Here is a 57671-nt window from a genome sequence, read left to right as displayed (position 1 = left end):
GTGTAATTTAAACAAACATTTGTGCAATTTACACTTTTTTTCTTCTAACGTTGATTTTATAGAGTTTAAAAAGCTTTTTATTGAAAATATTTCTTATGATTTTTTTGAGAATTTTATTTTTAATTTGCTAGAAGATAGTGATGAAGAGTTAAAAAATTATATACATCAAGAGCTTATTTTTATCAAAGAGCTTATAAAAACACACAAGTTAAGCTTTGTGCAAATTTTAGAATTATTTTTTATGCAAATTGATGGTATAAAATTAAGTAGTGTTGGTGGTGGTGAAGTTACTGTAATGGGACTTTTAGAAAGTAGGGGACTTAGATATGACGGGGTAATTATTGTTGATTTTAATGATGAGTTTATCCCAAAAAGAGTTTCAAGCGAGTTGTTTTTAAACAATGAAATTCGTAAAAAAGCAGGACTTATCACTCATGCTCAAAGAGAAAATTTACAAAGACATTATTATTACACTTTAATAGCCAAGGCAAAATTAGTGGGAATTTCTTATGTGGAAAATGAAGAAAAAATCAAATCAAGATTTTTAAATGAACTTGAATTTCCACTTTATGAAGACAAGACTTATAGTAATAATGCTTATGTGAAATATTTCCAAACTTATCCATGTACTTTTAATCTTGAACCTATTGTAAGTATTAAAGCAAAACATGATTATTTTCAAAGCGATCTTTCTTTTTCAAGATTTCATCTTCTTGTACATTATGGTTTGGATTATTATTATAAGTATGTTTTAAGATTAAAAGAGCCAAAGACTTTAGATGATACACTTAGAGCAAATGAGTTAGGGAGTTTTATCCATAAGGCTTTAGAGCTTTATTATACACAAAAATCTAAAAATCATTTTGATTATGAAGTTTTTATGCAAGTGGTAAAAAGCATTAAGCAATACCGAGTTGATGCGCTAAATTTAGCTTTAATACAAACTATATTTAAAGAATTCCAAACACTTGAAAATGAGCATTTTAAGCAAGGTTATGTGGTAGAAAAATGTGAATTTAATCCACCAAGAAAAGAATTTATTGCAGAAAATGGAGTGAAATTTCACGCCATAGGCTTTTTAGATAGAGTAGATAATAATGGCAATGAAAGATTGATTATAGATTATAAAAGTGGCAAGGCAGATGAAAAGTCTTATCAACTTGCTTTTTATAAGTTTTTATTAGAAAGTCAAAATGCCTTATTAAATACAAAAGCTTGTTTTTATGATCTAAAAAATATCAAAATCATACATGAAAATGCTAAAAGCAAGAGCGTGCAAGAACTGAAAGATTTACTTAATGAGCTTGCTAAAGAACCTTTGGAAAAAGAATTTTTTAATCAAAAAAACGACAATACTTACAGCCCTTATACCATGCTTTATAAAAAGGAGTTTAAACTTTGAGTTATCATTTTGAACCTTTTTTAGCTTTAGAAGCTAGTGCAGGAAGTGGAAAAACTTTTGCACTAAGTGTGCGTTTTGTGGCTTTGGTTTTAATGGGAGCTAAGATTAATGAAATTTTAGCCCTTACTTTTACTAATAAAGCTACAAGCGAAATGAAAGAAAGAGTTTTTAAAACCTTTTTAGAATTTGATGTGCTTGAAAATGGAGAGAGTAAAGCAGAGTGTAATGAGCTTATGAAAATGCTAGGTAAAAGCAAAGATGAGCTTATAGTTTTAAGAGAAAAATACAAAGATGAGTTTTTAAGATCTAAGCTTAATATCTACACTTTTGACAGCTTTTTTTCGCAAATCATTCGTTCTTTTGCTTTAAATTTGGGTCTTATGAGTGATTTTGACATTATAGAAAGTCAAGATAGTTATAAAAATTTCATCGCTAAATTAGATGAAGAAGAATTAAGGGCTTTGGCTTATTATATTGTTCAGACAAAAAGTAAAAGTGACTTTTTGCAAAATCTTGAAAGCTTGTATGAAAGATCTTGTGAGATAAAATCTATACAAAATGCACATTTTCCAAATAAAACTTTTTTAGAAAAAAGCTTAAGTGAGTTTATAACTTATGCAAGAAATTTAAGCACAGATAAAAACTATCAAAAAAATTTCGAATTTGAAAACATAGAAGATTTCTTTACTAAACCTATTATTTGTGATTTAGATAAAAAATATTTTGTAAAAGTCATCGATAGTGAATTTTTACAAAAAAGAGCAGAGTTTTTACAAAGCGCAAAAGAGTATTTTACCCAAATGGAAAATTATCGCATAAGTATGCTTGCAAAGCTTTTGAAGCATTTTAAAGAAGCAAGAAATGAAAACAATGCTAAGCAAAATGCATTAACTTTTTCAGATATAGCTTTAAAAACTTATGAGTTAATTAGTGATGAAACTAATAAAGATTTGATTTATTTTAGACTTGATGGTTATATTTCGCATTTATTAATTGATGAATTTCAAGATACTAATGTTTTGCAGTATCAAATTTTAAAACCTATTATCGCTGAACTTGTTTCAGGTGAGGGAGTGAAAAAAAACAGAAGCTTTTTTTATGTGGGGGATAAAAAGCAAAGCATATATGGTTTTAGAGGGGGTAAAAAAGAGCTTTTTGATAAGCTTTTAAAAGATTTTCCACAAATTAAATTAGAGCATTTAGATACTAATTATCGTAGTAAAAAGATTATTGTTGATTATGTAAATGAAGTCTTTAAAGATAAATTTTTTGATAGCTTTTTAAATCCTAGCTTTACTTTGCAAAAAAGCATTAAAGAAGGTGGATATGTGGAAGTTTTACAAAATCATATCCCGCCAAAAAGTTCTTTGCATGAAGCAAGTGGTAAAGAAGTTTTAAAGATCATTCAAAAGCTTTTAGAAAAAGGCTTAAAGCTTAGTGAAATTTGCATTTTGGTGTGGATTAACAAAGACGCTACTTTAATGAAAGAATTTCTTGAAGAAAATGACATTAAAGCTTATACGCAAAGCAATGTAGCTTTGATAGATTGTATTAGTGTAAGAGTGCTTTTTGAGTATGCAAAGGCTTGTGTGCTTAAAGATGAGTTTAGTTTGTACTTTGCAAGTAGTATTTTAGAAAAAGAGCTTGAGTTTATCACGCTTGATTTAAACCGCAGTGTAGGTGAGATTTTAAAATACTTAGTACATGTTTTAAAGCTTGATTTAAGCGATGTTAATCTCATCGCATATTTAGAGTATGCAAGTACTTTTGATAATTTCTTCGATTTTTTATTTGCTCCATGTGAATTAAAGTCTTTACAAGCTCAAGATGATGGAGTAAGTATTATGACCGTGCATAAGTCTAAGGGGCTTGAATTTGAAAATTTAATCGTACTTGATAGACTTAGTAAAAAAGCTCCGGATAATGAAACTTTAATGTTTGAGTATGATTTAGAGCAAGGTTGGGAAGTAAAATACCGACACAGTGCTAGAAAACATCTTGAAGATCAAAATTACAATACCTTTTTAGCTAAAAGAGAAAAACTTCAAGCAGAAGATGAGATAAATTGTCTATATGTAGCACTTACTAGAGCTAAAAATTCTCTTTTTATCATAAAAAACGATGAGAGTTTTAAAACCTTTAAGAGTTATTTTCAAGACTATGAAGAAAAACAAATAGGCATTATAGAAGAACAGCTTGTTAAAACAAAAGAGCCTTTAGAAAATTTAGAACAAATAGAAAACTTTGAAGAATTTCAAAAGGTAAATTTACAAGAAGTTAAAGTAAAAAGTCATCTTTCAAGCACGCAAATACACTTTGGTTTGGCTTTGCATGAGTTTTTGCAATATTTTGATTTTAACACTAAAAGCAATTTTGAATTTTGCAAGCAAATGGTGTATAAAAAATATCGTTTTTACTTAGATGATGAAAGTTTTAATGAGCTTTTTAAAAGACTTACTATGCTTTTAAAAGATGAGAGCTTTAACGCGCTTTTAGCGGGTAAAAAGCTACTAAAAGAGCAAATCATCACTTATAAAGGTGAGCAAAAACAGCTTGATATGCTTGCATTTGATGATAATGAAGCTATCATTATAGACTATAAAACGGGTTTAAATTTAAACGAGCATAAAAAGCAAGTTTTACTTTACAAAGAAGCCATAGAAAAAATCTTAGCCAAGACTTCCACTAAGGCTTTTTTGGTATATGTTTTAAAGGATAAAGTGGAAATAGTGGAGGTTTAATAATCTATTTTATTAAATATTAGATTCTACTAGAAAAATTTCCATTTCTATCTAAAAGCCCATATTCTCCATTTAGTTTAACTTCAGCTAAACCATTGTTGAAACTAGAAGCATAATCAAATTTAGGCTCTACGAATCGATTGCCATTTTCATCTATAAAGCCATACTTTTCATTTAGTATGATTATTGCAAACCCCTCACTAAAGTCATCAATCCAATCATAGATTAATTTTGCAACAACTTCATCATTAGTGTTTATTAAACCACATTTGTTATTTAATACAACTCTTGATAAACCTCGATTAAAATTGCTGACTACATCATATTTTGCTTCTATTAATTGATTTCCGTTTTTATCTATAAAACCCCATCTTCCATTTAGTTTAAAACCAGCAAGATTTTCACTAAATTCTAAAACTTCTTCATATATAGGTTTTATTACAATCTCTTCATTTTCATTCATAAAACCATAATTATTTTCCATTCTAATTATTATCAAACCTTCCTTAAAATCACCTAGCTTAATAATTTCAGGGTTCATTATTTATCCTTTCAATAAATCTATAAAGTTATTTAATCTTTAGATACAATATTACCTTTTTTGTCAATATATACCCATTTTCCGTTTAGTAAAACTCCTGCTAAACCTTCACTAAAATTCCAAGCATCATCAAATATAGGTTTTATTACAATTTCCCCATTTTTATCTATAAAACCCCATTTATCATTCAGTTTAACTCTAGCCAAACCTTCATTAAAACTCAAAGCAAAATCAAATTTAGGTTCTATTACAATTTTTCCACTTGTATCAATAAAACCCCATTTACCATTCAGTTTAACAGCTGCCATTTTTTCATAAAAATTTCCGATAAAATCAAATTTAGGTTCTATTGCAATTTTTCCACTTGTATCAATAAAACCCCATTTACCATTCAGTTTAACACCAGCCAAACCTTCACTAAAACTCCGCATATAATCAAATACATTTTCAACTAAAATTTTATTATTTTCATTGACTAAATTCCATTGATTATTATCTTTGATAGCTCTTAGATCCTTATGTTTGTGTATATAAGCACTTATGCAAGCTTTACTATCTCCCTTGTCACATTTTTCTTTGTAGATAGCTTGGAGTATTTTACAACTTGCTTCATCGCTGTGGCATTTACTTTCAAGTTCGCTTATGTAAATTCGGTTATATTTTCCACCGTAAAAATACTGATACACACTAGCTAAAGCTATCAAAATCAAAATCATCACACTAGCTATGATTTTACTTTTGTGTTTTATGATGAATTCTTTTCTATGTTTGAGTTTCTTTTCTCTTTCTTCTTGGGCTGTTTTTATCTCTTCTTCGATTTTTATTTTTCTTTCTTCTTCTAATCTTTTTAATTCTTCTTGTCTTTGTCTTTCTTTTTCTAGTTTTTCTTTTGCTTGTGGATCGTATAGTTCATTACTTCCACATTCTTTACAAAATTTAGCTACATCTAAATTTTTCATATTGCAATGTTTGCAAATAAGCATCATTCACCCCTTGCTTGTTTTATGATTTCATAGGCTAGATTGATCTTTTTCATCATCTCTTGGGCTATCTTTAAAAGTTCAGGTGGAAGCTCTTTAGAATGAAGATTATCATAGTGGTATTCTTTAGCTAGTTTTCTATAATTTTTCTTTATACTTTCAAAATCATCATTTGGATGAGAATTTAAAATTTCATAGGCTTGTTCTAGGGTGATTTTTATTTCATCTTGGTGTTTTTCTTGTTTTTGTTGAGTGTTTTCATGTGTGAAATTATAAATTTGTTCATATCTTATTTTTATTTCTCTAAAGCTTATGAGGTTTAATCCAAGTCCTATGATGATATTTTCCATTAAGGTGTTTTCATTTGCACTCATTTGTTTATCATAATATATTAGATCAAGCAATAAACATACAAGAAAATCCGCTTCTTCCTTGCTTATGCGTATGTTAGAGCAAAGCTCACTAATGCTTCTGCCTTGACTTTTCTCATACTCAAAAATACTTGCATAAGTATTTCTAAAGCCACTATACTCTTTAGTATAAAACATTTCTATCTTATCAAGCAAAGAAGATATAAATTTAGATAAATCTTGAGTAATGATTTTATTATCTACTTTGGCAACTTTTGCCAAAAAAGCAACCATGATAGCAGGATTTTTACTATAAATATAATCAAATTTTTGTCTTGCAACATGGTATAATTCTTTTCCGCAAAATATACAAAATTTAGCGTCTTTGTCAGGGTTAAATTCTGAGCAATGCTTGCAAATTCTATATTCTTGAGTTTTAAATTTTAAAGAAAACAAAATAAAACCTTATTTTTAATATAATAAAAAGTTATTTTATAAAGAACTTACTTAAAATGTGCTATTTTACTTTTATCTGCAAGAATTAATCAAAATATTTAAGCTTTAAGTATTCTTAAATTAAGTATTAATTAAGCTAAAATAATTATAATCTCATTTTTAAAAAAAATTTTTGGCAAAGGTAAGATGATGACAAAGATAACAAAGCCAAACGAAGTAAAACGCGAATGGATCGTTTTAGACGCTGAAGGAAAGCGTTTTGGTCGTCTTTTAACAGAAGTAGCGACTATTTTAAGAGGTAAAAATAAACCTTGCTATACTCCAAATGTTGATTGTGGAGATTATGTAATCATTATCAATGCTTCTAAAGCAGTTTTCACAGGTGCAAATAAAGCAGAAGATAAACTATACCACAGACATTCAGGGTATTTTGGAAGCGTAAAAAGTGAAAAATTTGGTGATTTATTAGAAAAAAATCCAGTTAAATTATATAAATTAGCAGTTCGTGGTATGCTACCTAAAACAAACCTAGGTAGAGCTATGCTTAAAAAATTAAAAATTTATGCAGGTAGCGAACACCCTCATACTGCTCAAATTGCTAATAAAGGAAAATAATCATGGCAACAACATACGCAACAGGTAAAAGAAAAACCGCTGTAGCTAAAGTTTGGGTAAAAGCTGGTAGTGGTAAAATCATCGTTAATGGTATGGATTTAAACACTTGGCTTGGCGGACATGAAGCTATAAAATTAAAAGTAGTTCAGCCTTTATTAGTAACTAAACAAGAAACTTCTATGGATATTAAAGCAACAACTTTAGGCGGTGGATACAGCGCTCAAGCTGAAGCTTTAAGACATGGTATTTCAAGAGCTTTAGCTGCTATGGACGCAGATTTTAGAGCATTATTAAAACCAAAAGGACTTCTTACTAGAGATAGTAGAACTGTTGAGCGTAAAAAATACGGTCGCAGAAAAGCAAGAAGAAGCCCGCAATTCTCTAAACGTTAATCTTTTTTTGGATCCATTTTTTGGATCCATTCTCTCTTTTATTTTTAAAATCACATTTTTTCATATATTTTTGTTTTGTTTAAAATCAAAGGATTTTTTGTTTAGAATAAACTTTTATAATTTCAAAGTCCGATCAGGGAAACCTCCTTTTTGTAGTAAATTTAAGCCCCTTTCCCAAAAAGGGGCTTATTTTATTTTAATCTTCTTTTTATATAATATTCAATTTATTTTCATTATTTAAGGATAGTTTATGAAAAAAATTATAGGATTAGTTAGTTTAGCTAGTGTTTTGTTTGCTTTTGATGCTAGTAAAATAGAAATCACTCCAACCTTTAACTATACAACCCCAGAAGGAAATTTAGATCTTAAAAATTATGGTGGAGTGGGTTTAAGATTTGGTTATCATTATGATGATTTATGGATAGATCAAGCTGAGCTTGGCTTAGAGTATTATGATAATGCAAAATATAACAATCCAAACGATAATGCACATACAGATACTAGTGTTTCAAGATTTTATGTAAATGCTATTAAAGGAATTGATCTAGCTAATCATGTATATTTATATGGTTTGTTAGGAACGGGTTATGAGTATTTAAGCCATGGAGCTTATGAAAATAAAAGCGGTATGTTTGCTCAATATGGTGCGGGTTTTAAATTTGCACTTGGCGAAGACTTAGCTTTAAGACTTGAAGCAAGAGATCAAATTAAATTCAATAATGGTGAGCATAATTTGATTTCTAGTGTTGGCTTGAGTTTTTATTTTGGCAATAAAGCTCCAAAAACTCCTCAAACTACAACTAAACAAATCGAAGAAAAACCGCAAGCAAAACAAATAGATAAATCATGTCCAGAACCAAGAAAAGGTGCTTTGCTTGATCATATAGGTTGTGAAAAGACAATAGCACTTGAAGGGCATTTTGGTTTTGATCAAATTAGTATAAACCCTGAGTTTGCACAAAAAATCCAAGAAGTAGGTAAGGTTTTAGAAGAAAACCCACAATATTATACTATTTTAGAAGGTCACACAGATAGCACAGGCCCTAAAGCTTATAATCAAAAATTATCATTAGAGCGTGCTAAGGCAGTTGCAAAAGAACTTGAAAAGACAGGTGTTGCTAAAGAAAAAATTGCAACTAAAGGCTATGGTTTTGATAAGCCAAAAGCAAGCAATGACACTAAAGAAGGTCGTGCGCAAAATAGACGCGTGGAAGCAAAATTTTTTATTAAAGAATAAGCTTTGTTAAAAAAGACAATTTTATTTGACTTAGATGGCACTTTGATAGACTCTACAAGTGCCATTTTAGATGGATTTGATGCTGCTTTTAAAGCTTTTGGCGAGCCTTTAAGAGATCATGAAGCCATTAAAGCTTTAATAGGCTTTCCTTTAGATGTAGCTTTTGAAAAACTTGGAGTGCCAAAAGAAAAAACAAGTGAGTATATTAATGCTTACAGAAGCGTATATCAAAAAATCTATATAGAGCAAACTTCTTTGCTTTCTTTGGCAAAAGAAAGTGTATATGAGGCTAGTTTATTTGCTGATTTAGCCGTTGTAACGACTAAAAGTTCTAAATTTTCCAAACCTTTACTTGATCATTTGGGTATAGGAGAGTATTTTAAAGTTATCATAGGTAGAGATGATGTAACTTACCCAAAACCAAATGCTGAGCCTATTTTGTTAGCTTTAGAAAAATTATCTAAAAGCAAAGAAAATGCATTTATGATCGGAGATACTCATTTAGATATTCAAGCAGCTTGTAATGCAGGTATTAAACCTATAGCAGTAAGTAGTGGTTATGAAAGCAAGGAAAGTTTGGCTAAATTTAAAATTCCACTTTTTGAAAATACTTATGAAGCTGTAAAACATATAAAAAATATCCGATAATTTCACATTCAAACCCCATACACACAAATAATAAAAAATTTTTATCATTGTTTAAGACAATTAAAGATAAAGTAGCTATTGATTTTAAGTAATTATTTTAATTATAAGGATAATTAAATGAGTAAAATAATGAAAACAATGGATGGTAACGAAGCGGCAGCTTATGCTGCCTATGCATTCACAGAGGTTGCTGGAATTTATCCTATTACCCCAAGCTCTCCTATGGCAGATTATACTGATATATGGGCTTCTCAAGGTAAAAAAAATCTTTTTGGAGTACCGGTTAAAGTCGTAGAAATGCAAAGTGAAGCAGGAGCGGCAGGGACAGTTCATGGTTCTTTACAAGCAGGTGCTTTAACTACTACTTATACAGCATCTCAAGGGCTTTTATTAAAAATACCAAATATGTATAAAATCGCAGGTCAGCTTTTACCTGGGGTTATCCATGTGGCAGCTAGAGCTTTAGCTTCTCAAGCATTATCTATTTTTGGAGATCATCAAGATGTTTATGCTGCAAGACAAACAGGTTTTGCTATGCTTTGCTCACATTCTGTGCAAGAAAGTATGGATTTAGCAGGTGTTGCACACCTAGCAGCTATTAAAGGTAGAGTGCCTTTTATGCATTTTTTTGATGGTTTTAGAACAAGCCATGAAATCCAAAAAATCGAAGTGATGGATTATGCGCATTTTGATCGTTTGCTTGACCGTGAAGCTTTATTAGAATTTAGAAATTCCTGTCTAAATCCAGAAAATCCAAAAACAAGAGGTACAGCTCAAAATGATGATATTTATTTTCAAACAAGAGAGTTAGCAAATAAATATTATGAAGCTATTCCTGATATTGTTAATGAATATATGCAAGAAATTTCAAAAATTACAGGAAGAGAATACAAGCCTTTTGTATATTATGGGGATAAAAACGCAACACGCATTGTAGTAGCAATGGGTTCAGTGACTGAAGCTTTAAAAGAGGTTGTGGATCATTTAAACAGCAAAGGCGAAAAAGTAGGGGTTTTAAAAGTTCATTTATATAGACCATTTAGTTTAAAATATTTATTTGATGTAATGCCTCAAAGTGTTGAAAAAATAGCTGTTTTAGATAGAACTAAAGAGCCAGGAAGTTTAGGTGAGCCACTATATTTAGATTTGAAAAGTGCATATTATGGAAAAGAAAAAGCACCTTTAATCGTTGGTGGTAGATATGGACTTTCTTCGAAAGATGTTGATCCTGCTCAGCTAATAGCAGTTTTTGAAAATCTAAATCAAGCAAATCCAAAAGATGGTTTTACTATAGGAATTAATGATGATGTGACTTTTACTTCATTACCTGTGGGAGAAAAAATTTCTTTAGGTGATGAAAGTACTATAGAGTGCTTATTCTATGGACTTGGTGCTGATGGTACTGTGGGGGCGAATAAAAACTCTATTAAAATTATAGGGGATAAAACAGACTTTTATGCGCAAGCTTATTTTGCTTATGATTCTAAAAAATCAGGTGGTTATACAAGAAGCCATTTAAGATTTTCTAAAAAACCTATCACTTCAACTTACTTAGTTTCTACACCGCATTTTGTAGCGTGTTCAGTGGCTGCGTATTTAGAAATTTATGATGTTTTAGCGGGTATTAGAAAAGGCGGAACTTTCCTTTTAAATAGTATTTGGAGTGCACAAGAAACTATTAAAAAAATTCCTAACGCAGTTAAGAGGGTTTTAGCGCAAAAAGAAATTAATTTTTATATTATTAATGCTACAAAACTTGCTAGGGAAATAGGACTAGGTAGTAGAACAAATACAATCATGCAATCAGCATTTTTCAAACTTGCTAATATCATTCCTTTTGAAGATGCACAAAAATATATGAAAGAATTAGCTTATAAATCATATAGCAAAAAAGGTGATGCTATAGTTGAGATGAATTATAAAGCTATTGATGTAGGTGCAGATGGACTTGTAAAAGTTGATATTGATCCTTCTTGGGCAAATTTAGCTGATGAAGCAAAAGAAGAAACTATAGCTTATAAGGGTACTGAGTTTGTTGAAAAAATCGCAAAACCTATGAATGCGGCTAAGGGTGATGATTTACCAGTTTCGGCATTTTTGGGCTATGAAGATGGTAGTTTTGAGCATGGTACTACCGAGTATGAAAAAAGAGGCGTCGGTGTTATGGTGCCAAGATGGATAGAAACTAATTGTATTCAGTGTAATCAATGCGCCTCAGTATGTCCACATGCAGTTATTAGACCATTTTTAATAGATGAAAAAGAATTAGAAAATGCTCCAGCAGGCGTAAAAGAACATAGCTTAAATGCAAAAGGCGTAAAAGAGCAAAAATTAAATTTCAAAATTCAAGTTTCACCGCTTGATTGTACAGGTTGTGAGCTTTGTGTGCATGAGTGTCCTACTAAAGAAAAATCTTTAGTAATGGTGCCACTAGGTGAAGAGCTTGATCATGGTGAGCAAGAAAATGCAGATTATTTATTCAAAAAAGTAAGTTATAAAGATAATATCTTAAATAGAGAAAATGCAAAAGGTATTCAATTTGCTCAACCTTTATTTGAATTCCATGGAGCATGTCCAGGATGTGGAGAAACTCCTTATATCACTTTAATCACTAGATTATTTGGTGAAAGAATGATTATTGCTAATGCAACGGGTTGTAGTTCTATTTATGGTGGTTCAGCTCCTTCAACTCCATATAGAAAAAGTAATAAAAATGGTCATGGACCAGCTTGGGGTAATTCTTTATTTGAAGATAATGCTGAATTTGGTCTTGGTATGAAAATAGCAACTGAAACAACAAGACATAAAATAGAGCAAATCATGAATGAAAGTATGCAAGAAGTTCCTAATGCACTTTCTGCATTATATAAAGAATGGATTGCAAATAAAGAAGATTCTAAAACTTCACTAGAATTAAGAGATAAGTTAGTGCCATTATTAGAAGAAAATAAACAAATTAAAGCTGTAAATGATATTTTAGAGCTTAAAAGCTATTTAAGTAAAAAATCACATTGGATTTTTGGTGGTGATGGTTGGGCTTATGATATAGGTTATGGTGGACTTGATCATGTTTTAGCAAGTGGTGAAAATGTAAATATTTTAGTGCTTGATACTGAAGTGTATTCTAATACAGGAGGTCAAAGCTCAAAATCTTCAAGAACAGGCTCAGTAGCCCAGTTTGCTGCAGCAGGTAAGCCAGTGCAGAAAAAAGATCTAGGTCAAATTGCTATGACTTATGGTTATATTTTTGTGGCTCAAGTAAATTCTAATGCAAACTATGCGCAATTGTTAAAAGCTGTAATGGCAGCAGAAGCTTATGATGGGCCTTCTTTGATTATAGCTTATTCTCCTTGTATAGCTCATGGTATTAAAGGTGGGCTTGGAAATTCAGGAAATCAAGCAGAGCTTGCTACAAAATGTGGATATTGGCCAACTTATATTTATGATCCGCGTTTAGAAGCTGAAGGTAAAAATCCTTTAACAATTTCTTCTAAAGAGCCTGATTGGGATTTATATGAAAGCTTTTTGTTGAATGAGGTGCGTTATAGCTCACTTAAAAAATCAAATCCTGAACAAGCAAAAGAATTATTTGAAAAAAATAAAGCAGAAGCACAACGCCGTTATAGACAACTTAAACGCTTAGCAAGTGCTGATTTTAGTAATGAAAACTAAAATTTGCTTCGATTTTTACTTGTGAGTTTATGGGTGCTTGGTGCTTTTGGTGCTAAGTACCCATTTTTGAGTCAAAGTTGTAATGATGTTGATTTTTCTTTGATTCAAGATCCTTTTTTTCAAAAAACTACAAATATAAAATCTGATTTTTCCTTACAAGCTATCGTTTCTAATAAAGTTAAGATTAATGATAAATGGTATATTTTGAATGATGATATTGAAGGTTTTAAGATTGTTGAGATTAAAAATTCTCAAGTTATATTGATAAAGGAAGAAAAAATCATGGTTTTAAAATTGTATGAAAAAAATAATATTTTTATTTATTAGTATTTTAACTTTTACAAATGTTTTTGCCTCACAGTGCCATCAGCGCTTTTTTGATATAAGTGTAGAAAATAAAACTTCTTTGATTGAAATTTTAAATGAACTTGGTAGAGAATGTGGTTTTAGTATTATAATAAAAGATTCATTAGCTAGAGAAAAGTTAAATCATACCCAAAATTATCTACACATAAGAAAAATGTCTTTAAGAGAAATTTTTAAACTTTTATTGATGGAAAATAATCTTGCTTATGAGTATGAAAAAAATATTTTAAAAATTTATGGAAGACAAGTTAAAACTTTTAAAGTGCATTATATAAGCTCTATTAGAGAAGGGCAAAGCATTACTAAAGCTTCAGTGGATTCAAGACCTAAACAAGGCGATTATGATAGCACTAAAGAAGCAGATAATCTAGTCATTAGCACAGATAAGTTTGATTTTTGGGAAAAAATTTCAGAAGAAATACAAGCTTTATTAGATGAAAATACAACTAAGCCTATTATTAATACTAATGCAGGGATTATCACTTTAAATGCTACTTTGTATGAGCTTACAAGTGTTGAAAAATATTTAAAAGATTTAAATAAAAGACTTAAAAAGCAAGTTTTAATTGATGTAAGTATAGTTGCAGTACATTTAAATAAAAGTCATTCAAGTGGGATTAACTGGCAAGAACTTGCTTTTAAACTTAATGGAGATGATAATGATTTTATAATTAATAAAGGTGGTGTTAGAAATATCAATCTTAAAGCCAATGTTGAAACTAAGGCTATTTTAAATTTATTACAAGAAAATGGTAAAACTACTGTACTTTCTAACCCAAAACTCATGGCACTTAATAATCAACAAGCTATTATTTCCATAGGTGATACGATTAATTATCAAGTAAAAGAAAGCTCTAAGGGCACTGAAAATGGTACAACCATTAGTGAAACTTATAATAATTATTCTATTTTTGTAGGAATTTTACTAAATATTTTGCCTGAAATTTCAGATGATCACAAAATCATGCTTAGAATAAATCCTAGTTTGAGTGATTTTAAATATAGTGTTGATAATCACAGACAAAATAAACCAAGAAATATAGCGCCTGATACCATACAAAAAAAGCTTTCTACTGTAGTTGAAGTTGATGATGGGCAAACTTTAATTTTGGGTGGATTGATTAGTAAAAATACGATTAGTAATCATAATGAAGTAAGTGCTTTGTCTAAAATACCACTTTTTGGTGCTTTGTTTCAAGGAAAGCAAAATTTAGAAGATATTAGTGAAATAGTTTTTATCATCAAGCCAAGTTTAATAAGAGCTGATAAAAAAGTGTTGAGTTTAAAAGAATTAGGTTTTGAACATGAAGATGATATGTTTTAATTTTTTAATTTGTTTGTCTTTTTTAAATGCAATGAATATTCAAAATGAAAGTTTTGAGCAAAATGTATTTTATGAAAAATTTATTAATCATCCAAGTTATGAAAATGCCCTAAATTTAGCTAAATATTTTTATCAAATAAAAGATTATCAAAAGGCTATTTTTTGGGCTATTGAGGCAAATGAATTTGAGTTATTAGAAAAAGAGGCGTGGCTAGTTTTTATCAATGCTAAATTAAAACTTGGAAAGCATGAAGATGCTTTAAAAGCTAAAGAAGAGTATGAAAAACTTTTAGGAAATTATTTTGAATGATATAAAAGCAATAAAAACTTTAAATGAACTTTCTTTGCAAGAATTGGCTTTAGAGTATAAATTAGAAATTTTAGACTTAAATCAAACTCTCAAAATAGAAAAGTATCTTCATGTTTTACCTTTTTCTTTAATAGAACAATATAATATTTTTTGTTTTTATGAAGATGATGAAAGTATTCATATAGCTTCTTTAAAACCTTTAGATGAGAGTATTTTAGAAAAAATACAAAATTTATACCGCTTAAAGGTTGTTAAAATTTTTCTTTGTGATTTTACACAATTTAAATTCTTACTAGAAAGGATTAAATTTTTAATTTGCTTTCAAAACTATCTTGATAAATTAGAGCTTAATTTAAAAAGTGATGGAAATAAAGATGAGTTTTTATTAGAGCAGTTTTTGAATTTAATTTTAACTTATGCTTGTTTTTTAAGAGCAAGTGATATTCATTTGGAGCCTTTGGAAAATGAAGTTTTGATAAGATTTAGAATAGATGGAGAATTAAAATATATCCATAGTTTTGATATGAGTTCTTATCAGGCTTTATTAATGCATATAAAAATCATTGCCTTACTTAATGTAGCAGAGCAAAGACAAGCCCAAGATGGGAGTTTTTCTAAGATTATTTTAGAGCAAAAATATGATTTTAGAATTTCAATTATGCCTTTGTTATTTGGGCAAAGTGTGGTGCTTAGAATTTTAAAACAAGATGAGTATGTTTTAAAACTTGATAGACTTTTTATTAAAGAAGAAAATTTAACCTCGTTAAAAACATATATAAATGCACCCTATGGTTTGATTTTATTTTGTGGGCCAACAGGGAGTGGTAAAAGTACTTTTATGCATGCTATTTTAAATGAGCTTGACCAAAATAAAAAAATCATTACCCTAGAAGATCCTATAGAATATAAACTTAAACATGCTCAGCAAATTTTGTTAAATTCTAAAACTGGCTTTGATTTTCATAAAGCTTTAAGAGCGGTTTTAAGGCAAGATCCTGATGTGATTATGGTGGGTGAAATCAGAGATGAGGAGAGTTTAGATATAGTTTTAAAAGCTTCTTTAAGTGGACATTTAGTTTTAAGCACCTTGCATACTAATGGTGCTATAGAAGCTATTTTTAGAATGAAGCATATGGGTGCAAAAGAATATTTAATAGCTTATGCGCTTAATTTGATTATAGCCCAACGCTTGGTAAGAAAACTATGTGAATGTAAAGAACTTAGCGATGAAAAATTTCATTTTCAAAATCAAGTTTTTGAAGGAAAAATTTATAAAGCAAAGGGTTGTGCTAAGTGTATGCATAGTGGATATAAAGGGCGTTTAATGGTGGCTGAATTTTTGTTTTTAGATCATAATTTAAAAAGTATGATAGAAAATAATGCAAATTATGAAAATATTTTAACTTATGCTTTAAAAAAAGGCTTTTTAACTTTAGGTAGGGATGCTTTGGAAAAAGTTAAGCTTGGTTTAACAAGTTTAGATGAGCTAAGAAAGATTAGTTTTTGAAAAAATTTATTATTTTTTATACTTTAGACAAAGAGCAAAAGCAATGTATAATTAAGGCCAAAAATCTATATGAAGCTAGAAATCTTGCACAAAAATCATTTGAAAATATTATTAGTATTGAAGAGTATTTTGGAGTAACAAAACATAAAATTAAAGAAGAAGAGCTTATTTTTATCCTTAAAGATTTAAGTATGGTTTTAAAAGCAGGATTAAGCTTACAAGAGGCTATTTTAGAGTTTGCAAGATCAAATCATGATGTATATGTAGCTAAAATATTTAATGTGATTTATAATAAACTCAAAAATGGAAGCTCTTACAATGAAGCTTTTAGAAATGTTTTAAATTCTAGAGAATGTGCTGTTTTAAAAATTTGTGATGGTAAGGAGGATTTATATAAGGCTTTTGAGATTATCATTAATCTAAAAGAGAAAAACCTTCATAGTTTTAAGCAGTTTAAAAAGGCTATAACTTATCCACTTTTCGTTTTTACATGTATTATTTTAGCTTTTTTTGTACTGATGATTTTGGTTTTACCTGAATTTAAAACTTTATTTTTGCAACTTGAATTAGATTTACCAAAAATCACTCAAATTCTTTTTATTGTAGGAGATTTTTTTAAACATTTTTATGTATTTATTTTATTAGGTATTGGATTTTTTATAATGTTTGCTTATTCTTTTAGAAAGTCTTTATTTTTTCATGAAATTCTTTTTTATTCTCCCATTTTTGGAAAAATAATATTTTTTCAAGATAAATTTTGTTTTTTCTTAATTTTTTCATATTTATTAAAAGCAGGTGTGGATATAAAAAGAGCTTTTGAATATGCGTGTGAAGGTATAGAAAATCAATTTTTTAAAAATAAAATGTTTATTGTAAAGACTTCATTTGAATCAGGATTTGATTTAGCTCAAGCTTTTTCTAACACAAGGCTTTTTGAGCCTTTTGTGATAAGAATGTTAAATTTAGCTTTAAAAAGTTCTAAATTAGATGAAAGTACTTATGAGCTTGCTTTATTTTATGAATATAAAAAAGAAAATTACACCCAAAGACTTTTGGTTATTTTAGAACCTTTGATGACAATTTTTATGGCGAGTTTGATTTTAGTTTTGGCCTTGGGTGTATTTTTACCTATGTGGCAAATTAGTCAAGGAATTTAAGCAAGATAATCATAAGCAACCTTAGCTATAGTTAAAGCAACCATAGTTAAAAAAAGTTTTTTGATAAAAGTTCCTTGTGTTTTTAAAACTAGTTTTGAGCCTACAAAGGCGCCTAAAATTTGACCTATACCCATTAAAATACCAACTTTCCAAAGTACTTCATAAGAGTATAAAAATACCCCTAAGGCTACTACATTGCTAGTAAAATTTAAGATTTTAGTATTAATGCTTGCATTTTTCATACTAAAACCAAGAAATATCACACAAGCAAAAATCCAAAAAGACCCGGTTCCAGGCCCTAAAAAACCATCATAAAAGCCAAGTAATAAACCAAAAGTGATTTGAAAGCTTGTGGTGCTCATTTTAGCTTTATTATGTACATGACCTAAATCAGGTTTGAAAATAGTATATAAAAAGATTAAAATAAGGCAAATTAATACAATAATTTTAACAGCATTTTGATCTATTAGTAAAACTGCATAAGTTCCAATGGCTGCACCAATAGCGGTAAATAAAATTCCTAAAGCTATCTTTTCTATGTGCATGGATTTTCTATAAGCTAAAACCGCAGTGAGTGAGCCAAAGGTGCTTTGAAGTTTATTAGTAGCTAGAGCTAAATGAGGAGGGATCCCACAAGCAAATAAAGCAGGTATAGTAATAAGTCCACCACCACCTACAATCGCATCAACACAGCCTGCAAAAGCAGCAACAAAAAATAAAATCACATAATAAGTTAATTCAAGCTCCATAAGCTTTCCTTGTTTTGTCCGATTCTATATAGAGCAAAATCATATTTTATAGGATCAGCAGGATCAAATTTTTTAAGACTTTGCGTAAGCTCTAAAACACTTTTAAAATCATAAATCTTACGCTTTAAAAGCTTAAGTTTTAATGAAACTTTATGAGTATGAGTATCTAAGGGTATGAGTAAGTCTTTTTTGTCTATATTTTTAAACAAACCTAAATCTAATTCATCTTTTCTTACCATCCACCTAAGATACATGTTGTATCTTTTTAAAGGACCTTTTGGAGTTTTAAATTCTTTTGAAAAGAAAAACTCATAACCATAACTTTTATAAGGATTAAGCTTATAAATTGTTTCTATGAAAGCTTTTATTGCATGTGTGATATTTTGTTCTTTTTGATAAGCTTTGGTAAAAATATTTTCTATGCTATTTTCATTTTTTAAGCGTTTGAGTGTGATGAAAATTTGAGCTATATCTTGATGATTTTGAAAGCGGTATTTTAGATCTTTGCATTCTTTTTTAATAATCTCATCATTTCTTTCAAGTAAGGAAAAATCAAGTTTGTTTAAAAAATTTACAATATTTTTAGCATTCCCATAGGCAAATAAAGCACAAAGTAAGGCTATATTTTCATCTTTATAAACACTTGCAATTTGTAAAGGATCAGGATGAGAAAAAAGCTCTTTTTGAGTGTTTTTGCTTAAAATTGCTTCATCTAAAAGAGCTTTAATTTGCATTAAGATTTTAAACCAAGCAAGGTTTCAAGCATTTGATCAACAGTAGTTACGATTTTAGCTGCAGCGCCATAACTTGCTTGATATTGTATGAGCGCTGCTAATTCTTCATTAGTATTTACACCACTTTTTGATTGATATTCTGCATAGGCTGTATTAAATACTGTCATATTAGTTGCGTGCGCAAAGCCATTGCTTTCAGCATCTGAAGCAATTTGACCTGTAAATTTTCTATAGTATCCATCTAAAGTCATAGTATCTACTGTACCATCTTTATTATAAAAATTTACTTTTTGATTTTGAAGTTGCAACATAGCATTGGCTACATCGTTATTTCCATCAACTCCGTTTGAACTAGCTTTTAAGCTATTTGGATCATTTCTAATACTTGAATTTACATTAATGCTACTTGCATCTTGACCATTAAAAAATGAAGATACATTTAAAGCGCCTGGGAAATTTGTGCCATTGTCTTTAAAGGCTATTTTATAACCTTTTTTTAAGCCATTGATTTGGAAATTTCCGCTATCACTTTTTCCATCATAATGATAAAAAGCTTGAAAATAATCATTTAAGTCATCGCCACTTTGACCATTTTTATTATCATCTATATCTGCGTTGATTTGCTTAACAACATCTTCTATAGTGGTATTAACATCAATTTTTATAGTTCTAGTAGCTACAGGATTACCTTTTTCATCATAAATTGTGATGTCAAAGCTTCCTGCTTGGATATTTTTATCATAGCTCATTAAAGAAGTATCAGGCTTTAAACCTTTTAAATCATCTGAATTAACTCTATCTGTAGCTGCTTGAGCATAGACATTATTAGTTTGGGTTATAAGTGTTTTTGTAAAGGTATTGAGCATATCTTTATACTCTTGTAATTTTCCATCACTATAAGTATCGTGATTGCCATCATAATTTCTACCTCTAAGATCAAGTTGAGCACCAAGCTGTCCGCCTGAAATTTTGCTTGTTAAATCATAGCGGTTTTCATCATTTACTTCATAATAAATTTGATAAAAACCATTAGGGTTATTATTGTCTAGTTTTAAAGGGTGAAAGCTAGAGCCATTGACTATACTAAAGCCTTGAATGCTTAAATCATAGTATCTTCCAGAATCAGTCATGGTAGATTCTAAAGTACTATCTTGAGAGCTTGTTCCTTTCCAAGCTACTGCATTGACTAATTTTGAAAGTCTAAGTTCAAGCTCATCTCTTTTATCTCTTAATTGATTTGCATTATCGGTAGGTAAAACTTCTTCATTTTCAAGTTGTTTGTTAATATTTGCAATTTCTTGACCAATATTATTAATTTCATCTACAGTTTGCTTGATTTGCTCATTGACAGTTTGTTGCATTTTATTAAGATCTTGTAAGGTTTTTTGTATGTTTTGAGTTAATGTATTTGCGCTATTAACAAGATCTATTTTACTTGCTCCATCACTTGGATTAGAAGCAAAGTTATTCCACGCATCATAGTAGTTTTTATAATCTTGTAAAATACCAGTTCCTTGCATATCAGGAAATCTTTGGCTTGCTTCTTGTAAAATTTGTCCTAAGTAATTTGTATAGTTTTGCTGGGTGGTAGCGTTTTTTAACTCATAATAAGAATGCTCATCATGTAATCTTTTAATAGTATCAATTTGCGTACCTGTCCCTAGGTGTAAGCCACCTCTATCAAGAGACATACCCGAACTTTGTACAGCTCTTTGTCTAGTATAAAACACCGCATTTGCATTAGAGATATTGTTACCTGTGGTATTGATTTGAAGTTCAGCAGCTCTAATACCGCTAACCCCTGTATATAAGCTATCAAAAATTCCCATGACTTAACCTTTAAACATTGATCTTAAATAATGAATCTGGAATTGTTTTTTGATCTCCATAAGCATTATTTGTTCCATTTTGTTCAAACATTGTATTTAAGAGATTGTCGTAAAAATTTTTAATAATAAGAGCTAATTTAGCGTATTCTTTATTTTTTTGGTGCAAGGTATTTAAATTTTGCTTTAAAAGAGCAAGTTTTTCTTTATCTTCATCATCTAAAAGTTCATCTAAGCCTTTATTGTTTCCTTGATTGCTAAGTTCTATTAAAGCCTTATCAAGATTTTTTTTAGCAATTTGAAAGTCATTTACAAGTTTAGTTTTTTCCTCTACGCTTTTGCTAACATGTTGGTGATTAGCGGCTTGAATTTGGGTTATATCTTCTAAAGTAAGATTGATGAGTTTTTCTAAAATAGAATTTGTTTCGTCTAAGTGTTGTTTAACCATTTTTTATCCTTTCTTAGGCACTAACCCAAAAAAGGATAAAAATTATAATAAAGAATCTGCTATTGCTTTAGAAGTGGCTTGTAAGTCTATTTTATACGCGCCATTTTTTATTTGTGAAGCAATCAAAGATGCCTTACTCTCTTCTACCTTTTGAGTTTCTTTTGCCTTGTTGTTTTCTTTGTTTTCTGTTTTATTTAAATCATTAGTAGCAACTTGAGCTACATAACTTTGATGTATAGGGTTTATCATTTTAAGCCTCCAGTTCTATTGAAAAACTCTAAGAACTATATCGACACTTAAAAAAATAACTTAACCCCTTTCTTTTAAATAATCAAATAATAATTTTGAAAAACCTAACCCCCCGCTTAATGCTTTACTCATAGTATCATTGTACATAGATGAATAAATTTCATCGCTTGCGTCTTTTCCAAATAAAGAATTTTCTTGTTTTAAAGAAATATCCAAAACGCTTTTGATTAAAAAAGCTTCAAAAGCATCAGTTTGTTCTTTTAAAGCTTTATCTTCATCATTTAATGTTTGTATATGAGTTAAATCATTTTTAAAAGCACTATCTGCATAGTTTTTAGCAGCCTTGTAGCTGTTATTGTGTTTAGTAATACTTTCATAAAGCTCACTGCTATAGTTTTTGCTCGCTAAATAATTATCAACTCTCATCATATCACCTCTAATTCAGCACTAATCGCACCAGCTCTTTTTAGATTTTGCATAATAGCTATGATATCATTTGGCGCTGCTCCAAGTTTATTTAACATTCTAGCTATGTTTGCTACTGTTGTTTTGTTGTTTGTGATTTTTAAAGTATTAGATACTGGATCTAAAATACCACCATCTTTCATATCGATTTCATTTTGTCCTAAAGCTACGGTATTGTTTGGATCGATTTTTATAGTGATATCTTTATGAGTAATTAATATAGGTTCAACTTCTATATTTACACCTGCTACGATAGTTCCTGTTCTTTCATCGATGATTACTTTACTTTCTGGAGTATAAGCTATATCTTGCTCTAATACTCTTGCCATAAATTCAACATGAGAAAATTCTTCAGGTTTTGTTAATTTTATAGTTCTAGAATCTAAAGCCTTTGCTATATCTGTATCAAAAATAGTATTTAAAACTCTTTCTATATTATTAGCTGTTTTAAAATCTGCTTCTTTTAAACTTAAAACCAAATCTTCACTTTGACTAAAGTTTTGTGGAATTTCTCTTTCTACTACTGCACCATTGATAACATTTGCTGAGGTTGAGTGTGTTCCTGCTGCACCTGGTCTTGGACTAAGTCCACCTATTGCTAAAGATCCTTGGGCTACTGCATAAATTTCTCCATCAACCCCTTTTAGAGCCGTCATAAGTAAGGTTCCACCTTGTAAAGATTTGGCATCGCCTAAAGAAGCTACACTTACATCAAGCTTATCCCCACTTCTTGCAAAAGCAGGAAGTTTTGCTGTAACCATTACTGCTGCTGTGTTTTTTGATTTAATATCACCTGGGCTAATTTTTACATTCATACCTTGAAGCATATTTGAAATAGATTGTAGAGTAAATTCGCTACTTGTGCCATCTCCACTTCCATTTAAACCAACAACCAAACCATATCCTATAAGTTGGTTATCTCTAACACCTACTACATTGGTAAGTTCTTTGATAGTAGCTGCAAAAACGCTTAGACTTAGCACTAAGCTTAAAAATAATATTCTCATCGATTCTTCCTTTAATCTATGCTATTTTCATAAATTAAAGCAAAAAAAGTTCCAAATTTACATAAAGGAGTAAAAGCTTAGAGTGGTTGAGCCAAATTTTTTTTCTTTTGTTTTTTCATAATTTTGTATTTTAATTGGAGTTTTAAAAGTACTGTGATGTTCTATAATAATGATTTTTACATTTGAATTTTGTATATTTTCTATCAATTTTAAAGTTTTTTTATAAATATCAAAAAAACCTTCTCTAATGTCAAAAGGCGGATCAAGATATAAAACAATATCTTCTTTGAAATTTTGAATAATTTGAGGAGTTTTTTTAAAAGTATCATCATTAAAGCAAATGGTGTTTTGATCAATACTAGATGCATTTTTTAAAGCGATTTCATAAGCCTTTTTATCTTTTTCTATGGCATAACTTTTTAAACAACCATTGCTTCTTGCCTCTAATGCCATCAAAGCACTTCCTCCAAAGGCTTCTATAAAAACCTTATCTTGTAAAGAAAAACGCAAAACATTAAAAACACAAGATTTTACTATGCTTTTGGTACTTCTTGTGGTATCTAGACTAGGAAGTAAAATTTTTTTACCTTTATAGATTCCACTTTCTATGGTGGTGTAAATTTTTTGAGTTTGTTTTTTTGAGTTTGTTTTTTTATCTTCTTTGTAATTTTTTAAAAAATCTCTTACGCTTTGATATTCTTGTGTTTTATGCATTATTATTTTCTTCTTTGATGAGGTTTTTTAACTCTGTTTTGTAAAGATCAAATATCGCATCGATTTTTTCATGACTTTCTTGACGCAATTGCTCTAAAATGGCTTCACATTTTTGATTCATAAGTTTTTTCTCACGCATAGCAATCTTATAAGCAATGCTTTGCAAACTTGCATTGAAATCATTTAAGGCATTAAGCAATTCTTGCATATTAAAAGGTGGGGTTAAAAAATTTGATTTTTTATTGATGATGAATTGTGGTTTTTGTGTATTGATTTTTTCATCACAGACTAAAAAATCACAATCTTTTTTTAAAACTAAAAAATCTTTCAAGGCAATTTCTAAAGTTTTTTCTAAAATTAAATCTTTACATTCAAGAGCGATTTTCATTGATTAAACTCACTTTTAATTTGTGTTTTTTTAAAGTATATGGTACTATACCTAGGGCTAAATTTGCAAGCTCTGCAAAACTTAAAATATAAAAATCTTCAAAATTTCTATTTGAAATAGCTTGTAATTCTTTATAGCATTTGTCAAACATATAAAAAGAATAAAAATCCTCAACCACTAGAAAATCACAACCACTATCATAAGCATCTAACATTGTAGCAGCAGCACTTTTGAAAGCTAGCTCAGCATTTAAATTTAAAAATCCATAGCCACAGCTTTTGTATTTCCTTTCAAAGTCTATGATATTTGCTTTAAGTATTTTAGTAAGTTTTAAAGAACAGCTCGCATTAGAAAATCCTTGATAAACACCTATATTAAATTGTTCAAAAAAATGTTTAATATGCTCTTGCTTAAGATGATCTAAAAAAACTTTTGGAGCATATTGGATTTTTTCAATTTTGCTCATAATTTCATAAGAGCTGTATTCGCAAGCTAAGATATTATCCTCATCCATCATTCTAGAATATTCATCTAGGATATCTTTTGGATCATAATCAATAATAAAATAATTTTTACCCAAAGGCTTTTCACATAGTGTGCTTTCAACACTGACTACATCTAAAGCATTTTTGATAATATCAAAATAACAAAATAAATCATTATTGCTATTAGTATAAATTTTATGCATTTTAATTCCTTAAAAAATACTTCTTGCAAGGCCTGATTTTACAAGCATAACTTTTAATTCTTTAATGTAAGATTCATAATCAAGCTCATTTGATGAAATAAAATTTTTAAATTTAGTATGATAGTAAATTCCTTTTTCTTCATCTGCAACTAATTTTAAAAATTGTGGTGCTTTTTCTGGGTATTTAAGTAGCATTTTGTAAGCAAATATAAAAAAGCTATCACCAAGATATTCAGGCAAAAATTCTCTAACTTCGCTTGTATAATATAAAAAGTCATATTGTTTGTAAAGTTCTACATCATGCACATCAATAAGTCCTTTAAAAAGCTCTAATTTTTCTAAAAAATCACTTTTATCCATGATTAAATCTTTGGTTGCTCTTTTGGTATCGAGTGGTTCAATGATGAGTTCTTTTCCAAATTTTTCAATGATATTATTTAGATCTCTTCTTTGTCTAATGGCAACTTGGTTGATTTTAATGCAACTTTCTGGATTTTCTTCAAAGTCAAAATATATATCATCTTTTTTCACTTGCACTAAAATATCATAAACACTTTTAAAATTTTTACTATCATAAACATAAGGTTTATAATAAGCTAAATAATCACTATCTTTATCAAAACGAAAAATTCTTAAAGTTATTTGCATATTTTATCCTTGGTATTATTTTTCATTATATACATTTTAAACTTATAAAAATTTAATTATTATATAAAATTAAAAGCTTTTTGTATAAAATATTCACATGGATAAAGAAAAATTTATTATCAACGCCTTTGCTAATCCTATCAATGGAGATGATGGGGCAATCATCGATGGATATTGTTATTCTAAAGATTTATTTTGTGAAGACGTGCATTTTAAGCGCTCTTGGATGAGTTTAGAGCAAATTGGAGCAAAGGCTATGCTTGTGAATATTTCTGATGCAATTGCTATGAATGCTACACCAAAATACGCTCTTTTAGGGCTTTCTTTACCAAAATGTCTAGAAATGAAACAAGTTAAAGCTTTGCAAAAAGGTTTGTTGGATAGTGCAAAAGAATTTGGGGTGCAAATTATAGGCGGAGATACCATAGCAGATAATAAAATCAATATTAGTATAACTATTATTTCTAAAGTAAATAAAAAGGCTATTTTTAGAAAAGGTTTGAAAAAAGGAGATTTGCTTGCTTTTAGTGGGAAATTAGGTGAGAGTTTAAAAGGTTTAAATATATTATTTCGCGGTGGAAAATTACATTCTAAACATCGTTTTATAAAACCTAGTTTGAGACAAAAATTTTTTTATGATATAGCAAAAAAAGTTAGAGTGAGTATGGATATTTCAGATGGTTTGAATAAAGACTTATCAAGAATGTTATTTCAAAACCAACTTAGTATAAAATTCCTTAAAAAATTAGATAAATTTAGCTTAAATAGTGCAGAAGAATATGAAATTTTATTTGCTTTTGATAAAAAACATAAAGCATTTATACAAAATATGGCAAAAAAACATAGAATTAAACTAAATATTTTTGCAAAAACAACAACAGGAAGGTATAAATTTTATGGAAGAGAACATCATTTTTAAACCCTTATATACTTTAAAACATAGCCCGATAAATGTGTATTTTTCAAAAAATAGCAATGATTTTGTAGTAAGAGAAAAGCCTTTGTATGAATTTAGTGGAAAAGGCGAACATTTAATTTTGCATATACAAAAAAAAGATCTAAGCACCGGTGAAGCTTTGAGAATTTTAAGCGAGCAAAGTGGTGTTAAAATGAAAGATTTTGGCTATAGTGGTTTAAAAGATAAACAAGGTTTAACTTTTCAATATATTTCTATGCCTAAAAAATTTGAAGAGGGTTTAAAAAATTTTAAACATGATAAGATGAAAATTTTAGAAACTTTTTATCATGATAATAAACTTAGAATAGGGCATTTAAAAGGAAATTCTTTTTTTATAAGATTAAAAAAAGTTTCCAAAGTAGATGCACTAAAAATTGATCAAGCTTTTAAAAATATCCAAGAACAAGGTTTTGCTAATTATTTTGGATATCAGCGTTTTGGCAAATTTCAAGATAATTTTTCACAGGGACTAGAAATTTTAAAAGGCAAAAAAATCAAAAATAAAAAAATGCAAGAATTTTTAATTTCTGCTTTTCAAAGTGAGCTTTTTAATAGATATTTGAGTAAAAGAGTGGAATTGTCACATTTTATTAATGATTTTAGTGAAAAAGAAATAAAACAAATTTATGGTTTAGAAAAAGAAGAAATCAAAAGTTTAAAAAATCAAACACAGTTTTTTAAGCTTTTAAAGGGCGAAGTTTTAGGACATTATCCTTTTGGTAAATGTTTTATATGTGAAGATTTATCAAGTGAAGTAGAAAGATTTAATCAAAAAGATATTAGCGCAATGGGTCTTTTAATAGGATCTAAAGCTTATGAAGCAAATGAAAGTCTAGCTAAAAAATTAGAAGAAGAGATTTTTTCTTTTGCATATGAGTTTAAAGATAAAATGCAAGGTTCAAGGCGCTTTATGTGGTCTTATTTGCAAGATTGCAAAAGTTATTATGATGAAGAAAAAGCTCATTTTACTTTGGAATTTTTCTTGCAAAAAGGCTCATATGCCACGGTGGTCTTGGAGGAAATTTTACACACGGATATCTTTGAGCAAACTCATAATATATAATTTTAAAATTGATATTGAGTATCAGTAAAAATTTATCTTTTATAAATTATAATAACAATTATCATTTTTATAAAAGGAAAACTCAATGTCAGTTTTGGTTATCGGTGCGGATGAAATCACTCCAATTAAGGCGGTTTTGACAAATTTAGGTGCAAAAAACATAGAGCATTGGGATGCTAGAAATGAAAATAGGGTTAATAGAAAGCCTATCCCTCAAAATACCGAATGCATAGTTATGCTGACTAGCTTTTTAAATCATAATACTATGAAAAAAATCAAAACAGAGGCAAAAAAGCGCAATATACCTTTAGTTTGTGCTAAACGCAGTGTGAGTTGTGTGTATTGTGAATATTGCAAGGTTTTTGGTCTTGATCAAACATATGAGTGTGCAAAGAAGGCTTAGTATGTTTGGATTTAATGAAAAAGAGGATTTTATACCTAAAATATTTAGAGATTTAGAGCGAAAAAGTATTAATCATATTTTTTTAAATTTATATAATTCTTTAGTTGAAAATGAATTGAAAATACCTTATATCTATGCAAAACAAGCTAGTTGTTTAAGAAATATTTTTGAGCTAAAAATTCAAAATATGAGCATAGAAAGAACTTTGAGATTTAGTAAAGTAAAGCAATTTTGTCCATATTCTCATAAAATCATCAAGGCGTATAAAGAAGAAAATTTAAACAAATTAAAGTTTGAAGCAAAGAAACCAAAATATGCTTTAGCTAAATTAATACAAAATGTGTTTTTATCATCTAGTTTTACTTTACCTTTACAAGTAGCTTTTGAGGCTTTTGTGTATGATAAAATTTGCAAAAGCAATACAAAATCTAAGATAAAGCTTGATAAAAACATTATTATCATCAATGAAAAAATGGCAGTTATGCCTTTATTTTATAAAGACAATGATAAAGATATAGAGCTTGCTTTGCAATTTATAAAAAATAATTCTTTTGAAAGATTTTATATTGTGTATCCAAGAAATAAAAATTTCACTCAACATAAAGAAATAAGACATAATTTATGTGAAAATAACAAAACTTTGCTAAAATTAGTTCCCTATACTATTAATAATCAAATTTTAAGGAGATGTTAAATGTCAATAGCGGTAATTTATGGTAGCTCTATGGGTAATACTGAAAGTGCGGCAAATATGATTGCTCAAAAATTGGGAATTTCTGATGTATTAAATATCGCAGATATTGATGCAGAAAAAATTAATTCTTATGATAAATTAATTTGTGGTACTTCTACTTGGGGAAGTGGTGATTTTCAAGATGATTGGGATGGTTTTGATTTTTCTGCTTTAAATCTTAATGGTAAAACTGTTGCGGTTTTTGGTATGGGAGATAGTGAAAGCTATTCAGATACATATTGTAGCGCTATGGGCAAACTTGCTCAAGCTTTAAAAACAGCAGGCGCAAATTTAGTAGGTGCTGTTTCTACAGGTGGCTATACTTTTGAAGCAAGTGAAGCAGTAGAAGGTGATAAATTTGTAGGACTTGCATTAGATAATGATAATCATGAGGATTTAACTGAAAGTAGAATTGATGCTTGGTTAGAGCAAATTAAACCTTCTTTTTCTTAAATATTAGATGCCTTTTAGGCATCTAATATTAAAATTTTCTTTTCTTAGTTTCACTTAATATGTCTTGTGCTAAAGAATCTACTTCATTTGCAATAGCATTAGTTTGTATGGCTGTTTGAGAGTTTTGTTGTGTGAGCTTTTCTATAGTAGCTACCGATTCGTTAATTTGACTGATATCGTTTGCTTCTTCTTTTATAGATTCACCCATATCACTTATAGATTGAGCCAAGATATTAGTATTTGCTTCTATCTCACCTAAAGACTTTTGAGTTCTTTCTGCTAAGTTTCTAACTTCTTCAGCAACAACAGCAAAGCCACGTCCGTGTTCTCCTGCACGCGCTGCTTCAATAGCTGCATTTAATGCAAGCAAGTTGATTTGCTCAGCTATATCTGAAATTACTGTAGTAACACTTTTAATATCATTGCTTTGTTTTACAACATCTTGTGCTTTAATAGAGATTTCACTCATGGCTGAGTTCATTTGTTCTAAAGCTCTTGCACTTTCTTGTAGTGATGAGGTTTGATGAGCAGCATCATTAGTGAGTTCTTGCATACTTTGTTTGAGTGCTTCGGCCTTTTGATTTAATAATTCACCTTGATTAAGTGATTGTGAGAGCATGTTTTTGATTTCATTTCCTAGCGCATTGATCGCTCTTTCAACATCGCCTTTTGGTGTGTTGATAGCTGCTGTAAAATCTAAATGTTTGTAGCTATCAAACACAGCTTGAATTTCATTTAAATCACTACCGATTTTTACTTGTAAGGTGGTAAGCATTTTGTTTAAAACTTCTATGAGTTCTTGAATTTGCGGATTATTAGCATGAGAGCTAATGTGTAAATCAAGCTCACCTGTTTCTATTTTTCTAGCAACATTTACAGATTCTTCAATAGCTTTTGCATCTTTACTTAACGCCTCTTTAATAATTTCAATGTTCTCATTGATTTCATCAGCCATTTTTCCAAATTCATCTTGAGTTTTAAGTTTAATAGGATGAGAATGAGCGTCTTTGTGATTTAAATAATTAAAGAAATTGTGTAATCCCGAAGAAATAATAGCAATAGGTTTAAGATTATATGAAATAATCATTCTAATGAAAATCAAAGTAATAAAAATAGCAATTAGAGAGATAATAATTTGTTCCATTAGTGTTTGTTTGGCTGCATCACTATAAAAATCATAATCAGCTATAGAGCAAATAGTGTATTTTGGATTAATACTGCCATTACAAATTAAAGCCTTGGTTCCTTCTTCCATAGTTTGAACTTTAAAAATATCTTTAGAAAGGGTCTTGTTTGCACCTTCAGGTGTTTTAAAGTAGCTTGAAATAATATCTTTACTAATGTCTGTTGAAGTTAAAATTCTAGATGAGTCAGTGTGAAAAAGATAAGTTCCATCATGAGCTAAAACTGCCGCATGAGAATAAGGTGTTTTACCTATGGCTAAAACTTCTTCTGAGAATTTTTTCAAATCATAATCAGCTGCAACCACCCCTATAACTTTTCCATTTTCCATAATAGGGCTGGCATAAGAAATAGTTGGTTTTTTCATACTAGATGATATATAAGGTTCTGTAACAACTAGCTCTCTTTTTTCTTTAGCTTCCTTATACCATCCTCTAGCTCTAGGATCATATCCGCTTTCTGGAGTTTGGTTATTACCGTTAGATCTAAACATAGATCCATCCTCAAAACCTACATAGGTTAAATCAAAACCTAAAGAATCTCCTATGGATTTTAGTAAACTAGTGTATTGCTCTGGGGCTAGATTGTTTTTGTTTTCTTTAATGTATTTTGTTAAAGAATTAATCACATTACGCCTATCGCTTGCATATAAATCAAATCTTTTACTCACATCAAAAGCAACTTTTTGTTGAAACTGAACTAATAGTGTATGGCTATTGGATTTAGATTTTACATAGTTAAAAAAACCTAAAACACATAACAAAACTACAACGAAAATACAAACCAAGAAGGCTATTTTGTTAGAAAAATTACCTAGTAGGTATTTCTTAATGGAAGAGAGCATTTTTTCTCCTTAAAAAGCCTAAATTTAAGACTTTATGATGATAATATATGTGATTTTATTCAAAAAATATTTAAAATTTTATAAAAATTATTTATTTTTATTAAAAAATATTATATTTTTGAATTATTTTTGAATAAAAAATTCTAATTTTTTAGAAAGTAAAATTTTATTGTCAGTGTATTTTGCCCATTGTATATTCAAAGCAAAAATACAAGCTTGTGCAAGTTTGGCAAAAGGAAATTTTTCATAGTATATTTTCTCTTGCTCTTTGGTGGCTTTTTGGAAAAGAGCTTTGATTTGCACTCCTTTAATGAGATTAATGATGTTTGTATCTAGTGCTATATTAACTGCTACTTTGGACATTTTATAAGCAAGCTGAATGTGTTTGGTGTGTTCTTCACTAGCAAAAATTAAAGCAAAATTTTTATCATCAAAAGCATAATAACAACTTGCGCAATATACTCCGCCATCATCATCAAGCATACTCAAACTAAGAAGTTTTTGCGAGTGAATAAAATTTATAATTCTTTCATCCATTATTTTTAGCTTTGATTTTTAAGATTTTTTGATAGCATAAATGGCTTAGGAAAATCACATAAAATACTTGTAAAAATAAACCAAGTAAAGGTATGCTTGATAAAGCAAAAAAGATTAAAGTGATGATTTTAAAGTATAAGGGTGATGAGTTTTTATAAAAATCATCAAAGTTGTTTTTATCTAAGACATTGCTTAATACATCTAGTAATAAAAGTTTGTGAAATAAATAATAAAATACTCCATAATAAATCACAATACTAACAAAAGGTATAATCAATAAGAAAGTAGCTACTACAAACAATACGCATGAGATGAGTATAAATTTGAATGTTTTAAGTAAAACCTCTAAAGAATTTACTTCTTTTTGTATGGAATAGTTGTAATATTTTTGATTGATTTTTTTCACAATATAAGGAGTTAAAAAAGAAATTATAAGCATGGTAAAAAACACTGAGGCAAATACCACTATGAAAAATCCGCCTATGGCACTTAAAAATGCAAGTGAAAATTGCACTATAGAAAAGCTAAAAAACCAAGCCATAAAAGATCCGCTAACCACATCTTCTATATAAGAAAAGAATATATCATAACTATAATATACAAGCAAGATAAAAAGAAATAAACTAATTAAAAAAGGTAAGAGAGAAAATTTTAAAAAAGGCTTGCTAAGAAAATCTTGCAAGCTTAGATATAATATACTCATTTAATTTGATTGTAATTTTCTTGAAGTTTTTGATAAATTTCTTTATAATCTAGCGTTTCTTTTAAAATTTGATTTAAAACTTCATTATCTTCTGTGCCATTCCATGTTTTTTTATAAGTGCCTTCTTTGTAGCCATTTTCTTGTCTGAATTGATTTAAAATATTTTTTCCAATATAGGTTTTATAAAGCTCAAAGAAATTTAAACCACATTTTCTAGCTAAAACAAAATACACACTTAAAAGCTCACCTAAATCATAATCAAAACCACTGCATTTATGGATAATAAGCTCAATATCATTTAAAATTCCATAAACATCTGCTTCATTTGGATTAGAAGTTTCTTTGCAAAAATCATCAAAAAAAGTTACAGAAGAAACTTCTTCTGCTATGAAGTTTTTATCATTGATTTGTTTTTCTTTATATTCTTCTAAAATTAAACTCAAAATAAAATGCCATATATCTACTATTTCAATGCGCACATTGTCCCAGTTTGCAGGAGTGTGTATGCTTTTCCAGTGTTTCCAAGCAAAAGAATCAATAAGCTCAGCACACTCCATGTAAATACATCTTCTAAAACTAATCAATTTACCTTCTTTAGTATAGCCATTTTCCCAACCTATACCATTGGTGTCATCATTTAATTTTTGCTGGAGTTCTAGCATGCTTTTTAAAATATCTTTTACTTCCATTTTGTTTCCTTTTTTAAGCATAAAATCCAAATTCTTTATTATCTTCTTCTTTTTCTTCTTTTTGTTTGTTATATTGTTCCCAAATTTCTTCTAATAATTTAGCACTATCTTGGAAAATTTGCTTTTTAATATCTTCAAGATCTGTTTTATTTATTTCTTTGTTTAAACTCTTATCCATGGTATTAAATAACTCATGTAAAGTAGCTTTTTTATGTTCTTCATTTTTTGCTTCAGGTAAGGCATTGCCGATTTTCATTGCAGTAGTGATAAGCTCTTTTGGTTTTAAAGTTCCTACTCTTGAGTTTTTCATAAATTCATCGATTTGAGGTTGTACTTTAGCTACTGCTTCTTTTATTTCTTCAATTTCTTCTTGTGAAAGTTTGGTTCCATTATATGAGAATGAAAAACCAAATTGATTTCTAAGGCTTAAAGAAGCTGAGTTGCCATCTTTGTCTAATTTTGCCTCTTTTTTATCATACATAGAAAAAGAAAGATGGTTACCATTTTTTGTTTTAATATCCATAGAAAAATTTTGAGAATTATAACTAGAAATTTGCATAACATTCCTTTCAAGTCAAGATAAAGCTATATCGTCAAAATAACTCAATCTTAAACAAATTTGCAAAGTTTTTATACTTTGCAAATTTCAAATATTAGGGAGATAAATATTTTAACATTAAGTCTTTAAATCCTCGTTAAATCCCAAAATAATTTTAATAATTTTTCATTTTTTGCACATATTAAAATTTGCTTTTTATTGTGTGTTTTTTTACATGCTTTTAAAGCTTGTTTTAAATGTTCTTTTAAAGAAAAAATCAACCCAAAGGCAACGGCTTCTTTATCTAAGCCACCTAAAATATAAATCAAAGGCATGCGCATAGATTTAGAAACATCAAGCTTTGCTTGTTCATTAATAGTGGTTTTAAAATCAAATTTGCTAGGATGTTTAAACTTATAAGCTAAAGCAAGATCTAAAAACTCATCTAAATGGTTTAATTTTTTTCCGCTAATAAAAGGATATATAAAATAAAATAAATCTAAGATATTATTGCTAATTTTGCTTTCATCACCATAATTTTCTTGTATAAAATCATAATATGTTTTAAATTGCTCTTGATAATTTTGCACTAAAGTCATAGCCATTTTGGTTTTTGCGAAATTATTTAAAAAAACTTTAGGATTAGCTTCAAAACTAAAATCTAAAAAATTAATCTTTGCATCATTTTGATAAAAAATCCCACTAATTTCGCTTTCTAAATCCAGTAAGATATTATCTGAATTAAGCTCATTGTTAGAACTATTATGAATTATTTTATCATCTAATATAATAGAAAAATCATTATAAGCAAATTCATTACTCATAGGTTTTTCATAAAAACCAAAATCATCCCAAAAATTCTCTTCACTACAAGCAATACAACCATGTCCTGCGGCTACTGGCCAAGAGGTTTTGGAATTAAATTTAACCTTAGGGCAATTATTATAAGCATAAGGTCCTTTGCAGCCTACCTTAAAAAGACAATAACCTTGTTTTATATTCTCATCATCAAAACTTTGAGCAAAATTTCCTGCTTCAAATTTAGCTTTTCTTTCACATAAATCATGCAAGCATTTTCCATAAAGAGCTAAAGGTCTATTTTGTTCATCTAAAGCCATGTCTTGTTCAAATAATATATAAAAACAAAGCGCTGCGATGATATTTACATCACTTGGAGGACAACCTGGTATATTGATTACTTTTTCTTCTAAGACTTTAGAAATTCCTATGCTTTTGGTAGGATTTGGATGTGCAGCTTGAATTCCTCCATAGCTTGAACAAGTTCCCATAGCAAAGATTGTTTTAGCATTTTTAGCACATTTTTGTAAAATTTCATATCCATTTTCACCATGTGCTCCTATAGTCAGATAAAAAGGATCTATAGCACAAACTCCACCTTCAACAGCTAAAAGAAAATCTTTTTTTTCTAAAACTTCCTCTAAATGCGATTCTGCTTGATGCCCACTTGCACTCATGAAGGTTTCATGGTATTCTAAAGAAATAAAATCAAAAATCAGATCTAAAAAGTCAGGCAATGAAGTTCTAAGCAAACTTTCACTACACCCTGTACATTCGCTTAAATGAAGCCATATGAGGCTAGGTGGGGTGTGAAGTTGAAAATATCTATGCGCCAAAGGGCTAAAATCATTTGGTAAACCTAAAATTTTAATAATAGAATTTACAGTATCTAATGAGATATTTTTTTCTTCTTTGTGTGAGTTTTCCAATAGAGCGATTTTACGCTCTAATATGCTTTTTAATTCTTCATTGCTTAAAGACATTTTTTAACCTTTAGCTATTTGTATCATATTTAAAAAATCATTTGCATTTAATGCAGCTGAACCTATCAATACTCCATCACAATTTTTTAAAGCACAAATTTCTTTAACATTGCTTTGATTAACACTTCCACCATATAAAAGCTTAGCGTTAGTAAATTCTCTTAAAAAATTAAGTATGGTATTAATATCATCAAGATTAGCACTAACTCCTGTGCCTATAGAATAAATAGGCTCATAAGCTATGATAAGTTTTCTATAAGATAAATCAATATTTTCAATTTGCTTTTTTAAAAAATCCAAACTTTTGTTAGCATTTTTAGTTTCTAAACTTTCGCCTATACAATAAATAATATTAAAATCAAGATTTTTTGCAAAATCAAACTTTACTTTTAAAAAGCTTTCATCTTCCTTTAAAGCTCTTCTTTCGGAATGACCGATTAAAACACTCTTGATGTTAAATTCTTCTAAGTGAATTTTACCTATTTCTCCAGTATAGGCTCCATTTTCACAAGGGTAGAAATTCTGCGCGCCTTGTTGAAAGGAAAAATTGTCTTTTAAAAAAGCTATACTAGGAGGGAAGATGAAAACTTCATCTTCTTTGTTTAAATTTTGGTTTAATTCTTGAGCATAAAGTTCAAAGCTTGATCTTGTGTGATTGCACTTTAAATTTGCTGCAAAAATCATTCATTATCCTTTATAGTTAAAGGTTTTACACCAGGAAGTTCTTTTCCTTCTATAAGTTCTAATGATGCTCCACCACCGGTTGAAATGAAAGTCATCTCATCAGCATCACCTGCTCTTGCTACAACATCAGCAGTATCGCCACCACCTATTACAGTTGTCGCATGAGATTCACTAATGTAATGGCTCATTTTAATGCTACCTTTTGAGAATTTATCAATTTCAAAAACCCCCATAGGCCCATTCCACCATATAGTTTGAGCATCAGAAAGTGCTTCTTTAAATAATCTTACACTAGCAGGACCTATATCAAGCCCCATCCAACCCGCAGGAATTTCTTGTACAGGAGTGTATTTCATCACTGCTTCTTGAGAGCAAGTTTGTGCTGCTGTAACATCCACAGGAAGATAAATTTTCACCCCTAGATTTTTACCTTTGAGTAAGATTTTATTTGCTTCTTCAATTAAATCTTCTTCTAAAAGAGAATTTCCTATATCATAACCTTGAGCTTTTAAGAAAGTAAAGGCCATACCACCACCTATGATGAGCTTATCTACTTTTGGAAGTAAGTTAGTCAAAGCTTGTAGTTTTCCGCTTACTTTAGAACCACCTACTACCGCTACAAAAGGACGCGCAGGATGTTTGATGAGATTGCTTGCAAATTCTATTTCTTTTTGGAGTAAAAATCCCGCACCTTTGTTTGCATTATCGAAGTATTTTGTAATAGCTTCAACGCTAGCATGGGCTCTATGGCAAACCCCAAAAGCATCGTTAATATAAACATCGGCCATAGAAGCAAGTTCTTTGGCTAAATTTTCATCATTCTTAGTTTCACCCTTTTCAAAGCGTAAATTTTCTAAAAGCAAAATTCCACTCGGCTTTAATTCACTAGCTTTTTTCTTTGCATCTTCACCTATAACATCTTTAGCCATGATAACTTCTTTAGCCATTAAACGTGCAAGTCTTTTTGCAACCGGCTCTAAAGAATATTTTGAAGCTATTTCTTTTGGACGCCCTAAATGTGAAGCCAAAATAACTGCACAACCATTATCTAAACAATATCTTATGGTAGGGATAGCTGAGCGAATACGACGATCATCAGTAATATTTAAAAACTCATCTTGAGGAACATTAAAATCACATCTTATAAATACTTTTTTCTTTGCAAGATCAATATCTTTAATCGATAAAATACTACTCATCTTAAGCCTTTGCTACAAATACTGCCATATCTACTAAACGAGAAGAATATCCCCATTCATTGTCATACCAAGCAACTACTTTAACAAAATCATCACAAATAACTTGAGTTAAATCACTTGCTACAATCGCACCATAAGAGCAAGTTATAAAATCACTTGAAACTCTTTCTTCATCATCTACTAATAATATACCTTTTAAATTGCTAGCAGCTGCTTTTCTAAAGGCTTCGTTGATTTCTTCTTTACTTACTTTTTTCTTTAAAGTTGCAGTTAAATCCACAGTTGACACATCAGCTACAGGTACACGCATGCTTTGACCGTGTAATTTTCCATCAAGTTCAGGCATAACAAGCTTCATAGCCTTTGCTGCACCAGTTGAAGTAGGGATGATATTTTGTGCAGCAGCACGTGATCTTCTTTTATCTCTTGCTTTTGCATCAATAATGCTTTGCCCGTTTGTATATGCATGAATAGTTGTCATTAAACCTTTTTCTATGCCAAAATTATCTTGTAAAACTCTACAAATTGGACCCAAGCAGTTAGTAGTACAACTTGCATTTGAGATGATGTTTTCGCCTTTATATTCGTGAGCATTTACCCCTAAAACATAAGTTGGAGTTTTATCTTTTGCGGGTGCACTCATGATAACTTTTTGCACCCCATGATCTAAAAATCCTTGACATTTTTCCATAGTTAAGTGTGCGCCAGTACATTCTAAAACAATTTGTGCGCCATATTTTGCAAAGTCTAAATCAGCTACATTTCTACTTTTTAAAACTTTTATTTTTTTATTATCAATTATTAAATCATCGCCATCATTTTCAACACTACCATCATATACCCCATGAACGGTGTCATATTTGAAAAGATATTTAGTAAGTTCTATATCAGTAGTATCATTAATCGCTACAAGTTCGATATCATCGCGCTTCATAATAATTCTTGCAACACATCTTCCAATGCGTCCAAAACCATTTATTGCAACTTTTACAGCCATTTTCATTTCCTTTTTATGATTAAGTAGGTAAAATTCTACTAAAAAAAGGTTAAATTTTAATGAAAATCGCACTTTTTGGTGGCAGTTTTGATCCACCTCATTTAGGGCATAATGCTATAGTCTTTAATGCACTAGCAAATTTAGAGCTTGATAAACTCATTATTATGCCCACTTTTATTAGTCCTTTTAAGCAAGAATTTACCGCAAATGAGCAAAGACGCTTAAAATGGTGTGAGATGATTTGGGGAGGTTTGGAAAAAGTTGAAATTTGTGATTTTGAAATAAAAAAACAAAGACCTGTGCCTAGTATAGAAAGTGTTGATTTTTTGTATAAACAATATGAAATTTCTAAATTTTATCTTATTTTAGGAGCTGATCATTTACAAAGTCTTGAAAAATGGCATGAATTTGAAAGATTGCAAAATTTGGTAGAATTTGTTGTAGCTAAAAGAGATGATATTTTTATACCAAAACATTTTAAAATCTTAGATACTAAAGTAGATATTTCTTCTTCTTTTATAAGAGAAACCTTGCAAACATCACAAGTTTGTGAGCAAATCAAAGAAGAAGTTAAGCTTTATTATTCTAAATTTAAAAATATTTAATAAAAGGAAAACAATGCAAGAAAGAATTAATAATATAGTGCAAATTTTAGATGATAAAAAAGCAGATTTAATAGAAACCTTTGATATGCAAGATAGGGATTATTTTGTCAAATTTGTAGTGATTGCTACTACTATGGGGGAAAGACATGCGCTTTCTTTGATTGATGATTTAAAAACTAATCTTAAAAGCAAGGGTGAAGAGTTTTTAAATATAGAAAGTAGTGAAGAATGGACTGTGCTTGATTTAGGTGATATTTTGATTCACTTAATGAGTGAAACTTATAGGGCAAAATATAATATAGAAGAATTTTTAAAAAGTTTAAACAAAGAAAATCAAAACTAGGAAATAAAATTGGATAATTTAATTACTGAGTTATCAGATTTAGCTAAAGAATATTTTGAAAATTCAGAATTTGAAAAGTGTGACGAAGTCTTAAGTGAGCTTATAGCTTTTTGTAAAGGTGAAGTTACGCTTGCTCAAGATGGTAAAGTGATTTTTATAGATGATGAGGATAAAGAGCGTTTGCTTTTAGAGGCTTATCATAATAGAGCGTTTTGTAGATTTAATTGCTTGAAATTTCAAGAAGCACTTGAAGATGCAACTATAGCTGTAGAATTTGATTCTAGTAATGTATTTTTGTTTAATCTTTTGGGCTTGTGTAATTTTAAATTAGATTTATTACAAGAAGCGCTTTTAGCTTTTAATAAAACTATAGCGCTAGATAATGCATATTATTTAGCATATTTTAACAGAGCTAGGGTTTATATACTTTTAGATGAACATGCAAAAGCTTTAAAAGATTTGCAAATTTGTATTGATTTAGCTCCAGAATATTATATAGCTTATTATACTAGAGCTATTGCTCTGCTTAGTGTTGATCCAAAACAAGCTTTAATTGATTTTAAAAAATCTCAAGATTTAGGCTTTGAATCCTCGCAGATTTTTTATTATCAAGGGGTAGCTTATGAGAATTTAGAAGATTATCAAAAAGCTATAGAATTTTTTACCAAGATGATTGAGCAAGATGAGAGTTTTGCTGATGCGTATTATAAAAGGGCTAATAATAAACGCAAGGTTGATGATTTAGAAGGAGCTTTGCAAGATTGCTTAAAATCTATTGAACTAGACAGTGAAAATGCAATGGCGTACTTAATTTTGGGACATATTTATAAAGACTTAGAAAAGATAGAATTATCAATAGATGCTTTTAAAAAATCAATTGAATTAGATGAAAATTTGCAATATCCATGTTTTGCATTGGCTAGGGTTTTGTATGATTTAGAAGATTATGAGCAAGCTTTGAAGTATTATGATAAAACAATTGAGCTTTATGAAGAATATGCCCAAGCATATATTAATAGAGGCAATACTAAAATCAATCTAAAAATGATTGAAGAGGCTATAGAGGATTTTGATTTAGCAGCTAAATATTATCAAGAAAGAGCAAGAAAACACGATTTTACTCCATCAGAATTAGCAGAACTTGAACACGCAGTTCCTTATGGTTTTTATCATTTGGGCAATAGTTTATATGAAATAGACAAATATGATGAAGCTTTGATAAGTTATGAAAAAGCTTTAAAATATCAAAAAGAATATCCCGATGTATTTTTTAATAGGGCTTATTTAAAATCTGATCTTGAAAAATATGAGGAAGCTTTAGAAGATAGCGAGCTAGCTGTTAAATATTATAAAAAGCAAAATAATACCCAAGATTATGCTAATTCCCTTTCTCAAAGAGCTTGGATTAAAAGTAGACTTGAAAGATTTCAAGAAGCTATGGATGAATACAATGAACTTATAAAAACATATAAAGATTATATTGATTTAAAAGATGTATTATTTGAAAGGGCATATTGTGCAAAAGAACTTGAATCTTATGAAGAATTAATAGCTTATTGTAATGCAGCACACAAGGTGGATAAAAATAATTTTAAGCTTTATTTTTGGCGAGGAATTGCTAAATATAATTTAAGCTTAGAAGAAGAAGCTATAGAAGATTTAAACAAGGCTTTAAAAATCGATAAAAGCCATAATGGTGCAAAGTATTATAAAGGACTTTGTTATGAAGATCTTTATATGTTTGAAGAAGCGATAAAATGTTATGATAGCGTGATTTTAAGCAACGAAGATGATGATGAGTCGTATTTTCATAGAGCAAAATGCAAAAGAAATCTTGAAAAATACAACGAAGCTTTAAAAGATATCAATGAATGCTTAAAAATAATTGATGATATTGGGGAGTATTGGATAGAAAAAGCACAAATTTTAAGCTTTTTAGGAAAATATGATGAAAGCTTTGAAGCAGCAAAAAAAGCAAGTGAGCTTGAACCAAAATCATATGAGTGTTATCATTTTATGGGTGCTGTTAAAGTATATTTGCAAGATTTTAAAGAAGCTATAAAATATCTTAACATGGCTTTAAATTTAGATGATAGTCAAAATTGGACACATTATTATAAGGCAGAGTGTTTAAGAAATTTAGGTGATTTTCATGATGCATTGCAATGTTATGAAGATTGTTTAAAGATAGTAAATGAAAATACCGACGCTTTGGTGGGAAAAATTCAGTGTTTAGAAGAGTTAAAAGAATATGAGCAAGCTTTAGAGTGTACTAAAGAATTATTAAAACTTGATGAAGAAAATGAGTTTGCATTAAAAAATAAAGATATTTTAATCCAAAAATTAAAGCAACAAAATAAAAAATGGTGGCAAATTTGGAATTAAATTAGAGCTTGTTGATATATTCTTCAATCTCTTTTTTGATTTTGTCTTTTTTGTCTTTTAAGGCTTGTTTTTTATTTTTATATTCTGTTTTACTCATATAATCTTTTTGTTTTTTTAATTCTTTTAACTCTTGTTCGATTTTTTCTATCTCTTGCTCTTTAAGTTTTTTAGCCTCTAATTTTTTATCATAAAAAAGAGGATCTTTTGTACAATCTGCCTGAACTTCTTTTAAGACTAATTCTAAACTTAAAGCTTTTTCTTGATGATTGTAATTTTTAGCATAAGCTATTTCTTTTTGAATTTGCTCTATTTTAACCTCACATTGTGTGGAAAATGCAAATGAGCAAAGTGTAAGTAAAAACAACAACTGTTTCATAGTTTAAACCTTTCTTTTTTTGATATTTTAGTTTGTTATATTAAATGATTTATTTGCTGTTTTTAATAAAAACATGAGTTTTAAAAAAAGTTATTTGACCTTTTATGTTAATATTAAATTCTAAAGGGATAAAAATCAAAGATGAGCCATTGTTAAGTCTGTAACTTAATTGTGAATTTTTCTGGTAGTTTTTTAAGACTTTGTCAAAATTTTTAAGCTTTAAAAGTTCTTTTTCTTGAAGTAAAAAATACAAGGTGTTATCATCAATCTTCATAAAATATTTAAATTCACTTGTATTAACAATAAAATCAAATAATACTTCATCATAATTTTCTTTTAATTTAGAGTATTTTGGATGAAATTTTTTGGACATATTGTGAAATTCTATCTTTTGTGGCTTTAAATGAGTTAAATTATAAGTTTTTAAAAAATCATCAAAACTATAGTTGTTATTATAATTTTTATCAAGATCGTGTAAGGTATTTTTGATATTTTTAATTTGATTGTAGTATTGCTTACTTTGAATATAGTCAAGCTCTAAAGAGTGTATAGAGTTTTCTAATTTTTGCAATTGGTATTTTTGCGAAGAAAAACTTATGTAATTTGCAAAAAATCCTAAAAATAGTGCCATAAGTGCAAGTAGATAAAAAGAAAATTTTAATGCTACTTTTTGTTTAAACACGCTTAGATAATTTGCAATCAAAAGCCATAAATTTAAAGCCAATACTGCTAAGCGTTCTGGTGTAAAGCCATATTGTGTAACTCTAATTATAATAGCATAAAATACGAAAAAATTTAGCGATAGTACTACAATAAAAAACGCATAGAGTAATGCTTTTTTGATTTTATAAGAAGATAAATTTATCCAAAGATTAATTAATAAAAAATTACCAAACCAAAGACATAAATGAACTATACTAAGACTTTCTAAAAGATTAAAAAATACTCCTAAACTATAAGAAAAAAGCATGATAATATATAAAGCACTAAAAATATTTAGTATAAATATAAAAATTTTATTAAAATTATATGAAGTAAAATTGCCAAGTAAAAATAAAGAAAAAATTCCAGCGCTAAAAATCCATAACGACAAAACATGAGAATTTAGTTTACTTGAAGAAATATCAAATAAAAAATTAAACGAACTATAAAATATAGCTAAAAATACACTAAAAATAATCCAAAAACTTACACTAAAAAAAAGGGCAGCTAAAAAATGATGAAAATAATTGAAATCATGTAATTTTCTTGCGCATACCAAAGCCACAAGAGCTATTGTTAAGGAAATATATAAAGTATTATCGGTAAGAAATATTAAATTATTTTCCACACTATCTTTTTTAAAGATAAAATTCAAAAATATATAAAAAATTAGTCCAAAAAATCCAATCCATAAATTTTTCAAGTTTTTATAATTTTGTATTAAATTGTTTTTTGAGTTAGTGAATGTTTCGCAAAAAATTATAAATAGGGTTAAAAGTAAAAAAATACTAGTTTGGTATGAATTATAAAAAAATGCTATAAAAAACCAAAAACATAAATAAAAAATAACTCCAAGTGGATGATTTAATAAAGCTAGATAGCTAGAATTAATAAATTTTTTAAACATAAATATTTTTTATTTTTTTAAGTAATTTTGATACAAATCCATCAAAATCGGGTAAATTTAAATCCTTAATTTCTCTTTGCTGTTTTCCCCACATACTTTCAGGAAAAAATCCATCTTCTTTAAAACGTGCCATAACATGAAAATGTACTCTTGGTACATAGTTTGCAAAGGAAGCTATGTTGATTTTTTCTGGGTTATAGTACTCTCTAAGGCTTAATTCGCAAGCTAAAACATACTGAAAAAGCATATTTTGTAAAAAGGCTGGACAATCACTTAATTCTCTGTAATTTTCTTTAGTAAAAATTTTTACCCAAGGAATTTGAGAATTTTCTTTTTCTATAAATAAAAAATCATTTTCATAAATCATACTAAACCTCAAGAAAAGACTAGGATTATTCCTAGTCTTTTGATTATTTTTTTGGTCCTATCATTTTTGTAGGATCTACAAATTTAGCAAAGTCTTCTTCGCTTACTAAGCCAAGCTTCATAGCACTTTCTTTTAAAGAAATACCTTTTTTGTGAGCATTTTTTGCTACTTTAGCTGCATTTTCATAGCCAATGTGTGGATTTAATGCAGTTACTAGCATTAAAGAATTATGTAAATTATGATCTATTTTTTCTTTATTTGGTTCTATGCCAACAGCACAGTGGATATTAAATGAATGCATAGCATCAGCTAATAAATCAAGGCTTTGTAAAAAATTATAAATAATCACAGGTTTGAAAACATTAAGCTCGAAATTTCCTTGACTTGCTGCAAAACCAATAGCTGCGTCATTTCCCATAACTTGCACTGCAACCATGGTTAAAGCTTCACACTGAGTAGGATTAACCTTGCCTGGCATGATAGAACTTCCTGGTTCGTTCTCAGGTATGTTTAACTCTCCAAGACCACATCTAGGGCCACTTGCTAACCATCTAATATCATTTGCTATTTTCATTAAATTTGCAGCTAAACCTTTCATAGCTCCATGTGTAAAATTAATGGCATCATGGCTTGTTAGCGCATGGAATTTATTTGGACTTGAAACAAATTTAGTACCTATTAGCTTGCTTAATTCTTCACTTACTTTTTCACTAAGTTCTGGATGAGCATTTAATCCTGTGCCAACAGCTGTCCCGCCTATTGCAAGCTCTCTTAATGTAGGCAAAGAAGTGATGATTTGCTCTTTTGAGTGAAGTAACATAGAAAGATATCCACTAAATTCTTGAGCAAGGGTAAGTGGTGTAGCATCTTGAAGGTGAGTTCTTCCTATTTTAATAATACCTTCAAATTCTTTTACTTTTTTTTCAAAAGTTGCAATAAGCTCATCTAAAGCAGGGATAAGTTTTTTTTCTACTTGCTCTACTGAAACTATACTCATAGCAGTTGGAAAAGTATCATTTGAGCTTTGGCTCATATTTACATGATCATTTGGATGAACAAGTTTTTCTTTTCTAAAATCACCACCCATAATTTCAGTTGCACGGTTTGCTATAACTTCATTCATATTCATATTACTTTGTGTGCCTGAACCTGTTTGCCATATTGCTAGTGGGAAATTATCATCAAATTTTCCTGCTACAATCTCATCACAAGCTTGCACAATAGCATTTTTTTTAGCATCGTCTAATTTGCCAAGTTTGTTATTTACTAAAGCCAAAGATTTTTTAAGATTTGCAAAAGCATAAATTAAAACTTTTGGCATTTTTTCACAACCTATTTTAAAATTTTCAAAACTTCTTTCAGTTTGCGCACCCCAATATTTGTCATTAGGAACTTTAATCTCTCCCATAGTATCGTGTTCGATTCTATATTCCATGGCTTTTCCTTGTAATAAAATTAAGATATGATATTTAAACCAAATAAACCCTAAAGTTTGCTTATAATTTAAGAAGTATTTATAAATTTTTTTAAAAAAGTGTAGTTTTTCCAAAACTACACAAAATATTTATTCTACGGTAACGCTTTTTGCTAGATTTCTTGGCATATCCACATCATTGCCAAGTCTTATAGAAACTTCTAAAGCTAGAAGCTGTAAGATCACCATCATTTCAAAAAATTCACACATATAGTGTTCTTGTTTTGAAGTTCTTATAAAATCATCGCTTAAATCAAAATCAAGTGGAGAAATAGCAAGTAAAGTAGAATCTCTTGCAGCTAATTCTTCTACATTTGATTTTGTTTTTTCATAAAGGCAATTTTGTGGCATTAATGCAACGGTAAAAAGCTCACTATCTGCTAGAGCAATAGGTCCATGTTTCATTTCACCTGCTGGATAGCCTTCAGCATGCAAGTATGAAATTTCTTTTAATTTTAAAGCCCCTTCTAAAGCTAATGGATAAAATACATCTCTTCCTATAAAGAAAAAGCCATGACCATGTAGGTATCTTTTTGAAATTCTGTGTACTTTTTCATGCAAGTTTTGTTCAACTTTAACTATACTTGGTAAGCTTCTTAGAGCTTTGATTTCTTTACTCATATCTAAATTTACTTTTTGTGCAAGATAGATTGCAAGCATCCATAAGGTTGCTACTTGAGTGGCAAAAGCTTTAGTTGAAGCCACACCTTTTTCAATGCCCGCTCTAGTAAGTAATGATATATCAGCCAAACGCACGATATTAGAATTATCCACATTACATATTGCTAAAGTTTTAACTCCTTGTGCTTTTGCTATTTTTAAAGCTTCTAGTGTATCAGCTGTTTCACCGCTTTGAGATATTACTATAAAAAGAGTATTTTTGCCTATAATGGCCTCTCTGTATCTAAATTCACTTGCTACTTCAACTTTAGTTTTAATCTTTGCAAGTCTTTCAAGCAAATAAGCCCCGCTTAATGCTGCATGATAGCTTGTACCACAAGCACAAAGTGTGATTTCATCTATGTTTTGTAAAAGAGTTTCATCTATATCTTCAAAAACAATCTGCTCACCTTGCAAGCGTCCCATTAAAACTTCGCCTAAAACTCTACTTTGCTCATAGATTTCTTTTTCCATAAAAAATCTATAACCATCTTTTTGAGCATAACTTTTATCTTGACTTAAAGCTACAAAAGTAGGTTGTATGCAAGCTTGATCATGGCAAATTTTGCATTCGTTTAAATTCACATATCCATAATCCCCGTCTTCAAGATAAGCTACTTTATCCACTAAAGAAACTAAAGGCGCATCACTTGATGCAAAATAATATTCATTCTCATTGCCATTTTTTCCGATGATGAGTGGCACTGCATTTTTAGCAAAATAAATTGTATTAGGATCTTTTTTACTTACAAGCAAGATTGCAAAAGCACCTTTTAGTTCAGCTATAGTCTTTTTAAAAGCTTCAAATGGTTCTAAATTGCTTGCATAGTATTCAAATAAATGTACAATAACTTCAGTATCGGTTTGACTTAGAAAATTAATACCCTCTTGTGTGAGTTTTGTTTTTAATTCTTGGTAGTTTTCTATGATTCCATTGTGTATTACACAAGAGTATTGTCCTAAATGCGGATGAGCGTTTATTTCAGTTGGTTTTCCATGGGTTGCCCAACGCGTATGACCTATAGCAAGCCCAAAGCCATCACTATTAAAATTAGCAGTTTTATTAGCTAAATTTTCTAATTTTCCAACCGCTTTAAAAAAATCTAATTCTCCATCTTTCATTACTGCTATGCCAGCACTATCATAACCTCTATACTCAAGCTCTTTTAAGCCTTCTAATATGATTTTTTTCTTTTCTTTGGTTCCTATATATCCTACTATTCCGCACATCTTTTACTCGCTTATTAGTGATTTAAGAATTTGATCTTTATGATCTTGCAAGCTTTCATTTTTATGCAAAATCAAAACATTTCGCGTTCTTTCTTTTATGGTTTGAATTTTTGCTGCACTTAAGATAATATCATATCTTGCAAGTACATCCATCACATAAGCCATCAAACCTTTTTGATCTTTTGTGTTTAAGGTTATTTTGGCATAGCTTTTGGAATAATTCATATCTAATTTTAATTCATCTTTTTTAATGTTTGGTTTTTTTGCCTTTTTTTGTACTTTTAAATGCAATTTAGAATTTAGTAAATTTTCTAAACTTTGCTTTTGAGTATCGCTTACTATATCTGAATATTCAAATTTCAAATAAACTTTTTCATCAAATAATTCAAAGAAACTCATAAAGATTAAATTTAAAGAACTTAAAGTGTTGAGTATATTTTCAAGATTGTTTTTTCTATTCATAATTAATTCTAAAGTAAAATTATCTTGATTATCAAGCCAAAAAGTAAAATTTTCTTTTTGTGCAATTTGTGCTATTTTAATGATTTTTTCAAAACTATTTTTTATAAAAAAGAGATTAGATTTAATATGAGTGATATTATCTTGAGTTTGTTCATCAAGATCTAAAAAAGCCTTACTTCTTTTTAGAGTTTGTTCTTTTTTTACTCTTCTTTGGCTCTCATCAATTAAATTCTCATCCTCAAAGCCTTCTAGCGCATTTTGAAATAATCTTTCTAGGCTTTTATAATAAAAATGATTTTCTATACCCAAAGCTTTAGCATTGCAAAAAGATAAAAGATGTAAGGTTTTTAAGGTATTTATATCATTTAATTTGGAAATAAAATTTAACACAATAGTAGAATTATAAATATCTTCTTTTTCTATAATGTCTTTAAAAGCGTTAAAATTTTTATACAATCTTAAGCCAAAATCTAAAAGTTCATTATCAACTTGGAATTTTCCTACATAAGCCCTGTAAATATTTGCTAAAGAAATTTCATTTTCTTCGTGAATAGCACTTAAAAGTATGGTGAGTTTTATTATTAAAAGTGTATTTTCATCAAAGTCATAATCTTTTTCTTCAAAGTATTTTAAGCAAAGTAATGCTCTATCTAATGCACTATAAATACCTTCTTCTTCGAGTAAAAATTTACTTTGAGTAAGAGGTTTGCAAAAATCTTTTAAAACATTAGCATCAGCAAGAAGTTTTAAAAGAGCAAAAGAATGTTTTCTTTCTAAAATTTTCTTGAATAATTCTAGATTTTCATCTTTATTTTCTGCTCTTTTTAATGCAAAAATGAGTTTGATATCAAAATTATAATCTTTATCATCTAATTTTAAAAGTTGATTTAATATCAAGCTTAGGTTTTTACTTTCGCTAGAATAAGTAAAAAAGCTATCTTGTGTTTCATAAAGCTTACTATCTTTATAGTGTTTTTCTTGGATACACCTTGCTAAAAATTGCGTATAAATTCCACAAGTTTGCATACATTGCATAGCTTTTTGAATAAGTATGGATTTAAGATCTAAATTTTTCTTTTCTTTTTTTTGCATTAAGTTAGCAAGTTCTTGTGAATTTTGTATTAAAAATAAATTAGTGTTTTTGCCTTCTAAAAGATTCATTGCACATTTAAGTGAAAATAAAAAATCACTCGCAAGCTTAAATTCACTTAATTCTTTTTCGTTGATAAAATTAAGCATATAGTTTTTAGGAGAATCTTTAAACAAAATACTTAAATTTTCTATATCAAGTTGCTCATCTAAACCACCAAAATTTTTATTAATATCAAATTCTTGCTTGATTAAAGGTTGATGATAAGGGTTAAATTCTTGCAAGATTTTCAAAGCAAATTCTTCTTTTAACTCATCTTGAGCTTGAGAAATTTTTTCTTTGATTTGTTTAAATAAAATTTTAGATCCGCAAATATAACGATATTGTAAAATATTTTGTTTTAACTCATTTTTAGCTATATTGTAAAGTCCATTTATTTCACAAATTTGATAATTGATATTTAAATTAATATCATTTAAAGAAGTGATAAATGCTTTCATTAAAGGCTTGATATTGTAAGCTTTTATATCTTTATAAATAAGCAATAAATCAACATTTTCTTTTATACTTAAATTCATTTTAGCATATTGTTTAATAGCGATAATACAAAAAGGGAATTTATCATTATGCGGAAAATAATCATCGAAAAAATCATTCAAAACAAGCTCATAAACATCTTCTATAAAACGATCAATTTCTTTAGAGTGATAAAAACTAAATGAGCCTTGTTTTAAAAAAAGTCTAGAACAATAAGCTTCATAATCTTTTAAAGAATTTTTTAAATTTTGAATTTTTTGCATATTCATTTTTGACAATAATCCCTTTATTTTGATTTTTAATATCATACCAAAAAATACTTTGTATTAAATTTTAAGTAAGTAGAAACTATAATTGTAATTTAAATTTAAAAAATGGTAAGAATATGCAAACAATTATAGAAAAACTAGAAAATCAAGAAAGATTAAATGAAGAAGAAGCTAATAAACTTTGGGATTTAGAGCTTTTTACTTTAGGTAAATACGCACAAAGAATTCGAACTAATTTACACGGTAAAAAGGTTTATTTTAATATCAATCGCCATATTAACCCTACAAATATATGCGCAGATACTTGTAAATTTTGTGCTTTTTCAGCACACAGAAAAAATCCTAATCCTTACACTATGTCGCACGAAGAGATAATGAAAATAGTCGATGAGACAGTTTTAAGAGGCACAAAAGAAATTCATATTGTTTCAGCACATAATAAAAACACTTCATGGCAGTGGTATTTGGAAATTTTTAAAATGATTAAAGAAAAATACCCATTTTTACATATTAAAGCCTTAACTGCTGCTGAGATTGATTTTTTAAGTAGAGCTTTTAATATGAGCTATGAAGAAGTGATAGAAAAAATGCTTGAATACGGCGTTGATTCTATGCCAGGTGGTGGGGCTGAAATTTTTGATGAAGAAATTAGAAAAAAAATTTGTCATGGTAAGGTAAGTAGTGAAAATTGGTTGAAAATTCACAAACTTTGGCATGAAAAAGGTAGACAAAGTAACGCCACAATGCTTTTTGGGCATATAGAAAGCAGAGAAAATAGAATTAATCATATGATAAGATTGAGAAATCTTCAAGATCAAACCGGTGGGTTTAATGCTTTCATTCCTTTAGTTTGGCAACAAGATAACAGTTTTATTACAGGTAAAAAACCACTTGGCTCGGTAGAAATTTTAAAAACCTTAGCTATTGCAAGGATAGTGCTTGATAATATTAAAAATATTAAAGCATACTGGGCAACTATGGGTATAAATTTAGCTATGGTAGCTCAAGATTTTGGTGCAAATGATTTAGATGGTACTATAGAAAAAGAAAGTATACAAAGTGCAGGTGGGGCAAAAAGTTCAAATGGCTTGAGTTTAAAAACTTTTATAGAAACGATTCAAAGCTCAGGTTATATAGCGATAGAACGAGATAGTTTGTATAATGAATTAAAAACTTATTAAGGATAAAAATGGATTTTTTTAAACTTAAAGAACATAATAGTGATGTAAAAACTGAAATTTATGCAGGTATTGCTACTTTTTTAGCAATGATTTATATCATACCGGTTAATGCAAATATTATGAGTAATTCAGGTATGCCACTAGAAGCTTTAATTGTTGCAACTGCTTTAGTAACTATTATAGCTACTACTTTTAGTGCTTTTTTCTCTAATACTCCTGTGGCTATGAGCGTGGGTATGGGGCTAAATGCGTATTTTACTTTTAGTGTGTGTAATACTTATCAAATTCCTTGGCAAAGTGCTTTAGGGGCTGTGTTTTTATCAGGTATTGTTTTTACTTTATTATCTTTTACTAATTTTAGAATTTGGGTGATAAAAAGCATACCAAATGATTTAAGAAAAGCCATATCAGCAGGTATTGGAACCTTTATAGCCTTTATGGGACTTGTGCAAATGGGGATTATCACCAAAAGCGAAGCAACCTTAGTAGGTTTGGGTGATTTTTCAAGCACTAAAGTGCTTTTTGGATTATTTGGTTTGTTTTTGGTTTTTGTTTTTTGGGCTTGGAGGATTAAAGCTGCATTTATCTTAGCTGTTTTTGTGAGTGCTTTGTGTGCTTGGATTTTTGGTATTGATGGAGCTAGGTTTCCAGAGCAACTTTTATCTTTACCAGTTATTAGTGGAGATAATGGCTTAAGTGCTATATTTGGTAAGCTTGATATTAAAGGAGCTTTAGAACTTAGTATGATTCCTATAGTGCTTACTTTTTTTGTTACTCAGCTTTTTGATAGTGTGGGTACAATCACAGGTGTAGGCTCAAGAGGAAAAATATTTAATGATCCAAAACAAGGTGAGAAAAAATTAGGTAAAACCTTAGGTGCTGATGCAGCAAGTTCGGCTATGGGAGCTGTTATTGGAACTTCTACTGTAACTGCTTTTGTAGAAAGTTCAGCAGGAGTGGAAGCAGGTGGTAGGACAGGGCTTACAGCTTTGGTTACTGCTATATGCTTTGTTTTTACTTTATTTTTATTGCCAGTATTTAAAGCTATTCCTGCAAATTCTATTTATCCTATTTTAGTGCTTGTTGGTGTTTTAATGTTTATGGAAGTTGCAAATATTAATTTTAAAGATAAAGCTATAGCAGTAAGTGCGTTTTTTATTATTATTATGATGCCGCTGACTTATTCTATTACAACGGGTTTTGCTTTTGGATTTATTGCGTATTTATTTATGCGTATCATGCAAAAAGAATTTGATAAAATTAACCTCGGTATTATTGTATTAAGTGCGATTTCATTGTTAGTATTTTTATTACAATTTTTATAGGAAGTGATTATGTATTATTATGCTTATGAAGAATTTCAAAAAGAAATTATTCCTTTTACGCGCAAAATTAAGGAAGAATTTAATCCTGATGTATTACTTGCCATTGCAAGAGGTGGTATGACTTTAGGTCATTTTTTAGCAGAAGGTATGGGAAATAGAAATTTATTTTCTTTAAATTCTATTCATTATGAAGATACCCAAAAGTTAGATACGATTAAAATTTTCAACATTCCTGATCTTAGTTCATATAAAAAAGTTCTTTTGGTAGATGATATTATAGATAGTGGTGAAACTATGATAGAAATCAAAAGAGTTTTAATGGAAAAATATCCTCATTTAGAGCTCAAAGTAGCAAGTGTTTTTTATAAACCTTCAGCATTACTAATCCCTGAGTTTTATATAAAAGAAGCTAAAGAGTGGATTGACTTTTTTTGGAGTATTAAAATTTAGCTTTAAATCAAATACAAATGTTATATAATATTATTTTGACTTTATTTTGTTAAGAAAGGATGTCTTATGAGTTTAACAAGAAGAAAATTTCTAAAAGGACTTGCTGCTACTTCAGCGATTGCTTCGGTTAATCCTTTAATGGCTGCAAGTGAGGGAACTAAATTTTATGATACTAAAAAAATTCCTCACGCAACTCACTTTGGTGCTTTTTGGGCTGAAGTAAATTCAGAAGGAAAACTTGTAAAAGTTACACCGCAACAATCTGACAAACATCCTTCTATTATCACTGATGCTATCATTGATAGAACTTATTCAGATACTAGGGTAAAGTATCCTTGTGTTAGAAAAAGTTTTTTAGAAGGAAAAAAAAGACCTAAATTAAGAGGTAAAGAGCCTTTTGTAAGAGTAAGTTGGGAAAAAGCTTTAGAGCTTGTATTGCAAAAATTAAAAGAAACTCCTATTGAAAATTTATTTAACGCAAGTTATGGTGCTTGGGGGCATGTAGGTTTATTGCACAATTGTAACTCAGTAGCAGGAAGATTTTTTAACACTGCTTTAGGTGGTCACATTGGCACTGATGGAGAGTATAGCAATGGAGCTGCTGGTAAAGTTAATGCTAGTATAGTAGGGGATTTAGAAGTTTATTCTTTGCAAACTTCTCACGAGGTTATCTTAGAAAATACCCAAGTTTATGTTTTATGGGGAGCTGATCTTTATAAATGTAACCAAATTGACTTTAAAGTTGCAAATCGTGGTAATGATGAGTATTATAAAAAATACAGCAAATCAAATATCAAATTTATCACAATTGATCCTCAATACACTCAAACAGCAGAAATTTTAAATGCCCAGTGGATTAAAATTCGTCCAAATACCGATGTAGCTTTAATGCTTGGTATGATGAATTATTTATATAAAAGTGGAAAATACGATAAAAAATTCATTGAAAAATATACTGATGGTTTTGACAAATTCTTACCTTATTTGCTTGGAAAAACTGATGGTATTGATAAAACTCCAGCTTGGGCTGCAAATATTACCGGTGTTGAAGAAAAAGTTATTACCGCATTAGCAGATACTTTTGTGAAAAATAGAACTTTCTTAGCAGGTAACTGGGCTATGCAAAGAGCGCATCATGGTGAGCAAGCTGATTGGACTTTAATGGTTTTAGCTTCAATGATAGGTCAAGTAGGTCTACCTGGTGGTGGATTTGGCTTTTCTATGCATTATTCAGGTGGTGGACAAGCGTTTTCAGGTGTAAGATTACCAGTAGGCTTACCACAAGGTAAAAATAATCTCGATACTAATATTCCTGCGAGTAGGGTTTCAGAGGCAATTTTAAATCCTGGTAAAACAGTTAAGTTTAAAGGTAAAGAAATCACCTATCCAAAAATCAAAATGATGTATGTAGTGGGTGCTTCTGTATTAGGCCACCATCCGGATACAAATGAGCTTATTAAAGCTTTAAGAACACTTGATACATTAATCGTCCATGAGCCTTGGTGGACACCTATGGCAAAAATGGCTGATATTGTATTGCCTTCAACTACAACTTTAGAAAGAGATGATATTAGTTTTGGTGGTTCTTATTCTCAAGATTATGTTTATGCTATGAAAAAAGTAATCGAACCTTATTTTGAAAGTAGAAATGACTATGATATTTTTGAAGAATTAGCAAAAAGAATAGGTGAAAGAGAACATAAAAAATTCACTGGTGGTAAAACTAAACAACAATGGCTTGAAGGTTTTTATGGTAGAAGTGATTGCCCTTATTATATGGAATTTGCTGATTTTTGGAAACAAGGTTTTATTCATTTTGAAACTCCAAAAGAAGCCTATAATTTCGTAAGACACTCTGAATTTAGAGCTGATCCTGTAGCAAATAAACTTGCAACAGAAAGTGGAAAAATTCAAATTTATTCACCAAAATTTGAAAAATATAACTTGGAAGACTTTAAAGCACATCCAACTTGGTTTGAACCAGCTGAGTGGTTGGGTAATGAAAAATTAGTTAAAAAATATCCTTTTCATTTAGTAAGCCCACACCCAAGATATAGAGTGCATTCTCAACTTGATAATACCTGGGTGAGAGATTTGTATAAAATTCAAGGTAGAGAGCCTGTGATGATAAATACAAATGATGCTAAAAAACTTGGTATTACCCATGGGGAAGTTGTAGAAGTGTATAATGATCGTGGATCACTTTTGGCAGGTGCTTTTGTAACAGATAATATCATGGAAGGGGTTATTAGCATTCAAGAGGGTGCTTGGTATGATCCTGAAGATGTAAGCGATAGCAAGCCAAGATGTAATGCAGGTCATGTAAATGTTTTAACAAGCTCAAGACCAACTTCAACTATGGCTCAAGCAACTAGTGTAAATACTTGTCTAGTGGGTATTAAAAAACTAAAAGAAGTTATAAAACCTTATAACTCAACTACGCCACCAGAAATTATAGGAGCTTAATAATGAAGAAAATTATATTAGTATTGACTTTTTTAGCTAGTGCTTTATTTGCTAAAGATATGTTTATTTTTAATGAAAAAGTAGATCTTTTAGATAGTGCTAGTAAAAAAGCAATAGGACAAATTTATGAAGGCTCTAAAGTGGAGCTTGTAAAAGAAGAGGGTGAATATTCTTTAATTAAAGTTAAAGGCGAGGTTGTGGAGTCAAATCCAAAAAGCCTTGCTTATACCAAAGATGGAATTTATCTTTTACTTACTTTAAATGCTAAAAATGCAAGCAATGAAATGGAATTTTTAGTTAAAAGTAAAGATTTAACCGATCAAGAAATTCTTGCCTGGGATGAGATAGAATTAACTTATTATGATACTTGTACAAGTTGTCACGCAGCGCATAAACCAAAAGAACATTTAATGGAAGAATGGGATGCATACTTATCTGCTATGCAAGGTTTTGCAAAAATTACTGACGCAGAAAAAGATAGAATTTTAAGATTTTTACAATCTCATGCAAGTAATGGTCCTGTAAAACTTGACTAATCAAAAATGAAAAGGTATTTGCTAGCCGTTTTATTTTTTGATTTTTGTGCTTTATTGTATGGCATAAGCACTTTATCTATAAGCTACAATGAAGCACAAATTTATTTTTATGATCATAGCTTAATTGCTATGATCGCTAGATTTGGTACTACTCTTTTTGGCCAAAATGACTTTGGGTTAAGACTACCTTTTGTTTTATTGCACTCTTTAAGTTGTGTTTTATTATACATTTTAGCTTTAAAATATACCAAAACTTCTTTTGATGCCTTTATTTCTGTGGTGCTTTTTATATTACTCCCTGGTAGTGTAGCTAGCGCTTTACTTATTAATGAATCAAGCGTTGTGATATTTTTCACACTTTTAATTTTAGTATTATTTGAATATAAGAAAATATTTTTATTTTATGTTTTATTAGTTTTAGTTCTTTTTGTAGATGGAAATTTTGCAATTTTATACTTGTCTTTTTTCTTCTATGCAATTTATAAAAAAGATAAATTACTTATTATATGCTCTTTGATTTTATTTGCTATTGTAATGAGTGTTTATGGGTTTGATGCAAGTGGAAAACCTAAGGGGTATTTTTTGGATACTTTGGGTATTTTTGCAGCTTGTTTTTCTCCTTTAATTTTTCTTTATTTTTTTTATGTTGTTTATAGAATTCTTTTGCAAGATGATAAGCCACTTTTATGGTTTATTAGTGCAAGCACTTTTGTTTTTTGTTTAATTTTTTCTATAAGACAAAGACTTTTTTTAGAAGATTTTTTACCTTTTTGTGTGGTTTGTACTCCTTTGTTAATTCGTTATTTAATGTCTTCTTACCGTTCAAGAATGCCACAATTGCGCCTAAAACATAAAATTTTTATAGAATGTTCTTTGATATTTTTATTATTTTTTTATCTTGGTATTGTTTTTAATCAAAATTTTTATTATTTATTAAAAGACCCCAAAAAACATTTTGCCTATGATTATCACATAGCCAAAGAACTAGCTCTAAACTTAAAACAACATAATCTCACGCATATTGCTACACAAGATAAAGAACTAGCCCTAAGACTTAAATTCTATGGTATTTCTAAAGGTAAGTTAGAACTTCATTCTAGCAAAAAAACTAGCAAGATTTATGTTAGTTTGGGCAAGCATAAAGTTTATTATTCTATAAAATGAAACAAGCTTTCACTTTAATAGAACTAGTTTTTGTTTGTATTATATTATCTTTATTATTTTCTATGGCCTATGTTTATTATAAACCTGATTATTTGCGCTTGGGAGCTGAGCAAGTTTTAAATGATATTAAATACACAAGACACTTAGCTTTAATGCAAAATGATTTTAGAGTTAAAGAATTTAACATTGCTAAACGAGAGTGGTTTAAGGCTAAATGGCAACTGTATTTTATACGCTCAAAATCTGCTACAAATAACGAGCAAACCTATACCATTTTTTTAGACAAAAATGGCGATGGTAATGCAAACATAGGTAAAAATATGATTAACAAAGACAGAGAAATAGCCGTTGATCTTATCAACCCTGATATATTAATGAACTCAGGTCAAAGTGGAGTGATAAATCAAAATGATTTCAAGGCAAATTTAAAATACAATATAGAAAAAACTTATGGTATATCTAAAGTTTTATTTGAAGGTGCTTGTAAGGGAAGTACACGTTTGGTTTTTGACGATTATGGTCGTTTATATACGCCTTTAAAAAATGCTACACGTGTTTATGATAAACTTGCTTCTTTTAATAATGATTGTATTATAAGATTATCTAATAACCAAAATGAGCATATATGTATTGTTATAAATCCTATTAGTGGCTATGCCTATATCCCTAAATTTTCTTCAAATAAATCACAAAATATAACACTTAATAATAAAAACACCTACTGTCATACTTTATAAATTATATTGACTATAAATTGTTTCCCT

At 29.2% G+C, this 57671-nt stretch carries 56 protein-coding genes (1 of these 56 running past the window's edge); 27 read left to right on the top strand and 29 right to left on the bottom strand.

What is annotated here, in order from left to right:
- Together L8W55_RS01790 and L8W55_RS01785 are read left to right on the top strand one after the other, a co-directional pair.
- On the top strand, window positions 1–1402 hold the 3' portion of the coding sequence (locus L8W55_RS01790) for a PD-(D/E)XK nuclease family protein (protein ID WP_263677046.1). It extends 986 nt beyond the left edge of the window; the window shows 1402 of its 2388 coding nt (coding positions 987–2388); the start codon falls outside the window, past its left edge; its stop codon occupies window positions 1400–1402.
- On the top strand, window positions 1399–4143 hold the full coding sequence (locus tag L8W55_RS01785; protein WP_263677045.1) for a RecB-like helicase: 2745 nt from the start codon (window positions 1399–1401) through the stop codon (window positions 4141–4143). The genes L8W55_RS01790 and L8W55_RS01785 overlap by 4 nt, the downstream gene beginning before the upstream one ends.
- A gap of 19 nt (window positions 4144–4162) precedes the next feature.
- On the opposite strand, the gene L8W55_RS01780 is transcribed toward L8W55_RS01785, so the two are convergent.
- From L8W55_RS01780 to L8W55_RS01770, 3 genes are read right to left on the bottom strand one after another with little or no spacing between them, the layout of a single operon-like run.
- Window positions 4163–4684 (bottom strand): WG repeat-containing protein, encoded by a 522-nt coding sequence (locus tag L8W55_RS01780; RefSeq protein ID WP_263677044.1) that lies wholly within the window; start codon window positions 4682–4684, stop codon window positions 4163–4165.
- Window positions 4685–4716: 32 nt separating this feature from the next.
- Window positions 4717–5670 carry a WG repeat-containing protein gene (locus tag L8W55_RS01775; protein WP_263677043.1) on the bottom strand — a complete coding sequence of 318 codons (954 nt, stop codon included), beginning with the start codon at window positions 5668–5670 and terminating at the stop codon, window positions 4717–4719.
- Complete coding sequence (locus L8W55_RS01770) at window positions 5667–6470, bottom strand: DnaJ domain-containing protein (protein WP_263677042.1); 804 nt, start codon at window positions 6468–6470, stop codon at window positions 5667–5669. The genes L8W55_RS01775 and L8W55_RS01770 overlap by 4 nt, the downstream gene beginning before the upstream one ends.
- 189 nt (window positions 6471–6659) lie before the next feature.
- On the opposite strand from L8W55_RS01770, the gene rplM reads away from it, so the two are divergent.
- The 10 genes from rplM (at window position 6660) to L8W55_RS01720 (ending at window position 17698) form a co-directional block, all read left to right on the top strand.
- Window positions 6660–7085, top strand: coding sequence for a 50S ribosomal protein L13 (gene rplM, locus L8W55_RS01765; protein WP_039617653.1), 426 nt, complete (start codon window positions 6660–6662; stop codon window positions 7083–7085).
- A gap of 2 nt (window positions 7086–7087) precedes the next feature.
- Complete coding sequence (gene rpsI, locus L8W55_RS01760) at window positions 7088–7477, top strand: 30S ribosomal protein S9 (RefSeq protein ID WP_039617655.1); 390 nt, start codon at window positions 7088–7090, stop codon at window positions 7475–7477.
- A 250-nt stretch (window positions 7478–7727) separates the two neighbouring features.
- Window positions 7728–8714 (top strand): OmpA family protein, encoded by a 987-nt coding sequence (locus L8W55_RS01755; RefSeq protein WP_263677041.1) that lies wholly within the window; start codon window positions 7728–7730, stop codon window positions 8712–8714.
- Window positions 8715–8717: 3 nt separating this feature from the next.
- Window positions 8718–9362 carry an HAD family hydrolase gene (locus tag L8W55_RS01750; RefSeq protein ID WP_039617658.1) on the top strand — a complete coding sequence of 215 codons (645 nt, stop codon included), beginning with the start codon at window positions 8718–8720 and terminating at the stop codon, window positions 9360–9362.
- A 117-nt stretch (window positions 9363–9479) separates the two neighbouring features.
- Window positions 9480–13034, top strand: a complete 3555-nt coding sequence (gene nifJ / locus L8W55_RS01745) for a pyruvate:ferredoxin (flavodoxin) oxidoreductase (protein WP_263677038.1) — start codon at window positions 9480–9482, stop codon at window positions 13032–13034.
- A 3-nt stretch (window positions 13035–13037) separates the two neighbouring features.
- Window positions 13038–13361: a hypothetical protein gene (locus tag L8W55_RS01740; protein WP_263677037.1), complete on the top strand. Its 324-nt coding sequence runs from the start codon at window positions 13038–13040 to the stop codon at window positions 13359–13361.
- Window positions 13333–14724, top strand: coding sequence for a pilus (MSHA type) biogenesis protein MshL (mshL, locus tag L8W55_RS01735; RefSeq protein WP_263677036.1), 1392 nt, complete (start codon window positions 13333–13335; stop codon window positions 14722–14724). The genes L8W55_RS01740 and mshL overlap by 29 nt, the downstream gene beginning before the upstream one ends.
- The gene (locus L8W55_RS01730) at window positions 14705–15034 is read left to right on the top strand and encodes a transformation system, membrane protein CtsX (RefSeq protein WP_052241327.1); all 330 of its coding nucleotides are present in this window, start codon (window positions 14705–14707) and stop codon (window positions 15032–15034) included. Before mshL ends, L8W55_RS01730 begins: the two co-directional genes overlap by 20 nt.
- Complete coding sequence (locus L8W55_RS01725; protein WP_263677035.1) at window positions 15027–16541, top strand: GspE/PulE family protein; 1515 nt, start codon at window positions 15027–15029, stop codon at window positions 16539–16541. Before L8W55_RS01730 ends, L8W55_RS01725 begins: the two co-directional genes overlap by 8 nt.
- Window positions 16538–17698 carry a type II secretion system F family protein gene (locus tag L8W55_RS01720; RefSeq protein ID WP_263677034.1) on the top strand — a complete coding sequence of 387 codons (1161 nt, stop codon included), beginning with the start codon at window positions 16538–16540 and terminating at the stop codon, window positions 17696–17698. The genes L8W55_RS01725 and L8W55_RS01720 overlap by 4 nt, the downstream gene beginning before the upstream one ends.
- On the opposite strand, the gene L8W55_RS01715 is transcribed toward L8W55_RS01720, so the two are convergent.
- The 11 genes from L8W55_RS01715 to L8W55_RS01665 are packed head-to-tail and all read right to left on the bottom strand — an operon-like array spanning window position 17695 to window position 25614.
- Window positions 17695–18447, bottom strand: a complete 753-nt coding sequence (locus L8W55_RS01715) for a TSUP family transporter (protein ID WP_263677033.1) — start codon at window positions 18445–18447, stop codon at window positions 17695–17697. The genes L8W55_RS01720 and L8W55_RS01715 overlap by 4 nt on opposite strands.
- Complete coding sequence (locus L8W55_RS01710) at window positions 18432–19181, bottom strand: TIGR02757 family protein (RefSeq protein WP_263677032.1); 750 nt, start codon at window positions 19179–19181, stop codon at window positions 18432–18434. The genes L8W55_RS01715 and L8W55_RS01710 overlap by 16 nt, the downstream gene beginning before the upstream one ends.
- Window positions 19181–21010: a flagellar hook-associated protein FlgK gene (gene flgK / locus L8W55_RS01705; protein WP_263677031.1), complete on the bottom strand. Its 1830-nt coding sequence runs from the start codon at window positions 21008–21010 to the stop codon at window positions 19181–19183. The genes L8W55_RS01710 and flgK overlap by 1 nt, the downstream gene beginning before the upstream one ends.
- A 10-nt stretch (window positions 21011–21020) precedes the next feature.
- Window positions 21021–21455 (bottom strand): flagellar export chaperone FlgN, encoded by a 435-nt coding sequence (gene flgN, locus L8W55_RS01700; RefSeq protein WP_087700450.1) that lies wholly within the window; start codon window positions 21453–21455, stop codon window positions 21021–21023.
- Window positions 21456–21497: 42 nt separating this feature from the next.
- Complete coding sequence (locus L8W55_RS01695) at window positions 21498–21704, bottom strand: flagellar biosynthesis anti-sigma factor FlgM (protein WP_214125878.1); 207 nt, start codon at window positions 21702–21704, stop codon at window positions 21498–21500.
- Between the two features lie 60 nt (window positions 21705–21764).
- On the bottom strand, window positions 21765–22130 hold the full coding sequence (locus tag L8W55_RS01690) for a rod-binding protein (protein ID WP_263677029.1): 366 nt from the start codon (window positions 22128–22130) through the stop codon (window positions 21765–21767).
- Entirely contained in the window at window positions 22130–23176 is a 1047-nt protein-coding gene (locus L8W55_RS01685; protein ID WP_263677028.1) for a flagellar basal body P-ring protein FlgI, read from the bottom strand. Before L8W55_RS01685 ends, L8W55_RS01690 begins: the two co-directional genes overlap by 1 nt.
- Window positions 23177–23233: 57 nt before the next feature.
- On the bottom strand, window positions 23234–23890 hold the full coding sequence (locus L8W55_RS01680; protein ID WP_263677027.1) for an RsmD family RNA methyltransferase: 657 nt from the start codon (window positions 23888–23890) through the stop codon (window positions 23234–23236).
- Window positions 23883–24278, bottom strand: coding sequence for a hypothetical protein (locus L8W55_RS01675; protein WP_039640928.1), 396 nt, complete (start codon window positions 24276–24278; stop codon window positions 23883–23885). The genes L8W55_RS01680 and L8W55_RS01675 overlap by 8 nt, the downstream gene beginning before the upstream one ends.
- On the bottom strand, window positions 24262–24966 hold the full coding sequence (locus tag L8W55_RS01670; protein WP_263677026.1) for a hypothetical protein: 705 nt from the start codon (window positions 24964–24966) through the stop codon (window positions 24262–24264). Before L8W55_RS01670 ends, L8W55_RS01675 begins: the two co-directional genes overlap by 17 nt.
- 9 nt (window positions 24967–24975) lie before the next feature.
- Window positions 24976–25614, bottom strand: coding sequence for a DUF5644 domain-containing protein (locus L8W55_RS01665; protein WP_263677025.1), 639 nt, complete (start codon window positions 25612–25614; stop codon window positions 24976–24978).
- A gap of 97 nt (window positions 25615–25711) precedes the next feature.
- Here L8W55_RS01665 and L8W55_RS01660 point away from each other — a divergent pair, with 97 nt between their 5' ends.
- From L8W55_RS01660 to fldA, 5 genes are all read left to right on the top strand, one after another.
- Complete coding sequence (locus L8W55_RS01660; protein WP_263677024.1) at window positions 25712–26533, top strand: thiamine-phosphate kinase; 822 nt, start codon at window positions 25712–25714, stop codon at window positions 26531–26533.
- Window positions 26502–27635: a tRNA pseudouridine(13) synthase TruD gene (gene truD, locus L8W55_RS01655; RefSeq protein WP_263677097.1), complete on the top strand. Its 1134-nt coding sequence runs from the start codon at window positions 26502–26504 to the stop codon at window positions 27633–27635. The genes L8W55_RS01660 and truD overlap by 32 nt, the downstream gene beginning before the upstream one ends.
- 85 nt (window positions 27636–27720) lie before the next feature.
- The gene (locus L8W55_RS01650) at window positions 27721–28038 is read left to right on the top strand and encodes a DUF2325 domain-containing protein (protein ID WP_257395101.1); all 318 of its coding nucleotides are present in this window, start codon (window positions 27721–27723) and stop codon (window positions 28036–28038) included.
- A gap of 1 nt (window position 28039) precedes the next feature.
- Window positions 28040–28732, top strand: coding sequence for a hypothetical protein (locus L8W55_RS01645; protein WP_263677022.1), 693 nt, complete (start codon window positions 28040–28042; stop codon window positions 28730–28732).
- Window positions 28733–29224 carry a flavodoxin FldA gene (fldA, locus tag L8W55_RS01640; RefSeq protein WP_263677021.1) on the top strand — a complete coding sequence of 164 codons (492 nt, stop codon included), beginning with the start codon at window positions 28733–28735 and terminating at the stop codon, window positions 29222–29224.
- 28 nt (window positions 29225–29252) lie between these two features.
- Here the strand turns inward: fldA and L8W55_RS01635 are convergent, their stop codons facing one another.
- The 9 genes from L8W55_RS01635 to gap form a co-directional block, all read right to left on the bottom strand.
- Entirely contained in the window at window positions 29253–31250 is a 1998-nt protein-coding gene (locus L8W55_RS01635) for a methyl-accepting chemotaxis protein (RefSeq protein WP_263677020.1), read from the bottom strand.
- Between the two features lie 123 nt (window positions 31251–31373).
- Window positions 31374–31787 carry a hypothetical protein gene (locus tag L8W55_RS01630; RefSeq protein ID WP_263677019.1) on the bottom strand — a complete coding sequence of 138 codons (414 nt, stop codon included), beginning with the start codon at window positions 31785–31787 and terminating at the stop codon, window positions 31374–31376.
- Window positions 31780–32490, bottom strand: coding sequence for an EI24 domain-containing protein (locus L8W55_RS01625; protein WP_263677018.1), 711 nt, complete (start codon window positions 32488–32490; stop codon window positions 31780–31782). The genes L8W55_RS01630 and L8W55_RS01625 overlap by 8 nt, the downstream gene beginning before the upstream one ends.
- The gene (locus L8W55_RS01620) at window positions 32487–33179 is read right to left on the bottom strand and encodes a dUTP diphosphatase (RefSeq protein WP_263677017.1); all 693 of its coding nucleotides are present in this window, start codon (window positions 33177–33179) and stop codon (window positions 32487–32489) included. The genes L8W55_RS01625 and L8W55_RS01620 overlap by 4 nt, the downstream gene beginning before the upstream one ends.
- A 13-nt stretch (window positions 33180–33192) precedes the next feature.
- Window positions 33193–33738 (bottom strand): ATP-binding protein, encoded by a 546-nt coding sequence (locus tag L8W55_RS01615; protein ID WP_263677016.1) that lies wholly within the window; start codon window positions 33736–33738, stop codon window positions 33193–33195.
- 125 nt (window positions 33739–33863) lie between these two features.
- Window positions 33864–35498 carry a hydrogenase small subunit gene (locus L8W55_RS01610; protein ID WP_263677015.1) on the bottom strand — a complete coding sequence of 545 codons (1635 nt, stop codon included), beginning with the start codon at window positions 35496–35498 and terminating at the stop codon, window positions 33864–33866.
- 3 nt (window positions 35499–35501) lie between these two features.
- Entirely contained in the window at window positions 35502–36182 is a 681-nt protein-coding gene (locus tag L8W55_RS01605) for a triose-phosphate isomerase (RefSeq protein WP_263677014.1), read from the bottom strand.
- Window positions 36179–37381, bottom strand: a complete 1203-nt coding sequence (locus tag L8W55_RS01600) for a phosphoglycerate kinase (protein WP_263677013.1) — start codon at window positions 37379–37381, stop codon at window positions 36179–36181. The genes L8W55_RS01605 and L8W55_RS01600 overlap by 4 nt, the downstream gene beginning before the upstream one ends.
- Before the next feature lies 1 nt (window position 37382).
- The gene (gene gap, locus L8W55_RS01595; RefSeq protein ID WP_039628046.1) at window positions 37383–38378 is read right to left on the bottom strand and encodes a type I glyceraldehyde-3-phosphate dehydrogenase; all 996 of its coding nucleotides are present in this window, start codon (window positions 38376–38378) and stop codon (window positions 37383–37385) included.
- Between the two features lie 59 nt (window positions 38379–38437).
- Here gap and nadD point away from each other — a divergent pair, with 59 nt between their 5' ends.
- Genes nadD through L8W55_RS01580 form a run of 3 tightly spaced genes read left to right on the top strand, consistent with a single transcriptional unit; the run spans window position 38438 to window position 41711 of the window.
- Complete coding sequence (gene nadD / locus L8W55_RS01590) at window positions 38438–38983, top strand: nicotinate (nicotinamide) nucleotide adenylyltransferase (protein ID WP_263677012.1); 546 nt, start codon at window positions 38438–38440, stop codon at window positions 38981–38983.
- Between the two features lie 13 nt (window positions 38984–38996).
- Complete coding sequence (gene rsfS, locus L8W55_RS01585; protein WP_257912880.1) at window positions 38997–39326, top strand: ribosome silencing factor; 330 nt, start codon at window positions 38997–38999, stop codon at window positions 39324–39326.
- Window positions 39327–39335: 9 nt separating this feature from the next.
- Complete coding sequence (locus L8W55_RS01580) at window positions 39336–41711, top strand: tetratricopeptide repeat protein (RefSeq protein WP_263677011.1); 2376 nt, start codon at window positions 39336–39338, stop codon at window positions 41709–41711.
- A gap of 1 nt (window position 41712) precedes the next feature.
- Here L8W55_RS01580 and L8W55_RS01575 read toward each other — a convergent pair whose 3' ends face one another.
- The 6 genes from L8W55_RS01575 to L8W55_RS01550 form a co-directional block, all read right to left on the bottom strand.
- Window positions 41713–42087: a DUF1090 domain-containing protein gene (locus tag L8W55_RS01575; RefSeq protein ID WP_263677010.1), complete on the bottom strand. Its 375-nt coding sequence runs from the start codon at window positions 42085–42087 to the stop codon at window positions 41713–41715.
- 49 nt (window positions 42088–42136) lie between these two features.
- Entirely contained in the window at window positions 42137–43417 is a 1281-nt protein-coding gene (locus tag L8W55_RS01570) for a DUF4153 domain-containing protein (protein WP_263677009.1), read from the bottom strand.
- 271 nt (window positions 43418–43688) lie between these two features.
- Window positions 43689–44063, bottom strand: a complete 375-nt coding sequence (locus L8W55_RS01565) for an HIT family protein (protein ID WP_263677008.1) — start codon at window positions 44061–44063, stop codon at window positions 43689–43691.
- 43 nt (window positions 44064–44106) lie between these two features.
- Window positions 44107–45498 carry a class II fumarate hydratase gene (gene fumC, locus L8W55_RS01560; protein ID WP_263677007.1) on the bottom strand — a complete coding sequence of 464 codons (1392 nt, stop codon included), beginning with the start codon at window positions 45496–45498 and terminating at the stop codon, window positions 44107–44109.
- Between the two features lie 129 nt (window positions 45499–45627).
- Window positions 45628–47427, bottom strand: coding sequence for a glutamine--fructose-6-phosphate transaminase (isomerizing) (gene glmS, locus L8W55_RS01555; RefSeq protein WP_263677005.1), 1800 nt, complete (start codon window positions 47425–47427; stop codon window positions 45628–45630).
- Window positions 47428–47430: 3 nt separating this feature from the next.
- Window positions 47431–49785 (bottom strand): nucleotidyltransferase, encoded by a 2355-nt coding sequence (locus L8W55_RS01550; protein WP_263677096.1) that lies wholly within the window; start codon window positions 49783–49785, stop codon window positions 47431–47433.
- Window positions 49786–49901: 116 nt separating this feature from the next.
- On the opposite strand from L8W55_RS01550, the gene mqnE reads away from it, so the two are divergent.
- The 7 genes from mqnE (at window position 49902) to L8W55_RS01515 (ending at window position 57644) form a co-directional block, all read left to right on the top strand.
- The gene (mqnE, locus tag L8W55_RS01545) at window positions 49902–50966 is read left to right on the top strand and encodes an aminofutalosine synthase MqnE (RefSeq protein ID WP_263677003.1); all 1065 of its coding nucleotides are present in this window, start codon (window positions 49902–49904) and stop codon (window positions 50964–50966) included.
- A gap of 8 nt (window positions 50967–50974) precedes the next feature.
- On the top strand, window positions 50975–52291 hold the full coding sequence (locus L8W55_RS01540) for an NCS2 family permease (RefSeq protein ID WP_263677001.1): 1317 nt from the start codon (window positions 50975–50977) through the stop codon (window positions 52289–52291).
- Window positions 52292–52300: 9 nt separating this feature from the next.
- Window positions 52301–52741 (top strand): phosphoribosyltransferase, encoded by a 441-nt coding sequence (locus tag L8W55_RS01535; protein WP_047208056.1) that lies wholly within the window; start codon window positions 52301–52303, stop codon window positions 52739–52741.
- Between the two features lie 66 nt (window positions 52742–52807).
- Window positions 52808–55207, top strand: a complete 2400-nt coding sequence (locus tag L8W55_RS01530; protein WP_263677000.1) for a molybdopterin guanine dinucleotide-containing S/N-oxide reductase — start codon at window positions 52808–52810, stop codon at window positions 55205–55207.
- Between the two features lie 2 nt (window positions 55208–55209).
- Window positions 55210–55743, top strand: coding sequence for a hypothetical protein (locus tag L8W55_RS01525; RefSeq protein WP_263676999.1), 534 nt, complete (start codon window positions 55210–55212; stop codon window positions 55741–55743).
- A 6-nt stretch (window positions 55744–55749) separates the two neighbouring features.
- Entirely contained in the window at window positions 55750–56907 is a 1158-nt protein-coding gene (locus tag L8W55_RS01520; protein ID WP_263676998.1) for a hypothetical protein, read from the top strand.
- Complete coding sequence (locus L8W55_RS01515) at window positions 56904–57644, top strand: Tfp pilus assembly protein FimT/FimU (RefSeq protein ID WP_263676997.1); 741 nt, start codon at window positions 56904–56906, stop codon at window positions 57642–57644. The genes L8W55_RS01520 and L8W55_RS01515 overlap by 4 nt, the downstream gene beginning before the upstream one ends.
- Window positions 57645–57671: the final 27 nt, after the last annotated feature.

The organism is Campylobacter sp. FU_520 (assembly GCF_025772385.1).
GTDB classification, from domain to species: Bacteria; Campylobacterota; Campylobacteria; order Campylobacterales; family Campylobacteraceae; genus Campylobacter_D; species Campylobacter_D lari_C.
Note: the sequence above shows the minus strand (reverse complement) of the source record. Positions and strands in the feature narration are given on the sequence as shown.

What these genes read in the sequence shown, in the direction of transcription:
- L8W55_RS01780 (WP_263677044.1), bottom strand. Translation starts at nt 4,684, where the DNA reads ATGAACCCTGAAATTATTAAGCTAGGTGATTTTAAGGAAGGTTTGATA.
- L8W55_RS01775 (WP_263677043.1), bottom strand. Translation starts at nt 5,670, where the DNA reads ATGATGCTTATTTGCAAACATTGCAATATGAAAAATTTAGATGTAGCT.
- rplM (WP_039617653.1), top strand. Translation starts at nt 6,660, where the DNA reads ATGACAAAGATAACAAAGCCAAACGAAGTAAAACGCGAATGGATCGTT.
- rpsI (WP_039617655.1), top strand. Translation starts at nt 7,088, where the DNA reads ATGGCAACAACATACGCAACAGGTAAAAGAAAAACCGCTGTAGCTAAA.
- L8W55_RS01755 (WP_263677041.1), top strand. Translation starts at nt 7,728, where the DNA reads ATGAAAAAAATTATAGGATTAGTTAGTTTAGCTAGTGTTTTGTTTGCT.
- nifJ (WP_263677038.1), top strand. Translation starts at nt 9,480, where the DNA reads ATGAGTAAAATAATGAAAACAATGGATGGTAACGAAGCGGCAGCTTAT.
- mshL (WP_263677036.1), top strand. Translation starts at nt 13,333, where the DNA reads ATGAAAAAAATAATATTTTTATTTATTAGTATTTTAACTTTTACAAAT.
- L8W55_RS01730 (WP_052241327.1), top strand. Translation starts at nt 14,705, where the DNA reads ATGAAGATGATATGTTTTAATTTTTTAATTTGTTTGTCTTTTTTAAAT.
- L8W55_RS01715 (WP_263677033.1), bottom strand. Translation starts at nt 18,447, where the DNA reads ATGGAGCTTGAATTAACTTATTATGTGATTTTATTTTTTGTTGCTGCT.
- L8W55_RS01710 (WP_263677032.1), bottom strand. Translation starts at nt 19,181, where the DNA reads ATGCAAATTAAAGCTCTTTTAGATGAAGCAATTTTAAGCAAAAACACT.
- flgK (WP_263677031.1), bottom strand. Translation starts at nt 21,010, where the DNA reads ATGGGAATTTTTGATAGCTTATATACAGGGGTTAGCGGTATTAGAGCT.
- flgN (WP_087700450.1), bottom strand. Translation starts at nt 21,455, where the DNA reads ATGGTTAAACAACACTTAGACGAAACAAATTCTATTTTAGAAAAACTC.
- L8W55_RS01695 (WP_214125878.1), bottom strand. Translation starts at nt 21,704, where the DNA reads ATGATAAACCCTATACATCAAAGTTATGTAGCTCAAGTTGCTACTAAT.
- L8W55_RS01690 (WP_263677029.1), bottom strand. Translation starts at nt 22,130, where the DNA reads ATGAGAGTTGATAATTATTTAGCGAGCAAAAACTATAGCAGTGAGCTT.
- L8W55_RS01685 (WP_263677028.1), bottom strand. Translation starts at nt 23,176, where the DNA reads ATGAGAATATTATTTTTAAGCTTAGTGCTAAGTCTAAGCGTTTTTGCA.
- L8W55_RS01680 (WP_263677027.1), bottom strand. Translation starts at nt 23,890, where the DNA reads ATGCATAAAACACAAGAATATCAAAGCGTAAGAGATTTTTTAAAAAAT.
- L8W55_RS01675 (WP_039640928.1), bottom strand. Translation starts at nt 24,278, where the DNA reads ATGAAAATCGCTCTTGAATGTAAAGATTTAATTTTAGAAAAAACTTTA.
- L8W55_RS01670 (WP_263677026.1), bottom strand. Translation starts at nt 24,966, where the DNA reads ATGCATAAAATTTATACTAATAGCAATAATGATTTATTTTGTTATTTT.
- L8W55_RS01665 (WP_263677025.1), bottom strand. Translation starts at nt 25,614, where the DNA reads ATGCAAATAACTTTAAGAATTTTTCGTTTTGATAAAGATAGTGATTAT.
- L8W55_RS01660 (WP_263677024.1), top strand. Translation starts at nt 25,712, where the DNA reads ATGGATAAAGAAAAATTTATTATCAACGCCTTTGCTAATCCTATCAAT.
- L8W55_RS01650 (WP_257395101.1), top strand. Translation starts at nt 27,721, where the DNA reads ATGTCAGTTTTGGTTATCGGTGCGGATGAAATCACTCCAATTAAGGCG.
- L8W55_RS01645 (WP_263677022.1), top strand. Translation starts at nt 28,040, where the DNA reads ATGTTTGGATTTAATGAAAAAGAGGATTTTATACCTAAAATATTTAGA.
- fldA (WP_263677021.1), top strand. Translation starts at nt 28,733, where the DNA reads ATGTCAATAGCGGTAATTTATGGTAGCTCTATGGGTAATACTGAAAGT.
- L8W55_RS01635 (WP_263677020.1), bottom strand. Translation starts at nt 31,250, where the DNA reads ATGCTCTCTTCCATTAAGAAATACCTACTAGGTAATTTTTCTAACAAA.
- L8W55_RS01630 (WP_263677019.1), bottom strand. Translation starts at nt 31,787, where the DNA reads ATGGATGAAAGAATTATAAATTTTATTCACTCGCAAAAACTTCTTAGT.
- L8W55_RS01625 (WP_263677018.1), bottom strand. Translation starts at nt 32,490, where the DNA reads ATGAGTATATTATATCTAAGCTTGCAAGATTTTCTTAGCAAGCCTTTT.
- L8W55_RS01620 (WP_263677017.1), bottom strand. Translation starts at nt 33,179, where the DNA reads ATGGAAGTAAAAGATATTTTAAAAAGCATGCTAGAACTCCAGCAAAAA.
- L8W55_RS01615 (WP_263677016.1), bottom strand. Translation starts at nt 33,738, where the DNA reads ATGCAAATTTCTAGTTATAATTCTCAAAATTTTTCTATGGATATTAAA.
- L8W55_RS01610 (WP_263677015.1), bottom strand. Translation starts at nt 35,498, where the DNA reads ATGTCTTTAAGCAATGAAGAATTAAAAAGCATATTAGAGCGTAAAATC.
- L8W55_RS01605 (WP_263677014.1), bottom strand. Translation starts at nt 36,182, where the DNA reads ATGATTTTTGCAGCAAATTTAAAGTGCAATCACACAAGATCAAGCTTT.
- L8W55_RS01600 (WP_263677013.1), bottom strand. Translation starts at nt 37,381, where the DNA reads ATGAGTAGTATTTTATCGATTAAAGATATTGATCTTGCAAAGAAAAAA.
- gap (WP_039628046.1), bottom strand. Translation starts at nt 38,378, where the DNA reads ATGGCTGTAAAAGTTGCAATAAATGGTTTTGGACGCATTGGAAGATGT.
- nadD (WP_263677012.1), top strand. Translation starts at nt 38,438, where the DNA reads ATGAAAATCGCACTTTTTGGTGGCAGTTTTGATCCACCTCATTTAGGG.
- rsfS (WP_257912880.1), top strand. Translation starts at nt 38,997, where the DNA reads ATGCAAGAAAGAATTAATAATATAGTGCAAATTTTAGATGATAAAAAA.
- L8W55_RS01575 (WP_263677010.1), bottom strand. Translation starts at nt 42,087, where the DNA reads ATGAAACAGTTGTTGTTTTTACTTACACTTTGCTCATTTGCATTTTCC.
- L8W55_RS01565 (WP_263677008.1), bottom strand. Translation starts at nt 44,063, where the DNA reads ATGATTTATGAAAATGATTTTTTATTTATAGAAAAAGAAAATTCTCAA.
- fumC (WP_263677007.1), bottom strand. Translation starts at nt 45,498, where the DNA reads ATGGAATATAGAATCGAACACGATACTATGGGAGAGATTAAAGTTCCT.
- glmS (WP_263677005.1), bottom strand. Translation starts at nt 47,427, where the DNA reads ATGTGCGGAATAGTAGGATATATAGGAACCAAAGAAAAGAAAAAAATC.
- L8W55_RS01550 (WP_263677096.1), bottom strand. Translation starts at nt 49,785, where the DNA reads ATGAATATGCAAAAAATTCAAAATTTAAAAAATTCTTTAAAAGATTAT.
- mqnE (WP_263677003.1), top strand. Translation starts at nt 49,902, where the DNA reads ATGCAAACAATTATAGAAAAACTAGAAAATCAAGAAAGATTAAATGAA.
- L8W55_RS01540 (WP_263677001.1), top strand. Translation starts at nt 50,975, where the DNA reads ATGGATTTTTTTAAACTTAAAGAACATAATAGTGATGTAAAAACTGAA.
- L8W55_RS01535 (WP_047208056.1), top strand. Translation starts at nt 52,301, where the DNA reads ATGTATTATTATGCTTATGAAGAATTTCAAAAAGAAATTATTCCTTTT.
- L8W55_RS01530 (WP_263677000.1), top strand. Translation starts at nt 52,808, where the DNA reads ATGAGTTTAACAAGAAGAAAATTTCTAAAAGGACTTGCTGCTACTTCA.
- L8W55_RS01525 (WP_263676999.1), top strand. Translation starts at nt 55,210, where the DNA reads ATGAAGAAAATTATATTAGTATTGACTTTTTTAGCTAGTGCTTTATTT.
- L8W55_RS01520 (WP_263676998.1), top strand. Translation starts at nt 55,750, where the DNA reads ATGAAAAGGTATTTGCTAGCCGTTTTATTTTTTGATTTTTGTGCTTTA.
- L8W55_RS01515 (WP_263676997.1), top strand. Translation starts at nt 56,904, where the DNA reads ATGAAACAAGCTTTCACTTTAATAGAACTAGTTTTTGTTTGTATTATA.